This is a genomic window from Ruegeria sp. YTSA226 (assembly GCF_059609905.1).
Map to the genome: position 1 here is coordinate 1 of NZ_JBXWMQ010000008.1, position 53,657 is coordinate 53,657.

Consider the following 53,657-nt stretch of genomic DNA (forward strand, 5'->3'; position numbering starts at 1 on the left):
AAACTCAAACAGAAACCGAACCAGAGCCTCTGTTACGAAAACGCTTCACCTCTCCGAATATCTCTGACGACGGACAGTAGCTTATAGCTATGAGACATCAGAGACGCTATCGCGATTTCTGTGGGATGAAGACAATATATGCTCAAGTGTATTGCCTACTTCCGGTTCAGTCGGCAACGGAAACTTGGATTCTGCCTACAGTCCAACACATTTGAATCAGATAGCGGCACGCGATATGTGACTTCACGAAACGAAAGGTAACTAGCCTTGGACGCACCTATCATCCAACTCGTAGTTTTGTTCGTCCTAGGCGTCTTTGTTACCTGGCTTTACATCCTGCCGATCACAATGGCAGGACGTCGCAACCGATCCGGTTTGATCGGGTTTTTGATTGGTTTGGTTGGATCGCCACTGCTTGCAATTCTGTTGCTGCTGGCTTTGGGTGACGCACCAGAACAACCGACGAGTTAGCGTCATTAAACCACTCAAATAGTTGACATTAATCCGCCCTGGATGTTGCTTTTTGTCCGCACCATGGCCGTTGGATGGTGCTGTTATCGCTTTAGTAACGACGATAGCGCTGCTTTTCGAGAAAGCGTTTGCGGCTTTCAATCAATTCGATTTCTTCCTCTGTCCATTCGGGAAGGTGTGGGGAAATGTCTCTGCGATTGAGCATGCCGTTCAATTCCTCAAGACTGGCTACGGTACCCAACTTTGCCGCCAGATCGTTGCCGCTAGGAAGCGCCTTTCGATCAGTCGTATTCGATCTGGGATGGGGTGTAGGCAACTCACGACTTGCCGAAGTCGATGATGAACGAGGGGTGATCGCTGGAGACGCTCGATTCTGCCTTGGTGGGTTGAAGGAGCGTTTCGATACTTCGGTTGGTTTTTTTATTCCAGCCAGATAGGCATCAATTGCTGCCTGCGTTCTAGCCTGTTGGTTCTCGACCGTAGCTTTTCTTCGACTGATCCGCTTCCGTACTTTGTCTGGGTTTGCAGCTTTCGATGCATCCAGCCGCTGACGACGCCTCTCGCGGTTTACAGCGGGTGTAACAATCTCAAGATTTTCCGCTCGATTATCGCTGGGGTCATGGTTGATATGATCGACTTCGGCTCTTCGATCCACCCAGTGACCCAACGCGCTGGCCGCAATAATCCGGTGCAATCCCGTAATTGTCTCACCATACGGCCCCCTAAGCTGGACTATCCTATACCGTTTGCCATCGCGGTTCTCCGGACCAAGGAAGTATTCTAGTTGACCGTCCTCAAGTTGTTCCAGCACTTCCTCAAGCGGCGGCAGAGGCAGTTCATGCTCATATCTTTCAATGTAATCACTCTCGTTCACTGTCAAACCATCCCAGACTTCGGACCGCCATTTGAGGCCACTCCACGAATGGTCTCACCACTCACCTAGGCACTCTCGGCGACTTTCCAAATAGCATACCCAAAACGCCCATGGACATTGATTAGGTTTGTGACCTTGCGAGTGCTGCGTTTTCCCTATCAAAACAAGCCCGTATTGAGGGGCTAGTGTTCCTTCGCGGTTTAATTGCTACGTCTCTATTTCTTTCGCAAAGACCGCTGTTGCCGTGTTTAACAGTTTGGAAAACTGTTCATAGTCATCGTCGCCAAGATGACGAAATGCCCACCAAGCGTCGTAAGTTTGTTCGATGATTTTCAGACAGTTGAGCATTATTGAAGGCATGCCACTAACTTCGATACTCCAACCTTTCGGTTCGAAATGTGAGAAATCATTGCGAATTTCGAACAGCCTTTTGAACGCGCGTTTCTGTTCCGCACTAAATTCCAAAACGCACCCAGCACGCTCAAAACGCTTGTCCTCTCGTCTTGCACGTTTCAATAGTTCATGTGGGTTTGCCAACTTTGGCTTTTTGGGCAATTCATCGTGGCTGCCGTTTTGCAAGGCACCCATGGTTGCTATTGCATCGTCTTCTGTAAGCGCTCCGACCTGCATCGTACCTGACAAATGACAAGTCAATGCGCCGTTAACAGCGCTAGCCATGGCGATAGTAGCCCATTTCCAACAGTGTATTTTGCCCGACACCACCCGTTCCATCTGATGCAATACTTCGCTCAGCGAAATCAAAACGTCATGCGCCTCATCTGTGGAAAGGTAATTCTCGTTGTCGGTCATCGCTTTGTTGCTCCCAAATCCTGTCATGCCAAGCGACCTAAGTGCTAATTGACCGCACCGCCATTGTTATCAGCAGGAAGATAAAAAGAACCAAGAAACCGACGGCACCCATCGACCCCATCGGTTTCTTTTCTATCGGGAAGGTGACGCGGAACACGCCGTACAGGTTGAGAAGCAAAAGTCATGGCCTGGTCTGCGCAGCGTTCAAGCGGATGCCTTGGAACACAGGGCAGACGTTTGCGCCGCCGCTGGGCTGAAACTGGCCAAGCGAATCTTACGGGATGAATTGAAGCGCCGCGACTGACACCAGACTGACACGAGCCGAACACGTGCGACCGCGTGTCACTGTATATACAATTTTTTGCAGCATTATCAGGAAGTTATGGTGCCCCCACACGGACTCGAACCGCGGACCTACTGATTACAAATCAGTTGCTCTACCAGCTGAGCTATAGGGGCACTTGGTGTCGATTAATGCCTCTTGTTACGGACTTCAAGACAGAATTTTGCCGCCGCTTAACGATTTTCTGTATTCATGGCACTGGGTCTGGCCCAGAGAATTTACTCCGCCTGGTTTGACTGTGCGGAGTACAGCCTGTAACCCAACAGATAATGTGCACGAACGCGAGGGTAAAAACCGAATATGCAGGTTGCAATCCACGCAGGTGCTGCGTTCACCGATGAAGGTCTCGTATTGCGGTCCCTTCAACGCAACACCGGCGCGTTGCATCAAAATGGTGCATCCGTATTTGGCCCGCGCCGTTATCGGCAAATTTTCGAACCCGCCTTTGCTGCCATTGAAAACCAGGATGAAATCGGTGCCGCAAAGGAAATGCTTCGGGCTGGGTTGCGATCGGCTCCGAAGGTCGATCGTTTGATTTACTCATGCGCCAGCTTTGCAGGCGATGTTGGAAATGCACTGGACGACGGGCAGCTATACCCAAATGCGGGACGCCGAATGGAGTTGCTTGAAAAGTCCTTTCCTGACCACGAAATTGAGCTTTGTATGGGTTTTTTAAGCCCTGGCAGATTTATTCCCAAAGCTTTGATGTCGCTACCTGAACAGAGTCGCCTCGACAAAATGCGAAGTACCGATATCAGCTGCCTCAGCTGGATCAGCATGGTCGAGGACATCAGAGATCTTGCGCCCAATGTCAAAATCACACTCTGGAGCAATGAGGACGCACCTCTGATCTGGGGAGATATAATCCGTGCAATCGCGGCCCTCCCCCCGGACAACACGCTGGTTGACGAGTTTGATTTACTGCTGTCACTTCTAGACGATTCAGGCAAATCCAAAGGTCTGGCATTGATTGATCAAAGCCTGGAACAGGACGAACATTTGCGTGACGACCTTGCCACGGTTTTGGAGGAACACGCCAAAACCGAGCTCACAACAGAAGAGCTTGATCTGCCAGATTGGAGCATGGAAATCGTCGACGCGTTTGCAGAATTATATGCGCAGGACATGGACCGACTTGAGTCCATGCCCGGAGTGCAGGTTCTAAGACCTTGAGTCTATAGCGGGAAAGCAGCCGTTACATTCCCAGCGCTTCTTTGTACATTTCCAACACCGCCTCTTCCTCGGCAATGTCGTCTTTGTCACGTTTGCGCAATGCGATCACTTTCCGCATGACCTTGGTGTCGTAGCCCCGCGCTTTTGCCTCGGCCATCACTTCTTTTTGTTGCTCCGCCAAATCTTTCTTTTCCGCATCCAGACGCTCGATCCGTTCGATGAACTGGCGCAGCTCACCCGCGGTTACACGGTAATTCGCGGCGGCCTGATCTTCGGTATTCTCTTCCATCTAAGTCTCTCCCAGAGGCTGGTTTGTCATGCTGAAAAGGTGGGCAACAAGCGGGATACATCGGTGCGAGCCAAGCCGCAAGCATGCAAAAAACCAGTCTCGCTTGTGCGGGCCAGCGCGATCAGTTAAGCGCTCAGGTCAGACGTTGAAAGATGGAAAACGATGTTCGAATTCATCACCTGGGGCGGTGCCGCCCTGTCACTTATCGGCCTGGCTGGGCTGGTTTGGTGCATTCTGCATGTCATGAAAGCCCGCAAATCCGGCCTGTCTGACGATGAATTGCGCGCCGTTGTTCAACGGGTGCTGCCCTGGAACATGGGCGCGCTCTTTTTGTCGGTGATAGGTCTGATGCTGGTTATACTAGGAATCTCGTTCGGTTGACTGCGGCCATCAAACCGGCAGATTGTCGAAACGCGCTTCCATAACGTCCTCGCACAGGGCCGCATCCAGGCGACGCAGGCGCGCAGGAACCTCAACACCCTGCAGACGCATCTTCTCGATGACCTTTGTGACACTGGGCTGAAGGGCAAGGCGGGTATCAACACTGGCGCCCTTCAGTTTTTTCTCAAGTTGTTCGGCTTCGGAATACAAATCTATTCTCGGCATATCCATCCTCCCAAATGTCATCAGTTACCTATAGTTTAGTAACGGTTTTAAGACTTACATCACTCAGTTATTCTATCGCGCGAAAATTCGCCCGACCGCCCCCTAACATCGGCGCGCTTTCGCAGGATGCCAGAATTTTAGCCCAACTTTGCCGCTTCTGCCTTGACCGGCATCAAATCACCAAATGTTGATTGCTTCACATTCCGTTATTAATATATGACTAAGACCTAACCGGCGGAGGAAACCATGACGCCCAAAGTGAAAGCATTTTTTGACGCCGAGACATTCACGGTGTCTTATCTGGTTCAGGATCCTGAAGGCGATGCCTGCGCGATCATAGATAGTGTTCTGGATTTCGATCACGCATCCGGCCGGACCAATACGCGATCTGCGGATGAGATCATCGGATATGTCCAATCCAATTCGTTGCGAACCGAATGGATTCTGGAAAGCCATGTCCATGCCGACCACCTTTCAGCAGCCCCCTATTTGCAGCAGAAACTCGGAGGCAAGATTGGCATCGGTGATCAAATCGTCGCCATCCAGGAAACTTTCGGGAAAATTTTCAACGAGGGTACCGAGTTTCAGCGCGATGGTAGCCAGTTCGACGCCTTGTTCCGCGACGGCGACGGATTTCATGTCGGCCAAATGAGAGGGGACGTCTTGCACACCCCCGGGCATACGCCCGCCTGCATGACCTATGTCATCGGCGACGCGGCATTTGTCGGAGATACGCTGTTCATGCCGGATTTTGGCACAGCGCGATGCGACTTTCCCGGCGGATCGTCCGGAGATTTGTACAACTCGATCCAAAGGATCCTTTCACTGCCGGATGCGACACGCATCTTTGTCGGGCATGACTACAAAGCTCCTGGGCGGGATGAGTTTGCGTGGGAAACAACTGTTGAAGAGCAAAAAGCCTTGAACGTGCATATCGGGCAAGGTCGATCTATCGAGGAATTCGTTGAAATGCGCGACGCCCGCGATGCCACTTTGGCCATGCCGCGGCTGATCCTGCCCTCTTTACAAGTCAATATGCGGGCGGGTCAGATGCCGCCTGAGGATGAGAATGGCGACGTGTTCCTGAAGCTACCAGTGAACAAACTTTAGACGGCTAGAGCCGAACTTCTTGGGGGAACAAATCAGTGTATTCAGAATGGATATGGGGACTGGTAGGCGGCCTGTTGATTGGTCTTGGCGCAGCAGTTTACCTGCTTGGAAACGGTCGTGTAATGGGGGCGAGTGGTATCCTGGGAGGGCTTGTCGATCGCTCTGACCGCTCGGCAGAGCGGCTGTATTTCCTCGCTGGGATGATTGGGACGCCGTTGATGCTAAGCCTGTTTTTGTCGCCGGGGCCGCAGACAAACCTGACCTCGAATTTGACGGTTGTGATCGGGGCTGGGCTGCTTGTCGGTATCGGGACACGAATTGCCAACGGGTGCACCTCTGGACATGGGGTGTGCGGCATTTCCCGGTTTTCTGTGCGCGGGATCGTGGCAACGATCCTTTACATTGCGGCCGGGGCAGTGACGCTGGCCTTGTTTCGCCATGTCTGGGGGTTGATCTGATGCGCAATCTGATATCGCTTCTTTCGGGCTCTTTGTTCGGAGCAGGCCTGTTGATTTCCGGCATGACTGACACAACCAAGGTGCAGGGGTGGCTGGATATTTTCGGCAGCTGGGATCCGACACTCGCATTTGTGATGGGGGGCGCCATTGTGCCCATGATGATCGCATGGAGACTGGTTCCAGATCGCAAACCGCTGTCGGGTGGGAAATTCCCGACGATGGTTCAGCATGAACTGGATCGCCGCCTTATCATCGGATCGGTCATGTTTGGCATGGGATGGGGATTAGCGGGACTGTGTCCCGGTCCAGCCATCGCGTCTCTTACGTATGGCGGAACCGGAGGCGTTGTGTTTCTGGTTTCCATGCTCGCAGGGATGTATGCCGCTCCTGCCGTAGGTGCAAAACTGGACAGAACCGTAAACGCGACCTAAGCAGTAGCCATGGAGATTCGACCGATAACCCCCCGCTATGCCGTCTCGCCGCAAATTTCGGTCGAGGATGTTCCCACTATTGTCGAAGCAGGCTTTGTCAAAGTGATCTGCAACCGGCCGAACAGCGAAGTTCCCAAGGATCTCCAGTCAGATGCTATCGGACAGGCCGTGCGTGCTGCCGGGTTGGAATACGAAGTGCTAGAGCTGACGCATCAGACCATGACGCCCGAAAACGTCTCCTTGCAACGTGACCTGGCAGAATCTTGTGCCGGTCCGGTTCTCGCATATTGTGCATCGGGCACGCGTTGTTCTGTGATCTGGGCATTGGGGCAGTGCGAAAGCATGAGCACCGAAGACATCCTTCAGGCGACGACCAAGGCAGGCTATGCGTTGGACAACCTGCGTCCAACCTTGGAAGAAATACGCAGATCAGTGACTTGAGCGTCTGCTAACTGCCTTTCAGCGCGCTTTCATCCCCAGATAAACCAGCCAGTTGAGATATCTCGGCAACCATGCGTTCCGAATTCTCGAGGTTCAATTCTGTCCCCTCTAGGCCCAGCGCGCCGCGGGAAAATGGCATTGTTTCCTGCCCGTGTTCGGTTGGCCCCTTTTCGTGTATACTGGCTGAACTCGCCTCAAGGAACTCATTTGCTTCGGGCTGGGAAAATGTCTGAGTTTGGTAGGTTTCGTTCAGGCGCACCGCACGCAGTCCTCCGCATTGGCCGAGCCGTCCGATCGCGGCCCGGCTGCGGTCGATCGCCACAATCTCGGTACGATCCAGCCGCGCCCCGATCAATGGCAACACATCCCCCACCGCCAGTTCTGTCAGCGTCGCCAGGGACAAGGGCATCCGGCAGACCACCGTATTCAAATCTGCTCTCAACACGCCCGATGCCTGATCAAGCCTGCCCTCTGGCTCATCATGAATCACCTCCGTCTCGGCCGTTTCAGCCGGTCGGATAGGCAACAGTACTGAAAGCTGACCTTGTCTCAGCCCACCGCCAAGTTCGACTGTCAGTTCAAAAACTCGGTATTCCTCTTCCACCATCGCCAGGGTCAAAGTTCGCAGATCCGCAAGGCGCGAAGCATATTCAAAACCGATCAGGCACATGCGGTCACTCGCCGTTTCGACAAGTGATGCCGCGCGGGACAGCCCCTCTTCGATCCAAGGGAACACCATGGCCGCGTCCGTATCGGTGAACCCCCGCGCAGAAGGCGCTTCGGGCATCACCTCGCCTATTGTCTGAGCCTGCACGACAGCCGACACTAACCCTATATCCATGCAGATCGCAGCCAAGCTGCTGTCTGAGCCTGAAAAGAGCAGCAATATCCAATCCTCATCCAAAGACTGTGTCAGCCCACCTGGTGGCCGACAGGATTGTTTGGCGCCAATAACCGACAACGGCATCTGCAAACGATCTTCTGCCGCGCGAGCAAAAGCCAGACGCAGCGCACGTAGGATCGAGCGAGGCTTGTCACCCTTTTCCTCCTGACTGATCGAAAGCTTGCGCGCCAGAGCCGCGCTGACAGATTGCGTCATGCCTAAAACCGCTGATTGTTCCTGCATTCTCTTTCAGGTCTAACCCGGCGATAGTTACCAACCTGTTTATACAGCCGTCACTGCGCAGCCTGTCGGTAGGCCTGTGGCAGCCTGACCCGGAACGCAGCCCCACCATGGCCGGGCAAGTAGCTGATATCGCCCCCCAGTCTTTGCATAATCTCACGGCAGATCGCTAATCCCAGCCCCGCACCACCTGCCTTGTCGCCTCCGACGCGGGCAAATTTCTCAAAAACCATCTGCCGGGCATCCGGGGGAATGCCGGTGCCGTTATCAGCAAAATCAATGACGACCTGTCCGCCGACATCATGCGCGGAAATCGTCAGAACCGGTTCTTTGGCATCACAATATTTCTGAGCGTTCGAAATCAGGTTGATAAACACCTGCCCCAGACGGTCCAAATCCGTATGCAGGAGAACGCGTTCGGAGGTTTTAGACCGCCGAACGGTCAGTCTTTGGCTGTTTCCAGCCAAGGCGCTGGACACGGCACGGTCCAAGACCGACCGCAGGGTGTCACCGCTCTTGTTCAAATTGACTCGTCCACTTTCCAGAACGCTCAGGTCCAGCAAGTCATCCAGCAGCCGTGTCAACCGAAGCGCCTCGTCATGGATGATGGCAGCGTAACGCGTTCTCTCTTCGCTGGTCAGACCTTCGGTATCCCGCATGATCTCGGAAAATGCCCGGATCGAGGTCATGGGGGTTCGCAATTCGTGGCTGACCTGGCTAAGGAACCCGTCCTTTTGTTCGGAAATCTGGGTCAGTTTGGTGTTTGCTTCACGTAGCTGACGCGCCGTACGGCTGAGTTCAGCGGATTTCGCTTCCAGTTGGCTGGAGTATTCCAACATCTGCGCGGATTCGTCGGCCACAGCGAGCAAATCCTCGACCGAAACGGAGGAACCACCAACAATCTGCCCGATCATCGCATGCGCTGTCGCCGCCCCGACCGAGCCGCTGAGTTCACGTTCCAACCGCTCCAAAAACCCAGGCGTAGGTTCGGGCAGGCTGGAACGCCCACCCTGCTGTTCCGCCTGCGCCTGAAAGAACTCTTGCGCCGGACCTGCGCCCAAAATGCGCTGGGTCATGATCATCAGGTCTTCGCTTTGCGCTACCGATCCGGTCCAACCGCGCAGCGCAACCGAATGGTCGAATACGTTGACGAATTGCGCCCCCTGCAAACGTTCGAGCGGGCTTGGAAAACTCAGCAAAGAGGCCGCGCAAAATGCCAGCGTGTTCAGCGACAGCGACCACAACACAGCGTGCACCATCGGGTCCATTCCGTCGATCCCGAACAAGGCCTGCGGGCGCAACCAGCCCCATCCGAACGGTCCGTTCTGCAGGACACTATCCGACATAATCGCGCTGCCCATGCCGGGCAACAACAGCGTGTAGATCCACAACAAGAACCCGACCGTCAGTCCTATCAGAGCCCCTGTTCGCGTCGCCCCGCGCCAGAACAGCCCGCCAACCAGAGAAGGCAAAATCTGGGAAATCCCGGCAAAGGCCACCAGACCAATCGAGGCCAGCGCGGCCCCGCCGCCGGAAATGCGGTAATACGAGAACCCAAGCAACATGATCACGGCGATTGAAATCCGCCGGGACAGCAAAACCACATTGCGGACATCACCGGATACGGCGCCAGCGCCCTCCTGCCGGCTAAACCAGATCGGCATCACGACGTGATTTGACACCATGGTCGATAGGGCCATTGCCGTGACAATCACCATCGATGTGGCGGATGAAAAGCCGCCAATAAAGGACAGCATCGCCAGCCATTCATTGCCCTGCGACAGGGGCACCGTCAGCACGAACAGATCCGGATTCGATCCTTCGGGCAAAAGGTCCAATCCTACGACCGCGATTGGCACGACAAAGAGACTCATCAACAGCAGATACAGGGGGAAGGCCCATGCGGCTGTCCTCAGATGCCCTTCATCGGCGTTCTCCACCACCATCACCTGAAACATCCTCGGCAGACACACAAAGGCCGCAGCCGATAGAAATATAAACGTGGTCCAGCGTCCGGCATTCACATTCCACTGCCCGATCTCAGAGGCATCGATGCGGTCCATCATCGGACCGACTCCTCCGGCTATACCCCAGACAACGAAAATGCCCACGGCCAGCAGCGCAAAAAGTTTAACGACAGATTCCAATGCGATGGCCGTGACAACGCCATGATGGCGTTCGTTGGCATCCAGATTGCGGGTACCGAACAGAATGGCGAACACCGCCAGCCCCGCCGCAACCCAGAACACACTGGACCCTTCGCGGTAAAGACCGCTTGGGTCGGCCTCGGCAAAGATTGAGAATGACAGCGTAATGGATTGAAGTTGCAGCGCAATATAGGGCGTTCCGCCCAACACGGCCAGAATTGTGACGCAAATCGCCAGAGTGTTCGACTTGCCATAGCGAGACGAAATCAGGTCAGCGATTGAGGTCACCCTCTGGCTGCGGCCAACTCGAACCAGCTTGCGCAATCCCCACCACCAACAGATCATGACCAACGTGGGTCCCAGATAGATCGTTACGAACTCCAGCCCCGACCGGGCGGCGTTCCCTACCGCGCCATAAAAGGTCCAGGCGGTACAATAGATCGACAGCGACAGCGTGTAGATCAACGGAGATCGCAGCCACGCCCCCCTGCCCGCCGCGGCCATTCTGTCGGCGGCAAATGCGACGCTGAACAACAGCACCACATAGCCTAAACAAACCAGGATCAGCATGTTCAGCGTTGCCATCAGTCTTGGCCTGGCTCGGAATCATCGCCGGTTGATATGCGTCTTGCGGCGAACCCAAAGAGAACGCTGACAACGATCAAAACCGCCCAGCATGTGAAGATATAGAGAATCGCAGAAGACAGCGGCACTCCGTCCGCTGCATCGCCCCCACGCGGCCACAGCAACGGAATCGCAATCAGCGCGCCCCCCAATATGGGCAATAAACGGGCGGCGTCGGTTAGCCTGCGTCGGCGGTAACTTTGGCGCTCAAGAAACAGCGACGGCCGCGCACCAGATGGTTGGCGGTCGTCCTGCATGCTCATGACCGCGAGGCCTGCGCGTGCAAATCGCGGACGGCGGTCAGAACTTCTGCATTGGAAAACGGCTTTGTCATGAACCGGCTGACCCCTGCATTCTCGGCCATCTCACGATCTTTCGATTGGCCACGAGCCGTTAGCATCAGAACCGGAAGATTTCGCAGTTCTTCGAGTTCGCGCAAGTCGCGCAAAATCTCCATCCCGCTTTTGCCCGGCAGCATCACATCCAGAATCACAAGATCGGGCTTCGCGCCCTGAATCACCAGCAGCGCATCCGTCCCTTCAGCATGCGTTTCAACCTGCCATCCCTCGCGGGTCAGCAAAAACCGAATGGCTTCAGCAATGTTCGGCTCATCCTCGATCAACAGAACCTTTCGGCTCATATATTTCATTCCTCCCCGAGACGGGCTGCACCACTGTCAACCTGTCCGAAACAGCTTATGCGCAGTGTCACGAAACTGTCAAAAACCTTCGCTCAGAATCGAGGGCTCTCGGCGCGATTCACAGTCCTTATTGGGGCAGACCCGGCAACTTGGGCCAACATGGGCAACCGCCTGACTGCCCTGAGGGCTTTCTTCGACGGATCGAACCAGCATGACAGAACGATAAACCGGCGCATCATCATAGCCGGAAATGGATTGCGGCCAGGCATAGGCATAACAATCGAATTCCGCGGCCGTTCGCCCCAACTGAACGATCCGTTTTCGGATCGGAACCAGCGGCCGGTTCAGCGCCTGAAACAGCGGCCACAGAGGACACGCCTCGCCGAACCTGGGCATGGCAAAACCGGGCACCGATTTGCTGAACAAAATGCTGCCTGAGGCATCGCATATCACCAGCCCGGTCGGGCGCGACAAATACCCTTTGGGCAAGGCGGCCAGCCGCCTCAGCACGGTGGCGATGTCGACTGAATACTCTGTTGCCAAAAGCAAAGGATCTGTAACTCCCCGATCCAAAGCCCCTTTGAGCGCATCCAGAGGCAAAAGCCGAGCGTCGGATTCGTAAACGTCCAGAATATCCCGCGCCACTTTTCGCGCAGCAGAGGAATCAATCTCATTCAGATTAACATCTGCGCTTCCGCCTCCGGATTCGATTTCCGGGAAATGGTGATCATGCCTGTCAAAAAATGCTTCTACATCTTCCAGAGGGACCCCGCGACGATCCTCGGCCCCCTCGGAATCATCCAGATAGGCCACAAGCGATTTCGAGCTATCGGCCAGGCGTTCGGCATCCTGGTGCAGGTTCCGGTGGAACCGGTCTTGCCACTCGGGTTCAATCTCTTTCGTTTCTGCAAGAATGGCAGCGGTGGAACGAATCGCGGCGGCTGTCGAAAGGACCTCGTGCATGGATGCTGCCAGATGCGGATCGTGGGTCAAACGATCCGACAGGGTTTCAATCGTTCGCTCTAACGACACCACTCGGCTGTGCATTTGCGCCAAAACGCCCGCCCACCCTGGAAACCTACTTGCGAATTCCTCAAGCCCGTCCACTTCGGCTTTCTGACCAACAGCATCTGCCGCAGCCTCGCGCAGCGCAGAAATCAGCGTCGCCTCGATCCCCTGGGTTAGCACCGAAGGCTCAACGGTCAGGGCCGCAGCGATATCCACCAGCAGCTTTCCTCCGATCCTGCGGCGGTTATGCTCGATCAGGTTCAGATAGGATGCCGAGATTCCAACCTGCCGTGCAAGCTGGGCCTGACGCAATCCTGCGATCTGCCGCCTTTCGCGAATACGGCTGCCTGTTAACGTGTCCCGCAAAATTTCCTCTTTTTCCGCTGGCTCCTTTGGTCAACCTCAGAAGCATTTTCAAAACTATTATTTAAATATAAGTCTTTAGCAATAAATTTTCTTGGACAATTTACTTTCTTCACAAACGCATCCCGCAATTCCAAACGCCCGGTCCACGGTGTAACCCATTTGCATATTTCGAAAATCACAGGCCTTCCCCTTCTATTTTCGGAAAAACACCTGCACCATGGACATATGAGCGACCCAGCCTTTGAATATGCGCCGATCGGATTGGTCGAGTTGGAGAACCGCGTGATCCGCCGGTGCAATCTGCAGTTCGCACGCACTTTCGGCGGTGAAGAGGCCGATTACCGCAACATGCCCCTGCTACACCTCTACCCTTCTGTCGCAGATTGGGAACGTATCGGCGCACGGAGCCTGCAAATCATGCGCGACACCGGATATTACACGGATGAGAGGGTCATGCGTCGCCGCGATAGCGACTTATTCTGGTGCCGCGCGCGCGGACGTTCGCTAACGCCTGAAGATCCATTCCGCCATGGCATCTGGAGTTTTTCGGATATTTCAGAGGAACGCCCTCTGGTCGAGCTAACCAGCCGTGAGCGCGAGGTTGCCATTCTGTCCTGCAAGGGCTTGTCGGCCAAGGAAATCGGTGCGGAACTGAACCTGAGCTATCGTACAATCGAAGCCTACCGTGCGCGGCTGCTTGAAAAATTCGGGGCACGTAAACTGCCTGAACTGGTTGCGAAACTCTCCGGAATGCCGCTGTAACGCTGTTTACCACTGGTAATCTTCAGCAAAACCCCCATCTGACAGGCCGAGACTGTGCTTTTCATGGCCGTACGCTTAGCTTATAACGCTGCGTAATCAGACCAAAGCCCGCGCGAAACAGACGGGCCAAAGGGGAACCGTCGAGGACACTCATGACAGATACCAAACACGAAGCGGATGTGGCGTTTATCAAGGCACTGGCCGAACTGCTGCGGGAAAACGACCTGACCGAGTTGCAGGTAAAGCGTGATTATGGCGAAGATGACAGCTTGAACGTACGCGTTAGCCGCATGTCACCCGTCGCCGCTCCGGTCCAGGTTGCGGTCCCGGCGGCCGCGCCAGCCGCAGCCCCGGCAGCCGCACCTGCAGCAGCTGAAGCACCCACAGCAAGTGACGATCCAGCCAGCCATCCGGGCGCTGTGACTTCGCCCATGGTCGGCACCGTGTACATGCAGCCCGAGCCGGGTGCGCCGTCCTTCATCTCCGTCGGTGCCAGTGTTTCCGAAGGCGACACGCTGCTGATCGTCGAAGCGATGAAAACCATGAACCACATCCACGCGCCTAAATCCGGCACTATCAAGCGTATTTTGGTGGGTGATGGCGATGCTGTGGAATTCGGCACTCCTCTGGTCATTGTTGAGTAAGGCGGCCCCATGTTCGACAAGATCCTGATTGCCAACCGAGGCGAGATCGCCCTGCGCGTCATCCGCGCCGCACGCGAGATGGGGATTAAGACAGTCGCCGTCCATTCAACCGCAGACAGTGACGCGATGCATGTACGCATGGCGGACGAATCGGTCTGTATCGGCCCCCCGCCCAGCCCTCAAAGCTATCTGTCGGTGCCTGCGATCATCTCAGCCTGCGAGATCACTGGCGCTCAGGCGATCCACCCGGGCTACGGCTTTTTGTCTGAAAATGCCGAGTTTGTGCAGATCGTCGAAGATCACGACATCACCTTCATTGGCCCCACCGCTGAGCATATCCGCGTGATGGGGGACAAGATCACCGCCAAGGACACGATGAAGGCCTTGGGCGTTCCCTGTGTGCCTGGTTCAGATGGTGGCGTGCCGGATCTGGCCGCAGCCAAGCGGATCGGTGAAGAATTCGGCTATCCTGTAATCATCAAGGCCACCGCCGGTGGCGGCGGACGCGGCATGAAAGTCGCGATGAGTGCGGATGAGATGGAAAGCGCCTTTATGACCGCGCGCGCCGAAGGCAAAGCCGCCTTTGGAAATGACGAGGTATATATTGAGAAATACCTGACCACGCCGCGCCACATCGAGATTCAGGTCTTTGGCGATGGCAAGGGCCAAGCGGTTCATCTGGGCGAGCGCGACTGTTCCCTGCAGCGCCGCCACCAAAAGGTATTCGAAGAGGCACCCGGCCCCTGCATCACCCCCGAAGAACGCGCAAGGATCGGTAAGGTCTGTGCCGATGCGGTTGCCAAGATCAACTATATCGGTGCAGGTACGATCGAATTTCTGTACGAAAATGGCGACTTCTATTTCATCGAGATGAACACCCGCCTACAGGTCGAACACCCGGTCACTGAGGGCATCTTTGGCGTAGATCTGGTGCGCGAACAAATCCGCGTTGCCGCTGGTCAGCCAATGTCATTCGGTCAGGATGATCTGAAAATCAATGGTCACGCCATCGAGGTTCGGATCAACGCCGAGAAATTGCCAAACTTCTCGCCCTGCCCCGGAAAAATCTCGGCCTACCATGCGCCGGGCGGTCTGGGTGTGCGGATGGATTCAGCGTTGTATGACGGGTACACGATCCCGCCCTACTACGACTCACTGATCGCCAAACTGATCGTGCAGGGCCGCGACCGACCCGAAGCACTGGCCCGTCTGGAACGCGCATTGGGAGAGTTGATCGTGGACGGAATCGACACGACGGTTCCCTTGTTCCACGCACTTCTGCAAGAAAGTGACGTCCAAAGCGGTGATTATAACATCCACTGGCTGGAGCACTGGCTTGCGGAGAATATGGCCGACTAACTCTGCTGGGTCGGAAGGTTACCGCTTTCCGACCCTGAGGCGCCTGGCATGAGCCTTTCCCCGGAATTACTGCTCCATGGATATTCCATCGGTATCTTCCCGATGGCTGAACATCGCGATGATCCGGACCTGTTCTGGGTTGATCCTAAGTTTCGCGGCATCTTCCCTCTGGATGGTTTCCACATCTCACGCAGCTTGGCCCGCAGGATTCGGAACTGTGGGTACACGGTGTCAATCAACAGAGATTTTGCCGGCGTTGTTGATGGCTGCGCTGATCGCACGGATACCTGGATCAATCAGGAACTTCGCACCCTTTACCAAAAGCTGAACCAATCCGGTCACGCCCATTCACTGGAAATCTGGGACGCCCCGAATTTGGTTGGGGGCGTTTATGGCGTTACTCTTGGCGCTGCCTTCTTTGGCGAAAGCATGTTTTCCCGACGCAAGGATGCCTCAAAAATTGCACTGGCTTATCTGGTCGACCGGTTGCGGTCCTGCGGGTTCAAACTGTTCGATACACAGTTTTTAACCGCGCATCTCGCCTCGCTCGGCGCGATCGAGGTGCCACGGGTACAGTATCGGAACGCGCTGGAAGAGGCAGTGACTATTGCAGCAGATTTCTCTGCTGATCTCGATCAATCGCCGGATGGCGTGATACAGCGGATCACCCAGACGTCATAGCGCGAATGATCAAGCGCATTCAGGGCTGGCGAGGTGGCAATCATCCACCCGTCAAACAGCTGATCCGTTCCGCCTTGTTCCCAAATGGTCAGGTAGGCAAACGCGTCCCCTGTTGGGTTATCTGAAGGATAGCGGCAATCACCCAGCGCGACATCCAGCCCAAAGACTGTCTTGGATTGGCCGTTTTGCAGTTCGACATCAACGGTCTGGCCATTGACCTTATCCAGCCCTCTGAGCATTGCACCCGGTCCGGATTGAACCTTTTGCTGTGCCGCTACCCCAGAGGCTGCCAGTATTGCCGCGATCAGAGCATATCGCTTCATTCGCCGCCATCTCCGGCGACGAACTTAACCAAAAGCGAAATCAGGCTGACTGCGCCCTGTGTATCCTCGACCTGGTCGCCCGGCTCAAAGTTAAAGAGCGATCCGCCTGGCATGACTTCTACAAAGTTACCACCCAGCAACCCTTCGGATGAGATCACGATAGCACTGTCATCGGGGACCAGAATTCCATCAGAAATCGCAAAAGTCGTGTCCGCCCGGTAGGTTTCCGGGTTCAGGGTCACCCCTGTCACGGTGCCGATTTTGACCCCGGCAAGCCGCACGTCCGTTCCGACGCCGACGCCTTCGAGCGAGCGGAAAGAGGCGTTAAGCTCATAACCAGAACCGCCCTGGGACAGGCCTGTCGACTGGCTCGCATAGACGCCAAACGCTATTGCCCCGGCCAGGACGGCGCCTCCGACCAAAACTTCTGAAACTTTGTAAGATGACATTGCTCGCCTCGTCTTATTCCGGGTTCCAGGCCTCATAATCCGAACGCTCGACCGGATCCGGGCGGCGCAAAGACCCCGCCGGTGCATAAGCAAGCGCGGTTCCTGTCAGGTTTTCCTGATGCGGTTTTTCCCAGGATTTATGTGCCAGAGGTTTGTCGGTTGGAGGTTCGTCCCAGGTGCGGTGCAACCAACCGTGCCAATCGGGATCAACCCTGCTGGCCTCGGCCTCGCCGTTGAAGATCACCCAACGCCTGCTGTCATCCGCGGTACGATAAAATATATTACCTTCATTATCTTCACCGACTTTCACGCCTTTGCGCGCGGTGTAAATCTGGGTGTTCAGGGTGGCCCCGTTCCACCAGGTCACGGCGCGCAAAAGACTGTTCAGGATTCCCATCGGCTGCCTCCGGCATTTTTGTCTCTGCAGATATGGACCAAAGGTCCGCCAAGGTCCAGTGCTAGGGTAACGTTGCGCATCAATCCGGCAAAACTGCGGTCACTTCAATCTCGATGCGGTCCTCTGGCGTGATCAGGTTGCATTCGGTCACTGTCGCCGCCGGCGGGTTTTCACCAAATGCCTCAACCAGCAAGGGCCAGCACAGTTCAAATTCTGACATGTCCGGAAGGTAGTAGTTTACCCGAACCACATGCGCCAAATTTGATCCAGCCTCATCCAAGGCCTTTTCAATCGCCTGCAGCGCGGATTTGCACTGTCCGACGATATCTTTGGGAATGATTTCGCCTTGTGCGCAGGTCCCGGCAACAAAGACAAAACCGTTTGCAACCACTGCCCGGCAATAGCCGACTTTGGCCTCATATTGGCCGCCCGAGGAAATTCGCCTTATCGTCATCCTGCCCTCCCAAACACAAAATGGCGCGGGATCACCGCGCCATCTGTTGCAATTCAAATTCTGTGATTACCCGGCCGAAGCCGATTCCGCCGCATCCGCATAGATGATCAGCGGCTGTTTGTCTGAAGATACAGCCTCTTCGTTAACGACAACCTCGGTCACGTTCTTCATGCCAGGCAATTCGAACATCGTGTCCAGAAGGATATCTTCAAGGATCGAGCGCAGCCCGCGTGCACCGGTCTTCCGTTCAATGGCGCGTTTGGCGATAGCCTTGAGCGCATCGTCGGTAAAGCCCAGCTCGGCATCTTCCAGTTCGAACAGACGCTGATACTGTTTGACCAGCGCGTTCTTGGGTTTGGTCAGAATGGTGACCAGCGCATCCTCGTCGAGATCTTCAAGCGTGGCCAGAACTGGCAGACGTCCGACAAATTCCGGGATCAGACCGAATTTCAGCAGGTCTTCAGGCTCCAGCTCTTTGAAAATCTCACCCACGCCGCGGTCATCATTGTCCCGCACATCGGCACCAAAGCCCATGGCCGAGCCTTTGCCGCGCTGTGCGATAATTCTATCCAGACCCGCAAAGGCACCACCGCAGATGAACAGGATATTCGTCGTGTCCACTTGCAGGAATTCCTGCTGCGGATGCTTGCGTCCACCTTGCGGCGGAACACTGGCGACGGTGCCTTCCATCAGCTTCAGCAGCGCCTGCTGCACGCCCTCGCCCGACACGTCGCGCGTAATCGAGGGATTCTCGGATTTGCGCGTGATCTTGTCGACCTCATCGATGTAAACGATGCCGCGCTGCGCGCGTTCGACATTGTATTCGCTGGCCTGTAACAACTTGAGGATGATATTTTCGACATCCTCGCCCACATAACCGGCTTCGGTCAGCGTGGTCGCATCGGCCATGGTAAAGGGCACATCTAGAATGCGCGCCAGAGTTTGCGCCAACAACGTCTTGCCGCAGCCTGTCGGGCCGATCAACAGGATGTTGGATTTGGCCAGCTCGATATCGCTGCCGGCCTTCTGAGCGTGATTCAATCGTTTATAGTGGTTGTGAACCGCCACTGACAGAACCCGCTTGGCCGTAGCCTGACCGATCACATAATCGTCCAGAACTCCGCAGATGTCTTTCGGCGTCGGCACTCCGTCAGAAGATTTCAGCCCGTTGGCTTTCGTCTCTTCGCGGATGATGTCCATACACAGCTCGACGCATTCATCACAGATGAACACGGTCGGACCTGCAATCAGCTTACGCACCTCATGCTGGCTTTTGCCACAGAAGCTGCAGTAGAGCGTGTTTTTGCCGTCACCGCCTGAATTCGTCGCCATGATCTACCTTTCGGGCTCCATCCTATGCCCCTTGCGGGGCCGCGCTTGCGCCTGTTCGTGCAGCTTAGGCCAGCACTGTGGCGGCTACAATCTCAAAATACCCCCCGTATCGGCGACACGAGGGGTCTGGGCTTAGCCCTCTTCGCCGCTCATCTTGGCGCGGTTTTCAACGATCTCGTCGATGTGACCCCATTCCTTAGCCTCTTCCGGGCTCATGAAGTTGTCACGGTCCAGCGCCTTTTCAACAGCCTTTTTGGTCTGTCCAGTATGGCGTACATAGATATCATACAGGCGATCCTTCAGCTTTTGCGTCTCAGCTGCGTGGATCATGATATCGCTTGCCTGCCCCTGATATCCGCCACTGGGCTGGTGCACCATGATGCGGCTGTTCGGCAGGGAAAAGCGCATGCCCTTCTCACCACCGGCCAGCAGAACCGACCCCATCGAGGCCGCTTGACCGATCACCAATGTGGAACATTTCGGTTTGATATACTGCATTGTGTCGTAAATCGACAAACCGCTGGTGACCACGCCACCCGGCGAGTTGATGTAGATCGAGATTTCCTTGTTCGGGTTCTCCGCCTCAAGGTGCAGCAGCTGAGCAACCACAAGATGGCTCATCCCGTCGTGGATCGGGCCGTTGATAAAGATGATCCGCTCTTTCAGAAGGCGCGAGAAGATATCATATGCGCGCTCACCCCTGCTGGTCTGCTCAACGACCATTGGGACAAGCGTGTTCATGTATGTGTCAACGGGATCGAACATAAGAAACCTGCCTGCTTTGCTATGGATCGGGACACTACCCGAAAATCTGTTACCTGAGTCTTAGTATCGCCACAGTGGGGCTGCAAGGGGTGCAGGAAACTTCATGCCCTGCAAATGCAAATAGATATTCAGCGGTGACTAAAGCGATACGCTCTTCAAAGTCGAAATCTGCGTCGAACTCTCACAAGTTCCCCTTTTCCCCTCACCTCATTTTGATTCATGCATATAAGAGTAAATGTTCATAACTAGCTGACTTGCGACCTTCTCCAGGCAGCAACACAAACAGGCGCCCAAAGTGTGGGCTGGTAAGGAAACAGAGGATGGCCCTTCCACAACTTTCACAGGAAACATCTCCGGAAAATTTCGACAAAATGGTTGAGAACGCAACGCATGCTGCAAATTTTCTCAAGGCCATCAGCCACGAAGGGCGTCTCATGATCCTGTGCCACCTAGTATCGGGAGAAAAGTCAGTAACAGAACTGGAAGAGCTGCTTTCGGCGCGGCAAGCCGCTGTTTCGCAACAACTGTCGCGGTTGCGACTTGAAGGGTTGGTGACGCCTCGCCGCGAAGGCAAGGCGATCTTTTATAGACTTGCCGATGAACGGCCACGCCGGATGTTAGAGGTAGTCTACGAACTCTTTTGCAACGAAGAATAAGAGCAATCCGCTGTCCCGGCTACTTACGACTTACTTTTGGAACAGTCTTGATAGCCGGCGGACATGGCCATTAGCAAACTATCATAGTGCGAAATTCCCGTGTCAAAACTCACGCCTACGGGATCCAATTCAAAGATCGTGGCCCCGGTTCCTTCGATCGCTGTCCGCACCAGCCTTGTGTCAAATTGCGGCTCGGAAAAGGCACAAACAATTCCTTCATGCTCAACCTTTTCACGCAAAGCCGCCAATCGCGCCGGCCCGGGAGAGGACGTATCGCCAAGACTGACTGCGCCGGATGACTCCAGCCCAAATCGCTTTTCGAAATACTGATAGGCATCATGAAACGTTATGAATGACTGCGTCTGCATATCTGTCAGATCTGTCATAATTTTTTCTTTCAGTTCAACCAGCTCCCGATCTGCGGTTGCAGCGTTCTGCTGATAAACATCGGCGTTTTCAGGGTCCGCCTCTGAGAGCGTTGCGGCAATTACCTGAACCCAGATACGTGCATTTTCGGGATCCAGCCAGGCGTGGGGGTCAACCCCTTCGTGATCATGGCCATGGTCGTCTGCATGGCCCGCATGGTCGTCGTGATCGTCATTACCCGCATGATCGTCGTAATCCGCGTGATCGTCGTGGCCATCATGATCCGCACGGTCATCATGGTCATCATGATCGGTCGCATCCCGGAATTCATAGAGAATTGTTCCATCGGCATCCAACAAAGAGACATGCAGTGCATCCGGCGACAGCGCACCCAAGGGTTTAGCCAGCCAAGGGGTCAGCTCTTCTCCAGTCCAGAATACGATCTCGGCGGACTGTAAAGACCGCGCCTCAGAAGGCCGCATAGCGTGATCATGAGGTGACGCCCCGGGCGGAATGATCAGACTGGGCTCACCCACGCCATCCATCACACGGGCGACCAGCGAATGAACAGGCGCAATATCGACGGCCACGCTTGGCGCTTCAGCAATAGCTTGGCCTGCAAACGCGATTGAGAACAAATACAGTGTGGGTCGGAACATATTCCCTCCGAAATGATATGTTATTACATTCGTTGTACGCTTGTTAATCCGGACGTTATTACATATCAAGTTGAAAATCATTGGAGTCCCGCCATGAGCACTGTTGGATTCAGACAACACGATCACGCCCACTGCGTTCACACTGCGCTGTCTCAGGCCGAAAACAAGTGCAGAACAAAGCGCCTGCAATTCACCACTGTCCGACGCCGTGTTCTTGAGATCCTGTTGGAAAAGCACCGGGCAATGGGCGCATATGACATTCTGGCTGTGCTAGCTGCAGAAGGGCTCGGGTCGCAACCTCCGGTCGCGTATCGTGCACTGGATTTCCTTGTGCAAAACGGGTTCGTGCATCGTATCGAGCAACTGAATGCCTATACAGCCTGCGCCCACCCGACCCATGACCATGTCCCCGCGTTTCTGATCTGCAGGTCCTGCAAAGCGGTGGCTGAAACGGAAACCGAGCTGACACAGGGCCGATTGGGCGCTGCGGCGAACACCTCGGGGTTTCAAATCGAACGAGTAGTGGTCGAGGCCGAGGGCCTATGTCCCGAATGTGTAGGGTCGGCGGCATGAATACCCCCGTTATTTCATTGAAAAACATGTCCATTCGGATCGACGGCCGCACGATCCTTGAACATGTGAATGCGGCAGTTTCCGAAGCAGAGATCGTGACCATTGTGGGGCCCAACGGATCTGGTAAGTCGACTCTTTTACGGGCGATCATTGGGGCCATTACCCCATCAGAAGGCCAGGTAAGCCGCGCACCCGGCCTGCGCATCGGTTATGTCCCGCAAAAACTGGCTTTGGACGCCGCTTTACCGATGACCGTGCAACGTTTCCTGGGCTTACCCAAACGGATCTCGGCCCGCAAAGCGCTGGATGCACTAGAACGAGCGGGCGTCCCGGATCTGCGCAACCGGCAAATGACCCAGCTTTCGGGCGGTCAATTTCAACGAGTTCTGCTGGCGCGCGCACTCCTTGATGATCCTCAGGTCTTGCTTTTGGATGAAGCGACGCAAGGCCTGGACCAACCGGGTGCAGCTGCCTTCTATCAACGCATTGAGCAGGTCAGACGCGACCTTGGTTGCGCGATCGTGATGGTCAGTCACGATCTGCACGTTGTCATGGCGGCCTCAGACCGTGTGCTATGTCTGAACGGACATATATGCTGCGAGGGGTCGCCTCATACCGTCGCGGACGCACCTGAATACCGGGCCTTATTTGGCAGCGGAACCAAGGGCATGATGGCCCTTTACCAACATCAACACAGCCATTCGCACGACCATGACCACCACCACGACCAGGAAACAACCAACTGATGTTAGACGATTTTATGGTCCGCGCCGCGCTGGCTGGTATCGGCGTTGCACTCGCGGCGGCCCCTTTGGGGTGCTTTGTGGTATGGCGCAGGATGGCCTATCTGGGCGAGGCCACAGCGCACGCGGCTGTTCTGGGTGTGGCACTGTCTCTGGCATTTTCGCTTCCGATGCTGCCGTCGATTGTGGCGTCAGCGCTTGCCATGGGGCTTACCGTCACGCTTTTGCGTGGCAAGGGGTTGGCGATGGATACATTACTAGGCGTAATAGCGCATACAGCCCTGGCCGCAGGGCTAGTCACCGTCGCCTTGCTGTCCGACGTCCGGCTGGATTTAAATGCCTTTCTGTTTGGTGATATCCTGGCTGTCACCAAAGGCGATTTGGCAACCATTTGGGGTGGCGGCGCGTTGATCCTGGCAGTCATGATCTGGCGCTGGTCAGCCCTACTTGTCGCCACGCTGAACCCAGACATGGCCTATGCATCCGGCATTGACCCAAAGCGCGAGGAGGTGTGGTTGACGCTGACCATGGCGCTGGCCGTTGCCGTGGCAATCAAAGTGGTAGGGGTTCTGTTGATTGCCGCCCTGCTCGTCATCCCGGCAGCCGGCGCGCGGTCTTTGGTGAAAACACCTGAAAATATGGCGTTCGGGGCCGCAATCATCGGATCAGCTGCCGCCCTTGTCGGGCTGTGCGGTGCGTATCTTGCCGACACTCCGGCCGGGCCCAGCATCGTCTGCGCCGCAGCTGTGATCTTCCTGGTGACAGCAGCCATCGGGCCACTTTTTCGTAAAGAATAGAATGCCGGTTCAAAACTCTGGTTCACCATTAGCAAAACTGCTACGAAAATCGGGACTTATACAAAAGGAGAGACCTATGATCCGAGCCGCACTTATTGGACTGGCCCTTTGCACACTCGCCGCATGTGAAACCGCTAAAGGCGCCGGTAAAGATATTGAAAAAGCAGGTGACGCAATTCAGGGCGCAGCCACCGAGGTTCAGGAAAACATCTGATTCCTTTCGGAATGTAGCGATCAAGATCGGGCGACATACAAGATATAGTTGCTCTCTGCACCCGGACCCGCTATCCTTGCGGACACAGGTGCATAGACGCGGCATTGCATTTCTGACACGATCACGGGGTTCTTGCTTAAACGCAAGAACCCCGTTCCCGTTTTAGGGGGAATTAAATCGCTGCCTGTATGAATCCGGGGCCCGGAAAAAGGAAAAGGCGTCAGGTGCGCAGACGCGGTCTTTGCATGTGCCCATAGGGCACCCCTGACGCCTTACCGGTTCGACACGCCCGAGGGACGCCCCGATCCAGTTGCTTTGTCCCCCTAAGGGGCCACAGCCGCTGAACAGAGCCCGAGGGCCCCGCACAGCACGCATTAACCTTCTGAGAGCTTGATCACCTGTTTCAAACTTGACGCCCAAATCAGCGGATCACGCACCGGTAAGTCTTTGCAGTAGAACAAAATCCTAAGATTTCCCTTCACCGCAGCGACCCCCTTGGCCTTTGCGTCCCACCCAGGATCCTAAGAACCTCTGCGGTAACCTGACTGTTACATCGCGGTCATAAACGGGCAAGAAAATAGCACTGCAGCATAAAAAATAGTCGGGGATAAACTGTTGATATCTCGCTGGAGAGTAATGTGGATAACTCTAGATTTTACGTTCCTGCGCAGAGTTGCGATTGGACAAGTGAAATTGCGTGCTTGGCCCGGGATTTTGGACTCTTTCTGCAGGCGCAAACGGGCTGCACGACCCTTCTGGGGGTTTTGGTGAGCGATTGCGCCGATCCGATCCCTGATATTTCGAATCAAACCCGCCGTGAACGGGTCGCTCTTTGGCCACGGCCTCCGAGGACCGAGGCATTTTCTGACCAATCAGGGCCACCTGCCCGCATTTTGCGCTGAAAGCCTGTTCTGAATTTGAGAAGCGCTCCGACCCGGTTGGGTTACCTACTAAGCGCTGCGGCAATTCGCAGCCAGTACCCCCTAAATTCCAACCGGACCAGAGACGCTTCAGTTCACCTGGAGACCAGAGACGAGCCCGGAACTCGTTCGATCGCGCAGGCTACGCAAATTCAAAATTACATACAGCCCAAGGATCTTGCGCCAGCCCACGCAGCCAACCTAAATGAAGGGGCATTTACCGCTTCGATAGTTGAATTTGCTGTCACTGGCTCACCTCCTGTGCTGGGCCTTTCGCTGGCCTTTTACACAGATTGGGTGGCTGAGGGCCGGTTGCAACTTACCTGAAGGAAGCTTCATGAAGGCTTTAAAAAAGCCTAACCAGTTTGTCTCGCTTAGGCCCAGGCCAGCGCGGTGCCGATCACGACCAGGGAAATGCCAAACACTTCGCGATGCGAGAAGTTTTCACCAAACAGAAAGAATGAGGCGATGGCGATCAGAACGACCTCGGCCCCCAGAATGCCAGTATAGATTATGCCCAACCGTTCGTCGCGCAGCGCGGCGAGTTCGAGCGTCGCCCCGGCCAGCAGGGTCGCGACGATCAGCAGGCCAAGCCCCAGGCCGGGGATTTTCCACCAGAACTTCATCGCGACCATGGCAACGGAATAGAGACCCGCTGACCCTAGGGCAATGAAGGGGATCATGGATGTGGACATCTGCGCCTCCTGCTAGGGTTCCGCAACGTAAACTCTAGCAGGCCAGCCGGGATGCGGCTGTGAGGTTGGTCACAATGGGCCGAACAGGCCTTATCCCGCGATCTTTCGGGTCACCAGATACGAAACCGGAAACGCCGCAATAAAGCCAGCTCCGGCAGCGATCAGGATAGGGTATAGCGTCGTATACCCCATCGACAGAACCGCAATCACAGCGGACCCGGCAAAGGTGGAGCCAAGGAAGATATGTACGATCAGCATCAGGGGAAGCATGGGGGCCTCATATCAGGGATTCAACTTCCGCGGATCCTAGGATTGAGAGCGCATGCGGTCTTTGATCTGGGTCAGAGTGAGAGGAGCATGGTATCAGCACAGATAGTACCTCAAAACGAATACTCGCAGGATATGATCTGGTAACAATTCTGTAGAGCAGGTCAAAAGAATAGTTGCCATTTTCCTGATTGGCACAGTCTTTAACTGTCTAATACAATTTTTTCAAGACATCATCCAAACACTGCTTTGGTTGAAACAAAAAAACCTTTTCGCGACTTTTATCTCGTGCGGCGCAACCAAAATCGCGTGTCCCTATGCGGGGCTGGTGCACTTAGCGCCAGTCTACTATGCTGCGGGTCGTAAGTGTTTGTGAGTTTGAGTTTATTACATGACCAGAATGGCTGATCAGGACAAAATAGGGTACGTTAACGGGTTACGCGGCATTGCTATTCTGATGGTCCTGTATCACCATCTCATTCAGCCTCATTATACACCAATACCCTTAGAAAAAACTTCGTCGTTTTACTTTTTCGCGATCCAACCATTTCAGTTTTCCGGCTGGTTGGGTGTAAACATATTCTTCGTGCTGTCCGGGTTCGTTCTGTTCCTTCCGTTCGCGCGATCCGCCAATCTACAAATCGACAGCGTGAGATTTCTAAAAAAGCGGGCCGTGCGCCTGCTCCCACTCTACTACCTGAACGTTCTTGTGTGTCTTGTCGCATTTGTCGGCGAACCAATCGCAAGGTTCTTGATCCATTCAATCGCCTATGTACTTGTCCTCTTTCCCAGTCCAGAATTATTTTTCCCGCCAATGAACCCTCCATTGTGGTCTTTGGGTATCGAGATTTGGTTTTCCATCTTATTTCCAGCGATCCTGATACTAATGCGTTACTTGGGTATTGCCAATGCGTCCGCTCTTTTGATCATTCTTTCGCTTGCGGTAAACGTCTATGGATCGGTGGAATTTCAGGTTAACGGGAAATACTTAAACAGTGTTTCCGACACATTGCCTGGGAGGCTTTCAGACTTTTGTATTGGTATGCTCGCAGCACATTTTTGGATACACGTTACCGATGACAATCATGCACTCGCCTTGAAAAGACGCATCTTACTACCAAGTGGAGTGTTAATGATATATCTATCCTTTGTACTTTCCGTCGGACGCGTCACAGGTGATTTTCCAGCCATTTCCCAGACATTCGCAAATCTATTTCTCTCTCTGGGTATCGCGCTGCTGATTTTAGCCCTTCGCGCCCAAAAAACCAACTCAACTCTGCGGAGTTTCTTAGAGATCCGAGGACTTCAGGTTTTGGGCATGATGTGCTTTAGCGTGTATATCTGGCACTGGCAGATCATTCATGTGTTCAATCACATCTGGGGAAGCCAGAACTGGATATTCACGCCAATACTGATGCTTTATTTTTTGGCATTGCTTCTCGTTTCCGGAATAACATATCGTTTCGTTGAATTTCGGCGAAAGGGCGTCAGAGACATATTCCTCTTGCAGCCCAAGCAATTCCAAAAGAGGTAGGCAGGCCTCAACTATCCATCTTCAACGCTGAGATAAACGCCTCCTGCGGAATATCGACCTTCCCGAACTGACGCATCTTCTTCTTACCCGCCTTCTGCTTGTCCAGCAGTTTGCGTTTCCGCGTGGCGTCGCCTCCGTAACACTTGGCAGTAACGTCCTTACGCAGGGCCGAGAGGGTCTCGCGCGCGATGACCTTGCCGCCGATGGCGGCCTGGATCGGGATTTTGAACATGTGGCGCGGGATCAGGTCTTTGAGCTTCTCGCACATCGCCCGGCCCCGCATCTCGGCCCGGTCGCGGTGAACCATGGTCGATAGCGCATCGACCGGTTCATCATTCACCAGCACCGACATCTTGACCAGCGCGTCCTCGGTATAGCCGGTCATCTGATAATCAAACGAGGCATAGCCCTTGGTCACCGATTTCAGGCGGTCGTAGAAGTCAAAGACGACCTCATTCAGCGGCAGGTCATAGACGACCATCGCGCGCGAGCCCGCATAGGTCAGGTCCATCTGGATGCCGCGGCGGTCCTGGCACAGTTTCAGTACGTCGCCCAGGAATTCATCCGGCACAAGGATGGTCGCCTTGATGCGTGGTTCCTCGATATGGTCGACCTTTGAGGGGTCGGGCATGTCGGCGGGGTTGTGCAGCTCGATCATCTCGCCGTCTTTCATGAAGACGTGATAGATCACCGAGGGCGCGGTGGTGATCAGCTCGATATCATATTCGCGCTCAATCCGGTCGCGAATGACCTCAAGGTGCAGCAGGCCCAGGAAGCCGCAGCGGAAGCCAAAGCCAAGTGCTGCCGAGGTTTCCATTTCAAAGCTGAAGCTGGCGTCATTCAGCGCCAGCTTGTCGATCGCGTCGCGCAGGTCTTCGAATTCGGAACTGTCGACGGGGAAGAGGCCACAGAACACCACCGGTTGCGCGGGTTTAAAGCCGTCCAGCGCGATTTCTGCGCCATTGCGGTCATTGGTGATCGTGTCGCCAACGCGCGTGTCGCGGACCTGTTTGATCGAGGCCGTGAGAAAGCCGATCTCACCGGGGCCGAGGCTGTCCACCATCTCCATCTCGGGGCGGAAAACGCCGACGCGGTCGACATGGTGCAGGGTGTTGTTCGACATGAACTTGACGCGCATGCCCTTTTTCAGGGTGCCGTCCATGATGCGGACCAGAACGATGACGCCGAGATAGGCGTCGTACCAGCTATCGACCAGCATCGCCTTGAGCGGTGCATCCAGATTACCCTTGGGGGCCGGCAGATGGGTGACAATGGCCTCCAACGTCTCATGGATGCCCTGCCCGGTCTTGGCGCTGACCTGAATCGCCTCAGACGCGTCGATGCCGATCACATCCTCGATCTGTTCGGCCACGCGGTCACAATCGGACGCAGGCAGGTCGATCTTGTTCAGCACCGGCACGATGTCATGATCGGCGTCGATGGCTTGATACACATTGGCCAGCGTCTGCGCCTCGACCCCTTGGGTCGAGTCCACAACCAGCAGAGAGCCTTCGACCGCACGCATCGACCGCGAGACCTCATAGGCAAAGTCCACGTGGCCGGGGGTGTCGATCAGGTTCAGCACGTATTTCTCGCCATTGTCGGCGGTATAGTCGATGCGGACCGTGTTGGCCTTGATGGTGATGCCGCGCTCGCGCTCGATATCCATGCTGTCGAGCAGCTGTTCCTTCATGTCACGATCCTTGACTGTCCCGGTCTCTTGGATGAGCCGGTCAGCAAGGGTGGATTTGCCATGGTCGATATGCGCGACGATGGAGAAATTGCGGATGTGAGCGAGGTCTGTCATGGGTTGGGGATATGCGTCGGAAATGGGCTGCGGTCAAGGTAGGACGCGACCCGACGAAACCCTTTAGTTGCTAGGCTTCAATCCGATCAGACCAGCCCATTTCTAACCAGTTCAGCATTCATCCAATGCGTCTCACTTTGCACATGACCTTCACGTACGTACTTCGCGAGATGAGTGGGCATGTTTTCTTCCTCGAATGCTGCTGTTGTGCGAACGACAAACCCCTCTTGTGTGTCTAGATCTAGGGCTGCAATTACATCAGCGACGACCTGAGCTGAGAGCCGTCCCCGATACAGTTCGGAAACAGGGCTGATTCCAAGTTTTGTAAAGCGTGACAGCGTCGCATCCCATGGCTGAACGACGCCAGCTTTGATCCACGCGAATCCCAAAAAATAAGTCGGCAATTCCAAATACGCGATGGAATGACGTGCGAATAGATATTCGCCAACAATGCGCTCATCCTAAGTAAGTTGCGGTGCGATACCAGCTGCGAAAGCCTTCACCCAGTCTCGCGACGGGTGATATCTTGCGTCGATGCTGCGAGGGTGGCAGCCTTGGCTGTGAATTGTCGTATTCTCGCCGTCCATCTTTTCGGTAAAGACGACTTCGTCTGCTGATGCCAACTCATCAACACTCGACATGATCTTGTCATCGCTTGTAGCACCGGGAGATTGCGGCAAGTGGAATGTACGCCTGTATTTCTTTAGCATTTTGGTCTCACGATATAGTTCTAAGCGAAGTCAGGCCAGAAAACGCGACATCAATTATGTGCGCAATCACTTTTTCGCAGCACATGATTGATCCGAAATCCACTTTGATTCATACTCCGCCACAGACCAAGAGGGGCATCAGACCCGTCCGGGCAGGCAAAAACGAGGCAAGAGCATGAAACAGTTCCTCCTAATCGCATTTTGTGCGGCATCGCTGACGGCGATGGCTCCGGCACCCAGCGAGGCTGCGCAGATCAAACGGGCGTGTCTGGCGTCTGATCGGTCGGCGGCGACGCGGGCGCGGTGCAGCTGCATTCAGCGCGTCGCGGATCAGGCGTTGACGCGTGGTGATCAGAAGACCGTCGCCAAGTGGTTCACCGACCCCCATCAGGCGCAGGAGTTGAAGATGTCGCAGACTTCGCGCGATGATGCGCTGTGGGATCGGTATAAGAACTTTGGCCAGATGGCGCAGGCAATCTGCAACTAAGCTGGTCACGCTGCTTGACCTGATGCGCACTGCACCTCAGATATGGCGCAGCGAAAGGTGTATCAGATGGTAATGAAAGGGCTGACCCTGCGGGGCCTTGAGGTGTTCGAGGCTTTGGCGCGGACAGGATCGGTGGCACAGGCCGCCGAGATCACGGGGCTCAGCCAGCCGTCGGTTTCTCAGCAGTTGCGCAATCTGGAAAAGGCATTGGGCACTGATCTGGTCGATCACGGGCGACGACCAATGCGTTTAACACAAGCCGGCCGCAGCTTTCTGGCGCGGGCCGAGGTCGTGCTGGCCGAACTGCAAATGGCCCAAAGCGAACTGACCGTGATGGATCTGGGGCATCTGACCACCCTCTCCATCGGTTTGATAGACGATTTCGACAACGATCTGACCCCGCGGCTGGCGACTTTGCTGGCCGACAGCCTGACCCGGTCGAAATTCAAACTGATCACGTTGCCCAGCCTAAACCTGTTCGCCGAGCTAGAGGCGCAGAGGCTGCATATGGCTGTATCCGCGCATTCCGGAGAGGTCCTGAAGGGTGTGATTGAATACCCTCTGGTTCAGGACCCTTTCATTCTGGTGACCCCAAAGGGTGTGGGGAATTCAATACAGGACCTGCCCTTTCTGCGATACGCCCGAGATCAGCTGATCAGCCGCCAGATCGAGGCGCATTTGGCGCGCCAGCAAATGGAATTCGAGGAACGGTTTGAAATCGGCTCGCACCAGGCGCTGATGGCAATGGTCGCACAGGGGCTTGGCTGGACGATCACAACACCACTGGGATATATGCGTGCGACCCGGTTTCATGACGGGATGGAGGCGCATCCGGTCCCGTTCGGTGACTTCGCCCGCACAATTTCGCTGTTCACCCGCTCTGACTGGTCGGACCAAGTACCCAAAGAGGTTGCAGACATGATCCGACGGCTGATGCGGAGCCAGATTGTTGATCCGGCAGTCGCGCAGGTGCCGTGGCTGGGCGGGCAGTTGAAGGTGATGAGTTAGTGTAGGGTACCGCAGATATTGGAAGCATATTTACCAACGCGCCGTGTGTTTCTGCCACCATCTTCATACAGAACTGAACTAGGGTTAGCTTTGCGAACCGAAGCAACCGCTCGACGAATCTCTGCTACAGCAGTCGCAAACCTGTGATAGCAAATTGGAATGGCAACGATATCAACACAGACCAGACCAACTATTCCCTATCCGATTGCGGTTGCCGGCGTTCTTTTCGCCTCAATTTGTTTCGGGCTGGTTCCTTATTTTAGCCGAGGGCTGACCGAGCAAGGCGTCGCGCCTTATGCCGTCGCGTTCTATCGCTACATCGTTACGGCAATTCTGCTGCTGCCTGTTCTTATAATACACCGAAACGCTTGGCGCGAGATTGCTTGGGGGCTTTCGGCAGGCGCGGTAATGGGCCTTGGATGGATTGGATATGTGACGGCGCTGGAGACATTACCCGCATCGACTGTGGGCGTTCTCTATATGACCTATCCGGTTTTCACGCTGATCATTGCCTGGGCTTTGTTCGCCGATACTCCCACAAGGCGCGCATTGTTCGCCTCGGGCCTCATTACGTTGGCGGCACTCATTGCAGGATCGCCCGCATCCGTTCCTATACAGCACATACCAACGCTTCTGATGTCGCTAGCAGCCCCAATCGGGTTCGGCTTCGGAATATGTGTCTTGGTTCACAGGTTGTCCCGCATCGCACCGCTTGCGCGCATTGCTTCGGTTTCCTTGGGATCGGTTCTCGGGCTGTTGCCGCTGATGTTGAACGCCGATGTTGCCAAGTTGCTCCCGCAGGGGCAATCCGACTGGATTTTGATCGTCGGAATTGGCCTGGTCACAGCGCTTGTGCCACAGCTCATTTATACGATCTGCTCGCCGTTGATCGGCGCTTCTCAAACTGCGGTCGTCGGCAGCATTGAATTGCCGACAATGTTTGCTGTGGGCTTTCTTGCCTTTGGCGAAGCAATCACAACACCACAGGCCGTAGCCTGCGCTTTGGTTTTGGGTGCGATTGCGATCACCAGAAGCCGGACGACACGCACGTTATCCACTGTGATTGCGAAAGAACCAAACAGGTGAGCTTGGCCCCGATGCAGGCGTCGATTGATTTTACACCTGAATGTAGAAGACATCAGAGCATCTACAACTAAGCCCTCAGATGTGCGTCAAGACCTGCGACGGCCTTTTCGATCAAATCCAGCGCGCCCTCGAAATCACGGGTGTAATACGGATCGGGCACATGATCCGCGCCTGTCTCAGTAGCGAAATCAGTCAGCAAGCGAACCGGAGTTTTGTTGCCACGGGGACGCAAGTTTTCGATATTGGTAAGGTTCTCTGCATCCATTCCGATGATCAGGTCAAAGCGGTCAAAATCTTCGGCCACGAATTTGCGCGCGCGCAGATCGCTGATGTCGATACTACGGGCATGAGCAGCCTGCTGCATTGGGCCATAAGGCGGGTCTCCGATGTGCCAGCCAGAGGTTCCGGCGCTGTCGGTGGCATGATGCGGCGCACGGGCGCGAAAGGCACCTTCGGCGGCCGGAGACCGGCAGATATTGCCCAAACAGACGAAAAGGATACGGTGTGTCATACAACCGGGTGTAACGCGTGAGGCGGAAATGGAAAAGATCGTCATTCTGACCGGTGCCGGGATTTCCGCCGAAAGCGGGCTGGGCACATTCCGCGACGAAGGAGGTCTGTGGGCGCAGCACAGGATCGAGGATGTCGCCACGCCCGAAGGCTTTGCCCGCAATCCGGCGGTGGTGCACAAGTTCTACAACGCGCGCCGTGTGCAGGCTGCACAGGCGCAACCCAATCCGGCCCATATCGCGCTGACCCATCTGCAACGCAACTGGCCCGGCGAGGTTATCATCGTGACCCAGAATGTCGACGGCCTCCACGAAGCCGCAGGATCCGAGAATGTGATCCATATGCACGGCACCCTCGCTGGGGCCTTATGCACCACCTGCGATCACCGCTGGGTCGCCCCGCCCGAGATGTCGGTGGGTGAACCCTGCCCCGCCTGCGGTGGCCCAACCGCCCGACCCGATGTTGTATGGTTCGGTGAGATGCCCTATTTTATGGACCTGATCTACGATCACCTGGCCAATGCTGCAATCTTCACTTCAATCGGCACCTCGGGTCAGGTCTACCCCGCCGCAGCATTTGTGCACGAGGCGACAATGTCAGGCGCACGAACCGTCGAGTTGAACCTAGATCCGTCATCCGGCGCCTCGAGTTTCGATCAGGTGATACTTGGCCCTGCATCCGAAACCGTGCCACGCTGGGTTCAAAAGCTGCTGCGCGAATCTTAGCCCGCCAGACCGGCACCAAAATTATTGATACGACAATCGAAATAAGAGGCTCCCATGACCGACCCCCACCACACGCGCGAAGAAATCCTGGACGATTCCAGTATGGAGGGCCGCGATACATTTGGCGACCAACTGGCAAATCTGTGGTGGACCTTCCTGTTGCGCGGATGTCTGGCCGGAGCATTGGGGATCGCCGCGCTGTTTTGGCCAACGGGCAGTATCTCTTTGCTGTTGCGACTGGTCGGCCTGCTTTTGGTTCTAGATGGCGGCCTGACCCTACTGGGCTTTGGACGGCGCGGATTGATCGGCGGCGTCGGCATCGGGGCTCTATTGATTGGGCTTGTCCTGTTGATCTGGCCCGAGGGTGTTGCGCGGCTGACGTTTTTCCTGCTGGGTGCTTGGGCGCTGATCGTCGGCATCGGTTCGTTGCTGGCATGGCGGCAGATACCCAGCAACAACCCGGATGCCGTGATGGTGCGAAACTCGGGGATCATTGCGCTGATCATTGGGTTGGTGCTGTTGTTCTGGCCCGGCAGTGGCATGGTCGCACTGGGGTGGGCCATTGCCTTTTCCGCTCTGGCTTTCGCCGCCGTGATGTTCTTTCTGGCAGTGCGCTTCAAACGGGCGCATGACCGCGTTTCGATGCGGGTTGTTAACCGTTGAAGCGATAGGCAAACAGGCCGGGCAAAGCCCGGCCTGACGCGTGGATGACGGCCGCATAGCGGCTTGACGGTTGACGTGACCTTAGTTCGTGTGGGCGCCCATGTCTTTTCGTTCCAGATCAACCGGCACGTCGATCTCAACCTCACCGGCTTTTTCAAAAACCAGTGTCACAGGCACAGTTGCACCATGTTCAAACGGAGCAACCAATCCCATGAACATCACGTGATCGCCCCCGCGCTTGAGCGCATGCGCACCACCGGCAGGGATGACGAACCCCTCTTCGACATGGGTCATCTGCGCCACGCCATTGGCATCGATCAGATGCGTGTGCAGCTCAACCCGTGCAGCCGCCTCCGATTCCGCACGAACAAGACGGTCATCCGCCTCGCCCGTGTTCTGAATCACCATAAAGGCCGCGCCCGCTTTTGCCGTTTTGCCAGCGGAGCGCGCATAGGCATCTTCTAGTGTGATGGTTTCCTGCGCCATAGCAGTGGTGGCAAATGCGGCCGCAGCCAGGGTTGCCAAAAGTTTGGAAGTGAGGGACATTGCGCCTCTCCTATGTCAAGTGTCTGAAAAAGTTAAATTTAATCAGTCTCTTGCAGGTGGCGCGCGGGCGGGCTGAAACGGAACGGGCGCTGCTATTAGGCTCCTGTCGCCGCGCTCTAAAAATGGCCCGGCATAACTTGGTGCATCGGGCAGAACATGTGAAACGACGGCAATAGCACCCAGTAACGTCAGCGCATATTCGGGGCAGAAATGCGGGGGCTTAGCCGGTTGCCCCTCCGCATCCATATAGATCACAACAGGACCAACACCAGTACACAGCACCATCTGCCCGACTGCGGTATCAACGCCACGCGAAGCAGCCACCCCCTGACCAGTCAGAATGACCAGCAGCGACAGGGCAAATGATAGAAATCTGTTCCGAAAGTGTTTCATCCTGCCTTCGGTATATGCCCGAGACAAAAAGGGCTTCAAGCACAATCGAATGCGCCAGAAGCCCTCGGGTCATTTTTGGTCAGTACGAGGTCAGTTGTCCAATCCGGGACGTTTGACAGACCCTTTTGTCAGGCTGGTATGCAACCTGTTCACCTGACGCTGCATCCGCACACATGTCCCAAATGTCTTGCCAAAAAAGGCCGCCAACAGGGAGAGGGAATCAAAGGATTTGAAAGACATGAGATCGAACTCCGCCAATAGAATATGAACAAACATATTCAAACATCAGAACACTGTATGTGAACAAGATCACGCTCTGACGGCGAAATCGTCTAAACTCAATCAGGCAAAAGAAAAGACCCTGCACCGTTCGGGTACAGGGTCGAAATCTTTGGTGAAAAAGAACGCTTAGACCGCAGCTTGAGCCTTGGCGATTTCTTTTTTCACTTTCAGTGCGTTGGTGGACAGCTCGTCATCCTTGGCTTTGGCCAGGAACGCATCCAGACCACCACGGTGGTCAACTGAACGCAGGGCAGCGGCCGAGATACGCAGCTTGACGCCACGACCCAGGGTTTCCGACTGCAGGGTTACGTCGTTCAGGTTGGGCAGAAAACGACGACGAGTTCTGTTTTTGGCGTGGCTGACATTGTTGCCAGTCATCGGGCCTTTTCCGGTCAGTTCGCAACGGCGCGACATGGTTTCTTCCTTTGTATCTGCGGGCTGGGTACAGGACCCGTGGCCAAATCACAAGGGGCGCAACCCGAAGTCGCGCCCGAAAACTGGTTGGATGCGTTTAGTGGGAATCACAGGAAGGGTCAAGACGGGCCGTGCGAAATCTTTGCACCCATCTTAAACTCTATAAGACCTAGGCGCCATTGCGTTGAAGCAAGGGTTTGTTGTTCTTCAAATGCCGCTGGATCAGGTGGGACTGTTGGCGTCCACATGGAATGAACCGGGCCGGGTTTTCACCATGATTTTCGATCAGTTCCGGAAAGATTTCGAAAATTTCTCGCCGCGCCTCCGATCCGAGGGATTTCAGGGCCTCGACTCCGGTGAACAGGCTTTCGGTTGGGGCATCTTCGGCAAAGATGACATGATGGCGATCAAATAGCAGGTGAAAATACTCAACCGATTGCACGGCCTCATCGATATAGATTCCCGGCAGTGCGGTCAGTTTGATCGCCGGACTCAGAACTTCGGTGGTGCCGAACATGCGTTCCGCGATTCTGGACTGCACCAGCATCCTGTGCTGGCGTGAGACCAGAAGATCGCGATGCGGCAAACCCTCGCCCAGCGCACCTGCAAGGATTCGTACCGGCAAGAGCCTGGGATTTACCAGCAAGGCGGCGCGGTCAAACTGTCGACGACCGATCCAGCGTATAGGCTGAGGGTCGCACCCCATGGTCGGGACCATGTCCCCGATCCGCAGCGCTTGGATTGCTTTCATGCCGTCCTGCGTCAGGATGTGCGTGTCACGGGTAAAACAAGGAACGCCACTTCCGTTCTCAAAGGCAGAATATGTGACCGTGATACCGGATGGTAGGGTGAATGTCCCGCTGGACAGGGTATAGCCTACGCCATCTACGACGTTAATGACGCCAAAATTGGTATCGGTGATGACGGTACCCACAGGCAAGTTCAACGTGTCGGTCCCGCCACCACCCCGCAAATCGCCACTAACGCTGGTGCTGGTGAAATTCAGGGTATCGTTGCCGCTCCCCAGCCGGATGTTTCCAACACTCGAGCCACTGATATCGACAGTGTCGTCATCCGACCCGCTGGCAATCCTACCACCAATGGTGCTGCTGGTGACGGTGATCGTGTCGGAGCCGGCATTGCCGATGACATTCCCGGTAATCGTGCTGTTATTGATGTCGACGTCGTCGTCGCCACCCAGGCCGCGGATATTATCAATCGGAGTTCCAGCCGGTGAACCGTTCAGGGTCCCCGTGTCATTGTTAACGTCGATATCGTCGTTGCCGTTGGTCCCAGTAATATCGGGCATAGCTGACGGTTCCCGCATATCCGGCCTGGCGACAGATGCGCGGCCTTAACCTGAGTTTGCATCAAGTTTGGGTCAACTTGCAACCTATGGGCGATAACCCACCGATCCGAAATCAGAAAGAGAATGAGATCAAAGGCTTGAATAAGGACTTAGCCAGCGACTAAAGCAGACAACATATGTTCCGCCGCAACCGACGGACTGAGCTGACCAGTGCTGACCTGCGAGCCCAGACGCTCCATTTCCGAGCGCGCTTGTGGAGTCGCCAGACGCGCCAGAAGGGCAGACCGAACCTCTTGTTCGAACCAATATTGTGCTTGCGTGGCGCGGTTGACCTCCCAGTGGCCATTTTCACGGCGCCATTTGCTGAGGGACTGCATCTCCTCCCAGGCTTGAGCCAGCCCATGTTCCTCGACCGCTGAGACAGTCATCGCCTTGGGAAACCCTTCCGGGTCCTGGGGGCGTTTACGCAACAGACGCAGCGCCCCGGAATAGTCGGCGCAGGTGCGAGTGGCGGCAGATTTCAGGTCACCATCCGCCTTGTTGACCAAGATCATGTCGGCCATTTCCATGATACCGCGCTTGACGCCCTGCAGTTCGTCACCGCCCGCCGGGGCAAGCAACAGCATAAACAGATCCGACAACTCGGAGACAACCGTCTCCGATTGCCCGACACCAACCGTTTCGATCAAAACAACATCGAACCCAGCGGCCTCACATAAAGCGATGGCCTCACGTGTGCGGCGGGCAACACCGCCCAGGTGCGACTGGCTGGGTGATGGACGGATAAAGGCGTTTTTCTCGCGGCTCAGGCGTTCCATCCGGGTCTTGTCCCCCAGAATGGACCCGCCCGACCGAGTCGAACTGGGATCAACTGCAAGAACCGCAACGCGCAGCCCCTGCCCTGTCAGCATCATGCCAAAGCTCTCGATGAACGTGGACTTGCCGACGCCGGGCGTTCCTGACAATCCGATCCGCAGGGCCTGGCGGCCTTCTTTGGTCAATCTGGTCAGCAGTTCCGTCGCCTGCGCACGATGATCGGCGCGACCGCTTTCCACCAGCGTGATGCCACGGGCCAGCGCGCGCCGGTCTCCGTTCAAAATCCTGTCACTCAGGCTGTCCAGTTCCATTTCGCCCCCAATCAGTTGCGGCAGTTCTAGTTGCCGTCCCAATGAGGGGTTTGTCCAGACCAGAGCGCACAAGAATTTACCTCTGGGATATACGCTTTCCGGGCATAAGAGACGGAACTGGACCTTGTCGTACCGTTGGCGGATAAAGCCCGCATGATACGCCTGCCCATCGACGACGCCATTCCTGACCTTCTTGCCGCCCTAAAGGCTTCGGGCCGCGCAGTGCTGCAGGCACCTCCGGGCGCGGGGAAAACAACACGAGTGCCGCTGGCGATACTCGAGGCGGGGCTATGCGATGGCAAGATCGTGATGCTGGAACCCCGCCGCTTGGCGGCCCGGGCTGCTGCTGAGCGCATGGCCGATACGCTGGGACAGCGCGTGGGCGACACAGTTGGTTATCGCGTGCGGGGCGAGGCGAAGGTATCGAAATCGACCCGGATCGAGGTCGTCACCGAAGGTATCCTGACCCGGATGCTGCAAGTCAAACCCGATCTGCCCGGCATTAGTGCGGTGATTTTCGATGAATTCCATGAACGGTCCCTGAACGCGGATCTCGGCCTGGCCTTGTGCCTTGAGGTCGCCGGGGCATTGCGGGACGATCTGATCCTGCTGGCAATGTCGGCAACGCTGGACGCTGAACCCGTGGGGCGGTTGATGGAGGCCCCCGTTGTGACGTCCCAAGGGCGCAGCTACCCGGTCGAAACACGTTGGCTGGACCGACCGCTAGGACAACGGGCGCGAAAGCTGGACGCATTGGTCGATCTTGTGGTTCAGGCCGAGCGCGAAACAGAAGGTGGGATGTTGGTGTTCCTGCCCGGAGAAGGCGAAATCCGCCGGGCAGAGGCCGCCTTGGCTGGCCGGCTATCCAGCAAAGCTACGGTGCGACCACTATTCGGCGCGATGCCTTTCGCTGCCCAGCGCCAAGCGATTGCACCGGTCGAAACCGGTCGCAAAGTGGTTTTGGCTACGTCCATTGCCGAAACCTCGTTGACCATTCCAGACATTCGCGTGGTCTTGGACATGGGACAGGCTCGGCGGGCGCGTTTCGATCCGGGTTCGGGTATGTCCAGACTAGTAACCGAGCGGGTGACGCGCGCCGAGGCAACGCAGCGCGCTGGCCGCGCTGGTCGTGTCGCCGAAGGCAAGTGCTATCGCTTATGGTCGAAGGGCGAAGAAGGCGCGCTGGCCGCCTATCCCCCGGCCGAGATCGAGGCAACCGACCTGACCGGGCTGGCGCTGGAACTGGCACTTTGGGGGGCGGACCCCGAAGAACTGTCTTTCCTGACCCCTCCACCCGAGGGCACGATGACAGAGGCACGCACGTTGCTGATGATGCTGGGCGCGCTGGATGGGAAGGGGCGGATCACCGATCACGGGCGGTCACTAGCGGCGCTACCTCTACACCCGCGATTGGGACATATGCTGGAACAGGTCGGCCCCGCCGCCGCACCTTTGGCCGCTCTCATCGCCGAGCGCGATCCCTTGCGGGGTGCTCCGGTGGATATGTTGCTTAGGCTCGAAGCCATGCGAGATATGCGCGCCTTTCAACGCAACCGTGTCTGGCAGGTCAACATTGGTGCGTTAGAACGGATAAAAACCGAGACCAAGCGGCTGCAAACCAAAGGCAACCTGTCCGACTTCAGCCCAGCGGCAACAGCCGCACTCGCCTATCCCGATCGCATCGGACAACGGCGCAAAGGGGATGAGCCGCGCTATGTTTTGTCAGGCGGGAAAGGCGTTGTGCTGGACGGCGGCGACACGCTGGCCGCGGCGCCTTATCTGGTTGTGACCGATACCGATGGCAACCCCCGCGAAGCAAAGGTGCGCATGGCCGCACAGATCTCGGAAAAGGAAATTCGTGACCTGTTCGAGGATCAGATCACCTGGATCGAGGTCTGCGACTGGTCAAAACGTGACCGCCGTGTCGTTGCGCGCAAACAAGAACGGCTCGGCGCAATCACGTTGAGTGATAGTGTTTGGAAAGAGGTTCCGGACGAAGCAGTTGCATTGGCGATGCTGGATGGCGTCCGTGATCTTGGCCTGCGACTGAACGGGGCCGCTGCGCGATTGGCGGCACGGGTGGAACTGGTCCGGACCGAAGGCGCAGAGCTGCCTGATTTCTCGATCGAGGGGTTGACCGACACGCTGCAAGACTGGCTGTTGCCGATGCTTTCCGGCGTCCGCAATGCTGAAGACTGGAAACGTTTCGACCTTTTGCCAGCGTTGCGCGCCCGACTGGACTGGGCCCAGACGCAGGAACTGGACCGGCGCGCTCCAGGGTCGTTTGAAACTCCTCTCGGGCGAAAGGTGCCGATAGATTATGGCGGTGCAGTACCGGAAATCTCGGTGCGGCTGCAGGAACTGTTTGGCGTCACGCGCCATCCGGTCATTGGCGGTGAGGCCCTCAAGATCACGCTTCTTTCACCGGCCCAACGACCCATCCAGATCACGCGCGACTTGCCCGGTTTCTGGGCTGGGTCATACGCGGATGTGCGCAAAGATATGCGCGCGCAATATCCCAGACACCCTTGGCCCGAAGATCCGACCAAGGCCGACCCCACCTTGCGCGCAAAACGTCGTAATTAGGCGGCCGTCGGGAATTTTCGTCGAGAATTCTTGGCATGAAGATGCGGAAAGCATGGTGATTCCGGGCGTTCATTGAAGATTATCTGTTTCATTGCTATGTGGGCTGCTCAGGTAAAACCCGGGTTCGAGAACGACAAACATGACAAAATGGCTGCGAAATATTTGGGAAGAGGTCGCCCGGCCTCTGTTCCTGCGCCCCCATCGGGTGCAGTTTGGCGCCTTGTGCACCCGCGAAACACAGGACGGGCTGCAGGTTCTTTTGATCACCAGCCGGGACACCGGACGCTGGATCATCCCCAAAGGTTGGCCGATTGATGGCCTGGATGGCGCCGAGGCTGCCCGGCAAGAGGCCTGGGAAGAAGCCGGCGTGCGCGCCCAATCCCTATCCAAAGACCCTGTTGGGCAATATACTTATGACAAGATCCTGAAAGACGGGGCCAGCCAGACTGTGGTGACCAATGTCTATCGGATCGAAGTGCAGGAACTGGCCAATATCTACCCCGAGGCCGAGGAAAGGACCCGCGAGTGGGTTTCGCCCGTGATAGCGGCCGAACGTGTTCAGGAACCCGAACTGCGGGCTTTGCTGCTGCAGCTGTGACTCCTCCACAAAAAGTGATGACGCCACGGTTGCTCGTCTGAGCGAAACCGTATAGCCGCGGGTGTTCTTTTGGAAACCGCCCGCAATAGCCTGATGTCGAACCCAAGCTCCAAACTCCGTTGGCAATCGCTGGACAGCGATCTGGCGCGCATCTCGCGCGTTGAGTATGCCAATGCCCATGTGGCACGCCCCATGCTGGCGCCGGGTATCGCCTTCGCCTTTATTGCGCTGGCCGGGCTGACGGCCGCAGTGGTTTTTGGGCGGGCTGATGGCGGGTTGATCGTTGTCGCGGCAGCGGGTTTTGGGGCCTATATGGCCATCAATATCGGCGCAAATGACGTTGCCAATAACATGGGCCCCGCTGTCGGGGCCAACGCGCTGACCATGACCGGCGCAATCGTCATCGCCGCCATCGCAGAAAGCGCGGGGGCCTTGCTGGCAGGTGGGGATGTCGTGTCGACGATTTCGAAAGGGATTATAGACCCGGCATCGGTTCACGACAGCACCGTCTTTATCTGGGCGATGATGGCGGCCCTGATTTCTTCGGCCATGTGGGTCAACTTGGCCACCTGGGTCGGCGCGCCGGTGTCGACCACACACTCTGTCGTGGGGGGCGTCATGGGTGCGGGCGTCGCAGCAGCTGGCCTAAGCGCGGTCAGTTGGACCACGATGAGCGCCATTGCCGCCAGTTGGATCATCTCTCCTGTGTTAGGTGGAACTATTGCCGCTGGCTTTCTGGCTTTGATCAATGCCAAAATTCAGTATCAGGACGACAAGATCGCCGCTGCCCGCCGTTGGGTGCCGATACTCGTTGCTGTCATGGCTGGTGCCTTTACCACCTATTTGGCCGTCAAAGGCCTGAACAAGCTGATCAAAGTTGAGCTTGAAGTCGCTTTTCTGTTCGGTCTGGCCACCGGATTTCTGACATGGCTGGTGACAGTCCCTTGGGTGCATCGCAGATCAGAAGGACTAGAAAACAGAACGAAGTCTCTGAAAACGCTGTTTGGGCTACCACTTATTATTTCAGCAACATTTCTTAGCTTTGCCCACGGCGCCAATGACGTGGCAAATGCGGTTGGTCCGTTGGCGGCAATCGTGCATACGGCGCAGTTCGGGGATTTCGCTGCACAAGTCGCAATTCCAACCTGGGTGATGGTGATCGGAGCGCTGGGAATTTCCTTTGGGCTGTTCCTGTTTGGCCCAAAATTGATCAGGATGGTCGGCAGTCAGATCACCAAGCTCAACCCAATGCGCGCATTCTGTGTCGCCCTTTCTGCGGCGATCACTGTGATCCTGGCCAGTTGGCTGGGCCTGCCCGTCAGTTCCACCCATATCGCAGTGGGAGCGGTCTTCGGAGTGGGCTTCTATCGCGAATGGCATGCCGAGCGGCGCAGAAAGAACGCGAACCACCAACGCCTGCCCGAACGGCGCCAGGCACAGGAAGAGAAAAAACGCCGGAAACTCGTCCGTCGCTCGCATTTCATGACGATCGTGGCTGCCTGGATCATAACGGTCCCCGCTACCGCAGTGTTATCAGCCGCTATCTTCTGGACACTGACGGCTTTTCTCTAACCCATCAGCTTCGGATTTGCTCGGGAGTAAGCGGGGATTTTGGGTTCTGTGCAATCTTTTCGCGAACCTGCGCGCAGATTGGGGTCGCAATGCCTTGCTGCTCGCCCAAACGGATGATCTCGCCTTGCAGACTGTCGATTTCCGTTGGGCGCCCTGCCATCAGGTCATAGGCCATAGAGGTGCGCGCCGAAGGGTCAATGATCAGCATCCGGGATGCGATCCGCGAAAACAAAGGCGTAGGCAGACGCAGGATATACGGTGTCATCCATGCGGGCAGCGGCGTCATTGACACAATCGGTTGACCGGCGGAGTGTAGCACGGTCAGAGCCTCGGACATCTGATCCGCCATCAGTTGGCGCCAGTTGCGGTCCAGCAACTGCTGTTTCAACGTCAACCCGGACAACGCATTCAGCGCGTTATTGAGATTGATCACCAGCTTGCCCCATTGGACGGCTTCGATCTGGTCACTCTCTGACACCGGTAGGTCGGGGCCAGTCAGCTTTGCGCCCAAATCGCCGAGGCCGGATTGGATAACGATTTCACCTGAAGTCGCGCGATGAAATCCGCCAGTATCTGTTGGTACGACGTTGAACGGCACCATACCGGCGCGGACATCGTGGTGCGGAAGCATCGTATGTAAGGTGCCTGCATTTTCCAACCCGTTCTGCCAGGAAAGGATCACAGCCATTGGTGCATATTTTCCGATTTGCTTCGCCATCTCTTCCGTCGCGCCGGTCTTTACCGTGACAATGACTATTTCAGCATCACTCAGTTCCGCCGGATCTTCGGTCAGGGACAGGTTGGTCACATGACACCGCAGGCCTGAAAAATCTGTGACCATCAGCCCCTTATCCCGGATCGGGTCGAGAATTCGTGCCCGCCCCAACAGGGTGACATCGTGACCGGATCGGGCCAGCAAAGCCCCGCAGTAACATCCAATGCTGCCCGCCCCCGCGATTGCGATCCTCATGACGCCCCTCCCCTTCGGTCAAAGATTGCCGCGATCCGCCTGTCAGACAAGGCCAACTGACGCCAGGTCAGCGCGCGCGCCTCGGACGGGTGCGTTCAAGGTCTTCTGAAATCGGGATGAAGTCTTGATCGTCCCCCGGAGGCAGTTGAAAAGCCCCTTTGGCCCAGTCCGCCGTTTTCCATTCGCGGGTGGCTGCTTCTATCTTTTCCTTTGAGGACGACACGAAGTTCCACCAGATATAACGATCCTCATTCAACGTCGCACCTCCAAGCAACATTAGCCGCGCACCCTGCGGCCCTGCCTGAACGGAAAGGCGATCCCTTGGCCGAAACACCATCATACGACCTTGGGTGAACTGATCGCCGGCGATCTCAACCGTTCCTTCCGTCACATAAACACCGCGGTCTTCTTGATCATCAGGCAAAGGAAAAGAGGCCCCGGGGGCAAGCTGCACGTCCAGATAGAAGGTTTCAGACAGTGTCGTGACCGGGCTGCTTTCACCATAAGCCGAGCCAAGGATGAGACGAGCGCTGACCCCAGCATCCTGAATATGGGGCAGCGCAGATTGTTTATGATGTTCGAAATCCGGTGCAATATCTTCCTGTTCCTCTGGCAGCGCGATCCAGGTCTGAATGCCAAAAAGACTGTGTCTTTTGCTGCGCGTTTCCTTGCTGGTGCGTTCAGAATGGGTTACGCCACGTCCTGCAATCATCCAGTTGACCTCACCGGGATAGATCATCTGATGGGTGCCCAAGCTATCACGATGCTCAAATTCCCCTTTATACAGGTAGGTGACCGTGCCCAACCCGATATGAGGGTGTGGCCGAACGTCTATACCGCCTTCTGTGATGAATTCTGCAGGGCCGACCTGGTCAAAGAAAATGAACGGGCCAACAAGCTGTCGTTTGACCGAGGGTAGCGCGCGGCGCACCTCGAACCCACCCAGATCACGTGCACGAGGAATGATCAGTGCCTCTAAAAACGGGTTCTCAGTCAAACGATCGGGGTTGTGAGACGGGTTCCAGCTCATTCCAGTTTCTCCCTTTTTCGGCAGGCAACGGTTCGCCCCTGCAAGATGCAGGCCGCTGCACCTGAAAGAAACCTCAATAATTGCACAACTCCGGTGGATTTTTGTCCGTTATGACATATCATTAATGTTATTACATAACAATTCTAACAGAAGTTCCACCTGAGAAAAGAACCATCCAAACAGCTCGCTATCCGATCACCTGTTTGACGGGGAATGCAGGGCATTTTTGCTGCCCTGCAAAGGAATGTTGCTTGCGGCCAAAGAAGGTGTCAGTCGCCGTGCTTCAGATAGACAAATTGCCAAACACAATCACGCCAGGCGTTTGGCATAAGACGCACGGTTCAGTTCGACCTCTTGCACCGTGATGCTGCCAACCTCGGGCATGGCAACAGTCAGAACATCCAAAACGGTAGCGTTCAGTTCAGCTCGCGTGGCCTCATCCCGGCCCTGCATCAATAAAAGCGTCGCATGGACAAAGGTCTGCGGTTCGGTCCCGATCCGAAAATAGGTGACCGGATTGGCACGGATCTTAAGGGCCGGTGCATCAAACTCAGCATGTTCAGAAAGCACCGCAAACAACTTCTCGCAGACCGCATGGAAATCATGTTTCTCTTCAAGGCCCTGAGAGAATTCGAGGACTAAATGGGGCATTGTGCACTCCGGAAATCATGAGAGAGCACGCGGCTCTCTCTTGCCATTTTCATGTGTTCAGACACCCAGACACCAACGCATAACGGCCTTCTGGGCGTGCAGTCGGTTTTCGGCCTCGTCAAAAATGACCGAGTTCGGCCCATCCATGACATCGGATGTCGCTTCTTCTTCGCGGTGCGCAGGAAGGCAATGCATGAACAGCGCATCGGGTTTGGCATGGGCCATCAATTCGGCGTTTACCTGATAAGGACGCAGCAGGTTATGGCGCCGTTCTTTCGCGGATTGAGAGTCGTGCATCGAAACCCAGGTATCGGCGACAACTAGATCGGCCCCATCTACAGCCTTGTAGGGGTCCCGTTCCACAACAATCTTGGACCCTTTTTGACGGGCAAAACCCATGAAATCCTCTTCGGGGTCGAATTGCGCCGGGCCCGTAAAAGTCAGATCAAACCCGAACTGGCCCGCCGCGTGAAGGAACGAGGCACACACATTGTTACCATCGCCAGTCCAAACGACTTTCTTCCCAGCGATCGGGCCTCGGTGCTCTTCGAACGTCAGAACATCGGCCATGATTTGGCAAGGATGGGTGCGATCGGTCAGGCCGTTGATCACCGGCACGTCCGAGTATTCCGCCATTTCGGTTAGGATGGTTTCGTCAAATGTCCGGATCATGATCATATCGACATAGCGCGACAGCACGCGGGCGGTGTCAGCGATGGTTTCGCCGTGGCCCAACTGCATGTCCTTGCCCGAAAGGACCATCGTCTGACCACCCATCTGGCGCACGCCCACATCAAAGGACACGCGCGTCCGGGTTGACGGTTTTTCAAAGATCAGGGCGACCATGCGGTCTTTGAGTGCCAATTCGTCATCCGGTGCCGCCTTTGGCTGCCCCAGACGCGCCTGCTTCATGGCAGCAGCCTGGTCGATCATGCCCCGCAAAGCGGCGGCATTGGTTTTGTGAATGTCGAGGAAGTGCTTCATGTCGTTTCGCTTTTCTAATCGGGTGGGCTCAGGCAGACGCCAGATTGCTATCGACCTGCGCGGCCGTTTTCTCCAGACGAATAACCGCCTGTGCAATGTCGTCCTCTGTCAGGGTCAAAGGCGGCAATAGGCGGATCACATTGTCAGCGGCGGGAACGGTGATGAGGCCGTTATCATATCCCGCATTCACCACGTCCAAGTTGGTCGCCTTGCATTTCAGACCCAGCATGAGCCCTGCGCCGCGCACCTCTTCGAACACGTCCGGATGATTTGCAATCAATCCTTCGAGCTTCTGGCGCAACATGCCCGCCTTGCGATTGACCCCGTCCAGAAAGGCGGGGGTTGCAACCTGGTCGATCACCGCGCAGCCCACCGCGCAACCGAGAGGGTTTCCGCCATAGGTCGACCCGTGCGTACCTGCCGTCATGCCGCTGGCCGCGTCTTCGGTGGCCAGCACCGCACCCAGAGGGAACCCTCCACCGATGCCCTTGGCGACCATCATGATGTCAGGCGTGATGCCCGCCCATTCATGGGCAAAAAGTTTACCGGTACGCCCAACGCCGCATTGGACCTCGTCGAGGATCAGCAACAGGCCATTGTCGTTGCAGATCTGACGCAGCGCTTTGAGCTCGGCATCAGGGACGGGGCGAATACCGCCCTCGCCCTGAATGGGTTCGATCAAGATCGCCGCGGTCTTGTCCGAGATCGCATTGGTGACGCCGTCAAGATCACCAAATGTCAGGTGTACAAAGCCGGGCAGCAGCGGGCCAAAGCCTTTGGTCATTTTCTCGGACCCCGCAGCGGCGATACCTGCCGAAGACCGACCGTGAAACGAACCGTCAAAGGTGATGATGTCGACCCGTTCGGGCTGATCTTTATCGTAGAAATATTTGCGTGCCATTTTCACAGCCAGCTCGCAGGCTTCCGTGCCTGAATTGGTAAAGAACACCGTGTCGGCAAAGGTATGTTCAACCAGCTTATCAGCCAGCGCCTGCTGCTGAGGGATGTTATAAAGGTTCGACACATGCCACAGCGCGTGGGCCTGTTCCGTCAGCGCGTTCACCAGCGCCGGATGCGCATGGCCCAGTGCATTCACAGCAATCCCCGCGCCCATATCCAGAAAACGTCGGCCATCCGCCTCGGTCAGCCAAGCGCCTTCGCCCTTCACAAAGGTCAGGGGCGCACGATTATAGGTCGGCAGAACGGACGGGATCATCGGATCATCCTTTTCGATATGTTGAGCCCCGTGAGTGATACACGAGGGCCATGTTCGTCAACTGATTTGGTGGGAGATGCGCCGATTTGGGCAGCGCAAAAGGATCAAACGGGCCGGTTACGCGGCAAAGCGTCGGCGTCGAAGTCGCAGGATATCAGCGTGTTTGATCATGGATGCCGTATAGCGCCGAAGATTTGCGATGAAAAGGGCTTTGTTGCTGCAACGCTGCAACCCCCGTATCAGCCTTCGCTCCAGCGGTCTAATCGACCCATACCGCGCGTAAAAGCCCAGGCCAGAATGCGGGGCATGCCCTTGTTCACCAGCGCATCCAGACAATGGGACTGAAATTCCTCGAACGAGGCATCGGGATGTCGAAACGCACCGTCAGCGTAACAGAGTGAACAATACCGTGTGCTGCGGGTTCCGTCCGCTTCGCTGCCTCCCCCTTCGGTATCCTTGCTAAGAGGCATGCCGCAGCTTTGACATTTGGATCCCATCATCTTTCCCCTTGCAGGCTTTGACCACGGGCCATAAGATCAAAACCATAGAGTATAGTCAATGGTTTTACAGATGCGTATCGGAGAACTGTCCCGCCGAAGCGGGCTGCCCCGCGACACATTGCGGTTTTACGAACGGCACGGATTGATTGCCTCGCGCCCCGGGCCAGAAGCGACAAACAGCTATCGCGACTACCCGGATGACACGCTGATCACGCTGGAACAGATCGGCGATGCACAGGCGGCGGGGATCAGTATCGCCCAACTTGCAACTCTGCTGGGGCAACTTGGTGCGGCTGATCCCGAAACCTTTGACGGCGTAGCATTTCTTCAGGAACGGATCGAAGAGGTTGAGGCGCGGATCGGGCGCGCAAATCGTTTTCTGGACAGCTTGCGACAGGCCAAACAGGCTCTTGCAACACCGTCGGGACAGCCCTGACCGTTTTACCTCTTGCCTTTCGTCCACCCGTACATCACCGCTTACGCATGTTCGTTCCCAAAGCGCATAACCCGCCCCTTGCGGCACTGTTGATTTTTGTCGCCAGTGCATTCCTTGCGGCAACCACCCTGCTGGCCAAAGCTTTGGGGACAGATACGCTAGGTGCTCCTTTGCATCCAATGCAGATCAGCCACGGGCGGTTTCTATTCGCCTTCCTCGTCATCGTTTCGGCAGTGGGCATCATGCGCCCTACCCTGCGGCGGCCCCATTGGGGACTGCATATCGGTAGGACAAGCTTTGGCTGGCTGGGAATCACGCTGATGTTTGCATCGGTCGCATTCATACCGATGGCGGATGCGACGGCGATTTCGTTCTTGAACCCGGTCTTTGCGATGGTTCTTGCCATTCCCTTGCTGAAAGAAGGCGTCGGCCCCTGGCGCTGGCTGGCGGCGGCGGTGGCCCTGATCGGGGCAATGGTTCTGCTGCGCCCGACACCTGCGAGCTTCCAACCTGCGGCGTTACTGGCGCTGGCGGCGGCTGTCGTCATCGGGATGGAGCTGATCTTTATCAAAAAGCTGTCAGGGCGAGAGAGCCCGATCCAAATTCTATTGGTGAACAACGCGATGGGCCTGACCATCGCATCGGTCGCGGTGAGTTTCGTGTTTCAGATGCCCAACCCGGCGCAATGGGCCGCCCTTGCGGGGATCGGCGCATTGATGGCTTGCGCACAGGCCTGTTTCGTTAACGGCATGGCGCGGGCAGATGCGTCTTTCGTAGCGCCGATAAGCTATGCGACACTGCTGTTCGCTGCGCTATATGATTTTGCGATATTCGATGTGGTGCCCGACGCGGTCAGCTTGATTGGATCTGCCATCATCTTGGCCGGAGGGCTGATTCTTGTGTGGCGCGAGGCGCGGCACCGTCAGGCCTTGAGCCGATAGCCCGTTCGCAGCATCTGCCAGGTCAGTGCACCGACCACCAGTGTTGCAGCCGTGCAGATCAACATCCCAAGGTAGGGCGAGCTGTCCGAAACCCCAATCATACCATAGCGCAGCCCGTCGATCAGATAGAAAACCGGGTTGGCGTGGCTTAGCCGGTACAAAACCGGCGGCAATGCCTCGACCGAGTAAAAGGTTCCAGAAAGAAACGCCAAAGGCGTGACGATGAAGTTGGTAATCGCAGCCATCTGGTCGAACTTATTGGCGAATATCCCGGCAAAAAGGCCCAGCGCGCCCATAAAGGCCCCTCCCAGCACTACAAAGATCATGGCGATCAGTGGGTTCTGCGGGACAATACCCAGCACCAGCGCCAGCGCGTTTGCAACGACAACAGCGATCAGAAAGCCACGGGCAATGCCGCCCGCAAGGTATCCCAGCAGAATCTCTAACGGCGAAAGCGGCGGCATAAGGGTATCGACGATGTTGCCCTGTACTTTCGAGATCACCATCGAGGACGAAGTATTGGCAAACGCATTCTGGATCACCGTCATCATCATGATGCCCGGCGCCAGAAAGGTCAAAAATGGCACGCCCATCACATCAGACCGGCTGGGCCCGATAGCGATGTTGAAGATCAGCAGAAACAGCCCCGCAGTCACCAGCGGTGCCAAAAGTGTCTGCGTCCACACCGCCATAAACCGCAAAGTTTCCCGCCGGGCCAGCGTATAGAGACCCATCCAGTTCACCGCACCAAAGCGGCGCGCCTCATGATCCATGAGATTCTGCATGATCTGCCCTCTACCTGATTCGAAGACCGCTTGTAACTCGGACCGCAGTGTTTAAAATAGGGGGCTGAGACGAATTCCCAAGGCGGCCCGAATCCGGGGCCGCTTTCCGCTTTTGAAAGGCAAATGATGTCCTGGACTGACGAGCGTGTAGAGCTGCTTAAAAAGATGTGGGGCGAGGGCCAGTCGGCCAGCCAGATCGCCAAGGAACTGGGCGGTGTGACCCGCAATGCGGTTATCGGCAAAGTCCACCGGCTGGGCCTGTCGAATCGCGCAACCGGCGCGACCCCCGCCAAGGCTGAGCCAAAGGAAAAACCAGCGCCCGCGCCCAAGGCCGAGGCCAAGCCCAAACCCACGCCCAAGACGGAACCGGCACGTCCAGCCGCAGCGCCGGCAGCCGAGGCCAAGCCCGCTGTTCCGGCCCGCCGTCAGATCATCCCGGCCGGTCAACCGCTGCCGCCGCAACCTTCAGCGAACGAGATCAGCCCCGAGGCGCTGGCCAAGGTCAACGAGGTTGAGAAGAAAGCCAAAAAGCTGACGCTGATGGAACTGACCGAGAAGACCTGCAAATGGCCCGTCGGCGACCCCGCGACCGAGGATTTCTGGTTTTGCGGTCTGCCCGTTGAGGCAGGCAAACCTTATTGCGAAGCGCATGTGGGTGTGGCGTTCCAGCCTATGAGCTCACGTCGCGACCGGCGGCGGTAAGGCTTTGACGACGGCAGGCACCTAGCAACAGAACGCGGTGCCCGCAGCAGGCCGGAATGTAGGCAATACACCTGTTTTGGCTCTGCGTCATCTAAGAGCGATCACACTGGAATCGAAGAAGAGTCGTAATCTGCCAAAAGCGGCCGCCGGTTCCGTGCATGCCGGGCGATCAATCGCTTTTGCCGCCCCCCCTCTGGGATTTTGTAGTTGGTCTTTTGCATCGGGGTTTCGACAAGATCGGGGAACAGCGTAAAAAGCTCTTCCATGGCTGCTGCCGGTAGAGATTTCAGTGCTTCATCGCCAAGCAAAAGGCTCTCGGTCGGGGCGCCATCTGCATAAATTACCTCATGTTCAGAAAACACCAGGTGGAAATAAGTAACTTCTGTAATTCTGTCGTCGACGTATATCCCCGGAAGCTCGACCAACTTTATAGCTGAGACCAGAACCTCGGGGCGCTCAAACATGCGCTTAACGATCGCCGAGGATATCAGCATCCGGTGCTGACGGGACACGAGCAGGTCGCGTCTGGGCAGGCCCTGCCCTAGCGCGCCAGCGCAAATGCGTACTGGGTAAAGCTTGGGATTGCGGCGCAAATCCCGCGCGCTGACATGTCGCCGAATGAATTGTGACAAAGGCTGCGTGCAACCATGATCCGTCAAGACACGATCACCTTGCTTCAAACTCTCGATCAGGACAGGGCCCTGATCGGTCGCAATCAACGTTCCTGCCGTAAGGCACGGTATGGTGCCCGGTGTCGGAGTGGTGTTCACCGTATAGGTTCCACCATTGTCGGTGGAAATAAGTGAATCTCCCGCCCCGGCCTCGCCGATAACCGTCGAGCTCATCCCATTGGCGGGGCCAGCTGTCGCCGTTATCGGGCCGGGGCTGGGGGGATCGCTGAAAGAGCTGAACTGATAAACCGTTGACCCGTCGGATAAAGAGATACCATTGGTTTTACCGAGCCCGGTAAAGGTGGCGGAACTGGCTGAGTCAATTACATAGACGTCCCGGCCTGCGACTGTCGTCGGGGTGATCCCATCAAGCGTGTTAGTGCTGCGGATAGATCCGTCAGAGTTGTAGATCGTAACAACAAGCCCAGAAACATCCGCACCCGCGTCAACAGCGACCTCGATAAAGTCCTGTGGTGGACCTCCTAGGTACTTGAGTTCGGAAAAATATGGGTCTGCCATATGTCAATTCGCCTTTGTGTTCGGCGTGAGTATGATGATCCGATACTTGTTTCAATATATGAGTATTAGGGTCTCACTAACCAGTAAATGTTCCCAGTGATTTTTGTTCGCAGCTGGAACCGAATTACTGCGCTGGATGCGATGGCAAATCCAGCATCGGCACCCAACCGGGCAGTTCGTTTGGCGAAACCGAGACATGCAGCCGCTCGGATCGGTCGCGGCCTACTTTGCGGTGCTTGCGCAGTAGGAAAATCTTACCCCAACCGCGCCATGTGCCGACCGAACGCGCATGAGGGTCGATCACAAAGCGGTCTCTCCATCCCTCCGGCAATGGCAGGCCGTGCAGCTCTGCCTTGTCCAGCATCCAAACCAGCGAGATGTTGCTAAGAGGACGGGCTTCTTCAAACCCGTTCAACTGGCCACCCACATCGCCATGGGTGCCTCGGAACCAGACTTGCTCGATATGGCCTTTAAAATCGGGGGTACATTTCCACAGGACCGGCTCGAATACCTCGCGCGTTTCATCCAGCGCCATCGCGTGGTAGCCGTGGCGCGTAGCGGGACCAAGCTGATGGTTGTGGAAGGCGTGGCGATCCTCGGCCCAACGCCAAAGCAGCGGTAGACGCAAGCCCAGCGCTTTTACTGTATCCCACACGCCGATCATTTCGATTGCAACATCTTCATGGCAGAACTGCCGGCGAAACGCAGCAGCAGCGCTACCATTGGCATTGCATTCATAGTGGCGGTAGGCCTGTTTGATATTCCTTACGGTCGCATGCTCGGCCTTGAGCAGGCCAATCATATCGATCACACCCGCAAGGCTGCGCACACCGTAGGCCCCACGTGAGTAGCCGATGAAATAGATACGGTCGCCGGGCTTATACCGCGAGGCCAGATAGCCATAGGCCCGGCGTATCTGGCGATT

General features: G+C 56.1%; 62 protein-coding genes, 1 tRNA gene and 1 pseudogene (1 of these 64 running past the window's edge). 28 read left to right on the plus strand and 36 right to left on the minus strand.

Annotation, left to right across the window (positions count from 1 at the left end):
- Positions 1-267: 267 nt before the first annotated feature.
- Positions 268-471, plus strand: coding sequence for a hypothetical protein (locus AC2FFF_RS12060; protein ID WP_496882952.1), 204 nt, complete (start codon positions 268-270; stop codon positions 469-471).
- 91 nt (positions 472-562) lie between these two features.
- Here AC2FFF_RS12060 and AC2FFF_RS12065 read toward each other — a convergent pair whose 3' ends face one another.
- The 3 genes from AC2FFF_RS12065 to AC2FFF_RS12075 all read right to left on the minus strand — a co-directional run bounded on the left by AC2FFF_RS12065 (position 563) and on the right by AC2FFF_RS12075 (position 2,614).
- Positions 563-1,345, minus strand: a complete 783-nt coding sequence (locus AC2FFF_RS12065) for an HNH endonuclease (RefSeq protein WP_496882953.1) — start codon at positions 1,343-1,345, stop codon at positions 563-565.
- A gap of 207 nt (positions 1,346-1,552) precedes the next feature.
- Positions 1,553-2,182: a hypothetical protein gene (locus AC2FFF_RS12070; RefSeq protein WP_496882954.1), complete on the minus strand. Its 630-nt coding sequence runs from the start codon at positions 2,180-2,182 to the stop codon at positions 1,553-1,555.
- A gap of 356 nt (positions 2,183-2,538) precedes the next feature.
- A tRNA-Thr gene (locus AC2FFF_RS12075) sits at positions 2,539-2,614 on the minus strand.
- A 499-nt stretch (positions 2,615-3,113) separates the two neighbouring features.
- Here AC2FFF_RS12075 and AC2FFF_RS12080 point away from each other — a divergent pair.
- Positions 3,114-3,671: a hypothetical protein gene (locus tag AC2FFF_RS12080; RefSeq protein WP_281973223.1), complete on the plus strand. Its 558-nt coding sequence runs from the start codon at positions 3,114-3,116 to the stop codon at positions 3,669-3,671.
- Positions 3,672-3,693: 22 nt separating this feature from the next.
- Here AC2FFF_RS12080 and AC2FFF_RS12085 read toward each other — a convergent pair whose 3' ends face one another.
- On the minus strand, positions 3,694-3,960 hold the full coding sequence (locus tag AC2FFF_RS12085; protein WP_142638157.1) for a DUF2312 domain-containing protein: 267 nt from the start codon (positions 3,958-3,960) through the stop codon (positions 3,694-3,696).
- Between the two features lie 162 nt (positions 3,961-4,122).
- On the opposite strand from AC2FFF_RS12085, the gene AC2FFF_RS12090 reads away from it, so the two are divergent.
- Positions 4,123-4,341: a carboxymuconolactone decarboxylase family protein gene (locus tag AC2FFF_RS12090; protein WP_142638212.1), complete on the plus strand. Its 219-nt coding sequence runs from the start codon at positions 4,123-4,125 to the stop codon at positions 4,339-4,341.
- 9 nt (positions 4,342-4,350) lie between these two features.
- Here the strand turns inward: AC2FFF_RS12090 and AC2FFF_RS12095 are convergent, their stop codons facing one another.
- Positions 4,351-4,566: a hypothetical protein gene (locus AC2FFF_RS12095; protein ID WP_142638155.1), complete on the minus strand. Its 216-nt coding sequence runs from the start codon at positions 4,564-4,566 to the stop codon at positions 4,351-4,353.
- Between the two features lie 246 nt (positions 4,567-4,812).
- On the opposite strand from AC2FFF_RS12095, the gene AC2FFF_RS12100 reads away from it, so the two are divergent.
- The 4 genes from AC2FFF_RS12100 to AC2FFF_RS12115 are packed head-to-tail and all read left to right on the plus strand — an operon-like array spanning position 4,813 to position 7,006.
- On the plus strand, positions 4,813-5,676 hold the full coding sequence (locus AC2FFF_RS12100) for an MBL fold metallo-hydrolase (protein ID WP_281973224.1): 864 nt from the start codon (positions 4,813-4,815) through the stop codon (positions 5,674-5,676).
- Between the two features lie 35 nt (positions 5,677-5,711).
- Positions 5,712-6,134: a YeeE/YedE family protein gene (locus AC2FFF_RS12105; RefSeq protein ID WP_142638151.1), complete on the plus strand. Its 423-nt coding sequence runs from the start codon at positions 5,712-5,714 to the stop codon at positions 6,132-6,134.
- Positions 6,134-6,565, plus strand: coding sequence for a DUF6691 family protein (locus tag AC2FFF_RS12110; RefSeq protein ID WP_281973225.1), 432 nt, complete (start codon positions 6,134-6,136; stop codon positions 6,563-6,565). The genes AC2FFF_RS12105 and AC2FFF_RS12110 overlap by 1 nt, the downstream gene beginning before the upstream one ends.
- Positions 6,566-6,574: 9 nt before the next feature.
- Positions 6,575-7,006 (plus strand): protein tyrosine phosphatase family protein, encoded by a 432-nt coding sequence (locus AC2FFF_RS12115; RefSeq protein WP_281973226.1) that lies wholly within the window; start codon positions 6,575-6,577, stop codon positions 7,004-7,006.
- Between the two features lie 7 nt (positions 7,007-7,013).
- Here the strand turns inward: AC2FFF_RS12115 and AC2FFF_RS12120 are convergent, their stop codons facing one another.
- From AC2FFF_RS12120 to AC2FFF_RS12140, 5 genes are all read right to left on the minus strand, one after another.
- A complete protein-coding gene (locus tag AC2FFF_RS12120) occupies positions 7,014-8,132 on the minus strand; it encodes a FliM/FliN family flagellar motor C-terminal domain-containing protein (protein ID WP_496882955.1) in 1,119 nt (372 codons plus the stop codon).
- Positions 8,133-8,182: 50 nt separating this feature from the next.
- A complete protein-coding gene (locus tag AC2FFF_RS12125) occupies positions 8,183-10,861 on the minus strand; it encodes an ATP-binding protein (RefSeq protein ID WP_496882956.1) in 2,679 nt (892 codons plus the stop codon).
- The gene (locus tag AC2FFF_RS12130) at positions 10,861-11,163 is read right to left on the minus strand and encodes a hypothetical protein (protein ID WP_282027767.1); all 303 of its coding nucleotides are present in this window, start codon (positions 11,161-11,163) and stop codon (positions 10,861-10,863) included. Before AC2FFF_RS12130 ends, AC2FFF_RS12125 begins: the two co-directional genes overlap by 1 nt.
- Positions 11,160-11,540 carry a response regulator transcription factor gene (locus AC2FFF_RS12135; RefSeq protein WP_142638139.1) on the minus strand — a complete coding sequence of 127 codons (381 nt, stop codon included), beginning with the start codon at positions 11,538-11,540 and terminating at the stop codon, positions 11,160-11,162. Before AC2FFF_RS12135 ends, AC2FFF_RS12130 begins: the two co-directional genes overlap by 4 nt.
- Positions 11,541-11,618: 78 nt before the next feature.
- Positions 11,619-12,917, minus strand: coding sequence for a helix-turn-helix domain-containing protein (locus tag AC2FFF_RS12140; RefSeq protein ID WP_496750916.1), 1,299 nt, complete (start codon positions 12,915-12,917; stop codon positions 11,619-11,621).
- A 222-nt stretch (positions 12,918-13,139) separates the two neighbouring features.
- Here AC2FFF_RS12140 and AC2FFF_RS12145 point away from each other — a divergent pair, with 222 nt between their 5' ends.
- The 4 genes from AC2FFF_RS12145 (at position 13,140) to aat (ending at position 16,360) form a co-directional block, all read left to right on the plus strand.
- Positions 13,140-13,676, plus strand: a complete 537-nt coding sequence (locus AC2FFF_RS12145; RefSeq protein WP_142638135.1) for a helix-turn-helix domain-containing protein — start codon at positions 13,140-13,142, stop codon at positions 13,674-13,676.
- Between the two features lie 152 nt (positions 13,677-13,828).
- Positions 13,829-14,320: an acetyl-CoA carboxylase biotin carboxyl carrier protein gene (gene accB / locus AC2FFF_RS12150; RefSeq protein ID WP_142638133.1), complete on the plus strand. Its 492-nt coding sequence runs from the start codon at positions 13,829-13,831 to the stop codon at positions 14,318-14,320.
- A gap of 9 nt (positions 14,321-14,329) precedes the next feature.
- Positions 14,330-15,679 (plus strand): acetyl-CoA carboxylase biotin carboxylase subunit, encoded by a 1,350-nt coding sequence (gene accC, locus AC2FFF_RS12155; protein WP_271950374.1) that lies wholly within the window; start codon positions 14,330-14,332, stop codon positions 15,677-15,679.
- Positions 15,680-15,727: 48 nt separating this feature from the next.
- Entirely contained in the window at positions 15,728-16,360 is a 633-nt protein-coding gene (aat, locus tag AC2FFF_RS12160; RefSeq protein ID WP_281973230.1) for a leucyl/phenylalanyl-tRNA--protein transferase, read from the plus strand.
- Here aat and AC2FFF_RS12165 read toward each other — a convergent pair.
- The 6 genes from AC2FFF_RS12165 to AC2FFF_RS12190 form a co-directional block, all read right to left on the minus strand.
- Positions 16,315-16,683 (minus strand): DUF2155 domain-containing protein, encoded by a 369-nt coding sequence (locus AC2FFF_RS12165; protein ID WP_281973231.1) that lies wholly within the window; start codon positions 16,681-16,683, stop codon positions 16,315-16,317. The genes aat and AC2FFF_RS12165 overlap by 46 nt on opposite strands.
- On the minus strand, positions 16,680-17,132 hold the full coding sequence (mlaD, locus tag AC2FFF_RS12170) for an outer membrane lipid asymmetry maintenance protein MlaD (protein ID WP_142638125.1): 453 nt from the start codon (positions 17,130-17,132) through the stop codon (positions 16,680-16,682). The genes AC2FFF_RS12165 and mlaD overlap by 4 nt, the downstream gene beginning before the upstream one ends.
- A 13-nt stretch (positions 17,133-17,145) precedes the next feature.
- Positions 17,146-17,529, minus strand: coding sequence for an NADH:ubiquinone oxidoreductase subunit NDUFA12 (locus tag AC2FFF_RS12175; protein WP_142638122.1), 384 nt, complete (start codon positions 17,527-17,529; stop codon positions 17,146-17,148).
- 79 nt (positions 17,530-17,608) lie between these two features.
- Positions 17,609-17,983, minus strand: a complete 375-nt coding sequence (locus tag AC2FFF_RS12180) for a Rid family hydrolase (protein ID WP_142638120.1) — start codon at positions 17,981-17,983, stop codon at positions 17,609-17,611.
- A 66-nt stretch (positions 17,984-18,049) separates the two neighbouring features.
- The gene (gene clpX, locus AC2FFF_RS12185; RefSeq protein ID WP_281973232.1) at positions 18,050-19,315 is read right to left on the minus strand and encodes an ATP-dependent Clp protease ATP-binding subunit ClpX; all 1,266 of its coding nucleotides are present in this window, start codon (positions 19,313-19,315) and stop codon (positions 18,050-18,052) included.
- A 132-nt stretch (positions 19,316-19,447) separates the two neighbouring features.
- Positions 19,448-20,080: an ATP-dependent Clp protease proteolytic subunit gene (locus tag AC2FFF_RS12190; RefSeq protein WP_142638117.1), complete on the minus strand. Its 633-nt coding sequence runs from the start codon at positions 20,078-20,080 to the stop codon at positions 19,448-19,450.
- A 320-nt stretch (positions 20,081-20,400) separates the two neighbouring features.
- Here AC2FFF_RS12190 and AC2FFF_RS12195 point away from each other — a divergent pair, with 320 nt between their 5' ends.
- Entirely contained in the window at positions 20,401-20,736 is a 336-nt protein-coding gene (locus AC2FFF_RS12195) for an ArsR/SmtB family transcription factor (protein ID WP_142638116.1), read from the plus strand.
- A gap of 23 nt (positions 20,737-20,759) precedes the next feature.
- Here the strand turns inward: AC2FFF_RS12195 and AC2FFF_RS12200 are convergent, their stop codons facing one another.
- Positions 20,760-21,761, minus strand: a complete 1,002-nt coding sequence (locus tag AC2FFF_RS12200) for a zinc ABC transporter substrate-binding protein (protein ID WP_281973233.1) — start codon at positions 21,759-21,761, stop codon at positions 20,760-20,762.
- A gap of 93 nt (positions 21,762-21,854) precedes the next feature.
- On the opposite strand from AC2FFF_RS12200, the gene AC2FFF_RS12205 reads away from it, so the two are divergent.
- From AC2FFF_RS12205 to AC2FFF_RS12220, 4 genes are all read left to right on the plus strand, one after another.
- Positions 21,855-22,334 carry a Fur family transcriptional regulator gene (locus tag AC2FFF_RS12205; RefSeq protein ID WP_142638114.1) on the plus strand — a complete coding sequence of 160 codons (480 nt, stop codon included), beginning with the start codon at positions 21,855-21,857 and terminating at the stop codon, positions 22,332-22,334.
- Positions 22,331-23,080, plus strand: a complete 750-nt coding sequence (locus AC2FFF_RS12210) for a metal ABC transporter ATP-binding protein (protein WP_281973234.1) — start codon at positions 22,331-22,333, stop codon at positions 23,078-23,080. Before AC2FFF_RS12205 ends, AC2FFF_RS12210 begins: the two co-directional genes overlap by 4 nt.
- On the plus strand, positions 23,080-23,874 hold the full coding sequence (locus AC2FFF_RS12215) for a metal ABC transporter permease (RefSeq protein ID WP_142638112.1): 795 nt from the start codon (positions 23,080-23,082) through the stop codon (positions 23,872-23,874). Before AC2FFF_RS12210 ends, AC2FFF_RS12215 begins: the two co-directional genes overlap by 1 nt.
- A gap of 76 nt (positions 23,875-23,950) precedes the next feature.
- Complete coding sequence (locus AC2FFF_RS12220; RefSeq protein ID WP_142638111.1) at positions 23,951-24,088, plus strand: entericidin A/B family lipoprotein; 138 nt, start codon at positions 23,951-23,953, stop codon at positions 24,086-24,088.
- Positions 24,089-25,382: 1,294 nt separating this feature from the next.
- On the opposite strand, the gene AC2FFF_RS12225 is transcribed toward AC2FFF_RS12220, so the two are convergent.
- Complete coding sequence (locus AC2FFF_RS12225; RefSeq protein ID WP_142638110.1) at positions 25,383-25,703, minus strand: hypothetical protein; 321 nt, start codon at positions 25,701-25,703, stop codon at positions 25,383-25,385.
- Between the two features lie 90 nt (positions 25,704-25,793).
- Positions 25,794-25,973: a CTP synthetase gene (locus tag AC2FFF_RS12230; protein WP_142638109.1), complete on the minus strand. Its 180-nt coding sequence runs from the start codon at positions 25,971-25,973 to the stop codon at positions 25,794-25,796.
- Positions 25,974-26,370: 397 nt separating this feature from the next.
- Between AC2FFF_RS12230 and AC2FFF_RS12235 the strand changes: the two genes are divergently transcribed.
- Positions 26,371-27,504: an acyltransferase family protein gene (locus tag AC2FFF_RS12235; protein WP_281973235.1), complete on the plus strand. Its 1,134-nt coding sequence runs from the start codon at positions 26,371-26,373 to the stop codon at positions 27,502-27,504.
- A gap of 7 nt (positions 27,505-27,511) precedes the next feature.
- On the opposite strand, the gene lepA is transcribed toward AC2FFF_RS12235, so the two are convergent.
- Positions 27,512-29,311 carry a translation elongation factor 4 gene (lepA, locus tag AC2FFF_RS12240; RefSeq protein ID WP_281973236.1) on the minus strand — a complete coding sequence of 600 codons (1,800 nt, stop codon included), beginning with the start codon at positions 29,309-29,311 and terminating at the stop codon, positions 27,512-27,514.
- A gap of 86 nt (positions 29,312-29,397) precedes the next feature.
- Positions 29,398-30,021, minus strand: a pseudogene (locus AC2FFF_RS12245) (RNA ligase family protein).
- Between the two features lie 175 nt (positions 30,022-30,196).
- Here AC2FFF_RS12245 and AC2FFF_RS12250 point away from each other — a divergent pair.
- From AC2FFF_RS12250 to AC2FFF_RS12260, 3 genes are all read left to right on the plus strand, one after another.
- Entirely contained in the window at positions 30,197-30,508 is a 312-nt protein-coding gene (locus AC2FFF_RS12250) for a hypothetical protein (protein WP_142638101.1), read from the plus strand.
- Between the two features lie 66 nt (positions 30,509-30,574).
- The gene (locus AC2FFF_RS12255) at positions 30,575-31,516 is read left to right on the plus strand and encodes a LysR family transcriptional regulator (protein ID WP_281973237.1); all 942 of its coding nucleotides are present in this window, start codon (positions 30,575-30,577) and stop codon (positions 31,514-31,516) included.
- 159 nt (positions 31,517-31,675) lie between these two features.
- Positions 31,676-32,602: a DMT family transporter gene (locus tag AC2FFF_RS12260; RefSeq protein WP_281973238.1), complete on the plus strand. Its 927-nt coding sequence runs from the start codon at positions 31,676-31,678 to the stop codon at positions 32,600-32,602.
- 67 nt (positions 32,603-32,669) lie between these two features.
- Here the strand turns inward: AC2FFF_RS12260 and AC2FFF_RS12265 are convergent, their stop codons facing one another.
- Positions 32,670-33,113, minus strand: a complete 444-nt coding sequence (locus AC2FFF_RS12265; RefSeq protein WP_281973239.1) for a low molecular weight protein-tyrosine-phosphatase — start codon at positions 33,111-33,113, stop codon at positions 32,670-32,672.
- 28 nt (positions 33,114-33,141) lie between these two features.
- Here AC2FFF_RS12265 and AC2FFF_RS12270 point away from each other — a divergent pair, with 28 nt between their 5' ends.
- Both AC2FFF_RS12270 and AC2FFF_RS12275 read left to right on the plus strand, forming a co-directional pair.
- The gene (locus tag AC2FFF_RS12270) at positions 33,142-33,837 is read left to right on the plus strand and encodes an NAD-dependent deacylase (protein WP_142638094.1); all 696 of its coding nucleotides are present in this window, start codon (positions 33,142-33,144) and stop codon (positions 33,835-33,837) included.
- 54 nt (positions 33,838-33,891) lie between these two features.
- Positions 33,892-34,500, plus strand: coding sequence for an HdeD family acid-resistance protein (locus AC2FFF_RS12275; RefSeq protein WP_281973240.1), 609 nt, complete (start codon positions 33,892-33,894; stop codon positions 34,498-34,500).
- 81 nt (positions 34,501-34,581) lie between these two features.
- Here AC2FFF_RS12275 and AC2FFF_RS12280 read toward each other — a convergent pair whose 3' ends face one another.
- The 5 genes from AC2FFF_RS12280 to meaB all read right to left on the minus strand — a co-directional run bounded on the left by AC2FFF_RS12280 (position 34,582) and on the right by meaB (position 38,571).
- Complete coding sequence (locus tag AC2FFF_RS12280) at positions 34,582-35,046, minus strand: copper chaperone PCu(A)C (RefSeq protein WP_281973241.1); 465 nt, start codon at positions 35,044-35,046, stop codon at positions 34,582-34,584.
- A gap of 42 nt (positions 35,047-35,088) precedes the next feature.
- Positions 35,089-35,439 carry a hypothetical protein gene (locus AC2FFF_RS12285; protein WP_281973242.1) on the minus strand — a complete coding sequence of 117 codons (351 nt, stop codon included), beginning with the start codon at positions 35,437-35,439 and terminating at the stop codon, positions 35,089-35,091.
- Positions 35,440-35,847: 408 nt separating this feature from the next.
- On the minus strand, positions 35,848-36,135 hold the full coding sequence (rpmB, locus tag AC2FFF_RS12290; RefSeq protein WP_142638086.1) for a 50S ribosomal protein L28: 288 nt from the start codon (positions 36,133-36,135) through the stop codon (positions 35,848-35,850).
- Positions 36,136-36,304: 169 nt separating this feature from the next.
- On the minus strand, positions 36,305-37,444 hold the full coding sequence (locus AC2FFF_RS12295; RefSeq protein WP_496882957.1) for a Hint domain-containing protein: 1,140 nt from the start codon (positions 37,442-37,444) through the stop codon (positions 36,305-36,307).
- 149 nt (positions 37,445-37,593) lie between these two features.
- Positions 37,594-38,571 (minus strand): methylmalonyl Co-A mutase-associated GTPase MeaB, encoded by a 978-nt coding sequence (meaB, locus tag AC2FFF_RS12300; RefSeq protein WP_142638208.1) that lies wholly within the window; start codon positions 38,569-38,571, stop codon positions 37,594-37,596.
- 153 nt (positions 38,572-38,724) lie between these two features.
- Between meaB and hrpB the strand changes: the two genes are divergently transcribed.
- The 3 genes from hrpB (at position 38,725) to AC2FFF_RS12315 (ending at position 43,327) form a co-directional block, all read left to right on the plus strand.
- Positions 38,725-41,157, plus strand: a complete 2,433-nt coding sequence (hrpB, locus tag AC2FFF_RS12305; protein WP_281973244.1) for an ATP-dependent helicase HrpB — start codon at positions 38,725-38,727, stop codon at positions 41,155-41,157.
- A gap of 139 nt (positions 41,158-41,296) precedes the next feature.
- Entirely contained in the window at positions 41,297-41,755 is a 459-nt protein-coding gene (locus AC2FFF_RS12310; protein ID WP_271950409.1) for an NUDIX hydrolase, read from the plus strand.
- Between the two features lie 93 nt (positions 41,756-41,848).
- Positions 41,849-43,327, plus strand: coding sequence for an inorganic phosphate transporter (locus tag AC2FFF_RS12315; RefSeq protein WP_281973245.1), 1,479 nt, complete (start codon positions 41,849-41,851; stop codon positions 43,325-43,327).
- A 4-nt stretch (positions 43,328-43,331) separates the two neighbouring features.
- On the opposite strand, the gene AC2FFF_RS12320 is transcribed toward AC2FFF_RS12315, so the two are convergent.
- From AC2FFF_RS12320 to AC2FFF_RS12345, 6 genes are all read right to left on the minus strand, one after another.
- Positions 43,332-44,297, minus strand: a complete 966-nt coding sequence (locus AC2FFF_RS12320; RefSeq protein ID WP_281973246.1) for a 2-dehydropantoate 2-reductase — start codon at positions 44,295-44,297, stop codon at positions 43,332-43,334.
- A gap of 67 nt (positions 44,298-44,364) precedes the next feature.
- On the minus strand, positions 44,365-45,327 hold the full coding sequence (locus AC2FFF_RS12325) for a pirin family protein (protein ID WP_282022118.1): 963 nt from the start codon (positions 45,325-45,327) through the stop codon (positions 44,365-44,367).
- A gap of 309 nt (positions 45,328-45,636) precedes the next feature.
- On the minus strand, positions 45,637-45,978 hold the full coding sequence (locus tag AC2FFF_RS12330) for a 5-carboxymethyl-2-hydroxymuconate Delta-isomerase (protein ID WP_142638071.1): 342 nt from the start codon (positions 45,976-45,978) through the stop codon (positions 45,637-45,639).
- A gap of 57 nt (positions 45,979-46,035) precedes the next feature.
- Positions 46,036-46,962 (minus strand): ornithine carbamoyltransferase, encoded by a 927-nt coding sequence (gene argF / locus AC2FFF_RS12335; RefSeq protein ID WP_271950442.1) that lies wholly within the window; start codon positions 46,960-46,962, stop codon positions 46,036-46,038.
- A 28-nt stretch (positions 46,963-46,990) separates the two neighbouring features.
- A complete protein-coding gene (locus tag AC2FFF_RS12340) occupies positions 46,991-48,178 on the minus strand; it encodes an aspartate aminotransferase family protein (protein WP_142638068.1) in 1,188 nt (395 codons plus the stop codon).
- Between the two features lie 239 nt (positions 48,179-48,417).
- Positions 48,418-48,678 carry a zinc ribbon domain-containing protein gene (locus AC2FFF_RS12345; RefSeq protein ID WP_345741813.1) on the minus strand — a complete coding sequence of 87 codons (261 nt, stop codon included), beginning with the start codon at positions 48,676-48,678 and terminating at the stop codon, positions 48,418-48,420.
- Positions 48,679-48,736: 58 nt separating this feature from the next.
- Between AC2FFF_RS12345 and AC2FFF_RS12350 the strand changes: the two genes are divergently transcribed.
- Positions 48,737-49,114 (plus strand): MerR family transcriptional regulator, encoded by a 378-nt coding sequence (locus AC2FFF_RS12350; protein ID WP_246097248.1) that lies wholly within the window; start codon positions 48,737-48,739, stop codon positions 49,112-49,114.
- A gap of 47 nt (positions 49,115-49,161) precedes the next feature.
- Entirely contained in the window at positions 49,162-50,055 is an 894-nt protein-coding gene (locus AC2FFF_RS12355; protein WP_281973253.1) for a DMT family transporter, read from the plus strand.
- Here the strand turns inward: AC2FFF_RS12355 and AC2FFF_RS12360 are convergent.
- A complete protein-coding gene (locus AC2FFF_RS12360; RefSeq protein ID WP_281973254.1) occupies positions 50,037-50,840 on the minus strand; it encodes an ABC transporter permease in 804 nt (267 codons plus the stop codon). The genes AC2FFF_RS12355 and AC2FFF_RS12360 overlap by 19 nt on opposite strands.
- A 126-nt stretch (positions 50,841-50,966) precedes the next feature.
- Here AC2FFF_RS12360 and AC2FFF_RS12365 point away from each other — a divergent pair, with 126 nt between their 5' ends.
- Complete coding sequence (locus AC2FFF_RS12365; protein ID WP_142638060.1) at positions 50,967-51,542, plus strand: GcrA family cell cycle regulator; 576 nt, start codon at positions 50,967-50,969, stop codon at positions 51,540-51,542.
- A gap of 101 nt (positions 51,543-51,643) precedes the next feature.
- On the opposite strand, the gene AC2FFF_RS12370 is transcribed toward AC2FFF_RS12365, so the two are convergent.
- Positions 51,644-52,732, minus strand: a complete 1,089-nt coding sequence (locus tag AC2FFF_RS12370; protein WP_496750910.1) for a Hint domain-containing protein — start codon at positions 52,730-52,732, stop codon at positions 51,644-51,646.
- A 124-nt stretch (positions 52,733-52,856) separates the two neighbouring features.
- Positions 52,857-53,657: the 3' portion of a T6SS phospholipase effector Tle1-like catalytic domain-containing protein gene (locus AC2FFF_RS12375; RefSeq protein WP_142638056.1), read on the minus strand. Its footprint extends 276 nt past the window's final position; only the last 801 of its 1,077 coding nucleotides appear in the window; its start codon lies off the right edge, out of view; it ends in the stop codon at positions 52,857-52,859.

Bases quoted from the DNA above. Each gene is read 5' to 3' on its own strand.
- AC2FFF_RS12180 (WP_142638120.1), bottom strand. From the start codon at position 17,983: ATGACGATAAGGCGAATTTCCTCGGGCGGCCAATATGAGGCCAAAGTC.
- AC2FFF_RS12070 (WP_496882954.1), bottom strand. From the start codon at position 2,182: ATGACAGGATTTGGGAGCAACAAAGCGATGACCGACAACGAGAATTAC.
- AC2FFF_RS12130 (WP_282027767.1), bottom strand. From the start codon at position 11,163: ATGAGCATGCAGGACGACCGCCAACCATCTGGTGCGCGGCCGTCGCTG.
- AC2FFF_RS12120 (WP_496882955.1), bottom strand. From the start codon at position 8,132: ATGCAGGAACAATCAGCGGTTTTAGGCATGACGCAATCTGTCAGCGCG.
- AC2FFF_RS12275 (WP_281973240.1), top strand. From the start codon at position 33,892: ATGACCGACCCCCACCACACGCGCGAAGAAATCCTGGACGATTCCAGT.
- AC2FFF_RS12360 (WP_281973254.1), bottom strand. From the start codon at position 50,840: ATGCAGAATCTCATGGATCATGAGGCGCGCCGCTTTGGTGCGGTGAAC.
- AC2FFF_RS12085 (WP_142638157.1), bottom strand. From the start codon at position 3,960: ATGGAAGAGAATACCGAAGATCAGGCCGCCGCGAATTACCGTGTAACC.
- AC2FFF_RS12215 (WP_142638112.1), top strand. From the start codon at position 23,080: ATGTTAGACGATTTTATGGTCCGCGCCGCGCTGGCTGGTATCGGCGTT.
- AC2FFF_RS12205 (WP_142638114.1), top strand. From the start codon at position 21,855: ATGAGCACTGTTGGATTCAGACAACACGATCACGCCCACTGCGTTCAC.
- AC2FFF_RS12355 (WP_281973253.1), top strand. From the start codon at position 49,162: ATGTTCGTTCCCAAAGCGCATAACCCGCCCCTTGCGGCACTGTTGATT.
- AC2FFF_RS12175 (WP_142638122.1), bottom strand. From the start codon at position 17,529: ATGGGAATCCTGAACAGTCTTTTGCGCGCCGTGACCTGGTGGAACGGG.
- argF (WP_271950442.1), bottom strand. From the start codon at position 46,962: ATGAAGCACTTCCTCGACATTCACAAAACCAATGCCGCCGCTTTGCGG.
- AC2FFF_RS12125 (WP_496882956.1), bottom strand. From the start codon at position 10,861: ATGGCAACGCTGAACATGCTGATCCTGGTTTGTTTAGGCTATGTGGTG.
- AC2FFF_RS12190 (WP_142638117.1), bottom strand. From the start codon at position 20,080: ATGTTCGATCCCGTTGACACATACATGAACACGCTTGTCCCAATGGTC.
- meaB (WP_142638208.1), bottom strand. From the start codon at position 38,571: ATGGAACTGGACAGCCTGAGTGACAGGATTTTGAACGGAGACCGGCGC.
- AC2FFF_RS12095 (WP_142638155.1), bottom strand. From the start codon at position 4,566: ATGCCGAGAATAGATTTGTATTCCGAAGCCGAACAACTTGAGAAAAAA.
- AC2FFF_RS12165 (WP_281973231.1), bottom strand. From the start codon at position 16,683: ATGAAGCGATATGCTCTGATCGCGGCAATACTGGCAGCCTCTGGGGTA.
- AC2FFF_RS12080 (WP_281973223.1), top strand. From the start codon at position 3,114: ATGGAGTTGCTTGAAAAGTCCTTTCCTGACCACGAAATTGAGCTTTGT.
- AC2FFF_RS12145 (WP_142638135.1), top strand. From the start codon at position 13,140: ATGAGCGACCCAGCCTTTGAATATGCGCCGATCGGATTGGTCGAGTTG.
- AC2FFF_RS12255 (WP_281973237.1), top strand. From the start codon at position 30,575: ATGGTAATGAAAGGGCTGACCCTGCGGGGCCTTGAGGTGTTCGAGGCT.
- mlaD (WP_142638125.1), bottom strand. From the start codon at position 17,132: ATGTCATCTTACAAAGTTTCAGAAGTTTTGGTCGGAGGCGCCGTCCTG.
- AC2FFF_RS12100 (WP_281973224.1), top strand. From the start codon at position 4,813: ATGACGCCCAAAGTGAAAGCATTTTTTGACGCCGAGACATTCACGGTG.
- aat (WP_281973230.1), top strand. From the start codon at position 15,728: ATGAGCCTTTCCCCGGAATTACTGCTCCATGGATATTCCATCGGTATC.
- AC2FFF_RS12280 (WP_281973241.1), bottom strand. From the start codon at position 35,046: ATGTCCCTCACTTCCAAACTTTTGGCAACCCTGGCTGCGGCCGCATTT.
- accC (WP_271950374.1), top strand. From the start codon at position 14,330: ATGTTCGACAAGATCCTGATTGCCAACCGAGGCGAGATCGCCCTGCGC.
- AC2FFF_RS12265 (WP_281973239.1), bottom strand. From the start codon at position 33,113: ATGACACACCGTATCCTTTTCGTCTGTTTGGGCAATATCTGCCGGTCT.
- AC2FFF_RS12115 (WP_281973226.1), top strand. From the start codon at position 6,575: ATGGAGATTCGACCGATAACCCCCCGCTATGCCGTCTCGCCGCAAATT.
- AC2FFF_RS12295 (WP_496882957.1), bottom strand. From the start codon at position 37,444: ATGCCCGATATTACTGGGACCAACGGCAACGACGATATCGACGTTAAC.
- AC2FFF_RS12325 (WP_282022118.1), bottom strand. From the start codon at position 45,327: ATGAGCTGGAACCCGTCTCACAACCCCGATCGTTTGACTGAGAACCCG.
- AC2FFF_RS12270 (WP_142638094.1), top strand. From the start codon at position 33,142: ATGGAAAAGATCGTCATTCTGACCGGTGCCGGGATTTCCGCCGAAAGC.
- AC2FFF_RS12320 (WP_281973246.1), bottom strand. From the start codon at position 44,297: ATGAGGATCGCAATCGCGGGGGCGGGCAGCATTGGATGTTACTGCGGG.
- AC2FFF_RS12110 (WP_281973225.1), top strand. From the start codon at position 6,134: ATGCGCAATCTGATATCGCTTCTTTCGGGCTCTTTGTTCGGAGCAGGC.
- AC2FFF_RS12310 (WP_271950409.1), top strand. From the start codon at position 41,297: ATGACAAAATGGCTGCGAAATATTTGGGAAGAGGTCGCCCGGCCTCTG.
- AC2FFF_RS12225 (WP_142638110.1), bottom strand. From the start codon at position 25,703: ATGTCCACATCCATGATCCCCTTCATTGCCCTAGGGTCAGCGGGTCTC.
- lepA (WP_281973236.1), bottom strand. From the start codon at position 29,311: ATGACAGACCTCGCTCACATCCGCAATTTCTCCATCGTCGCGCATATC.
- AC2FFF_RS12195 (WP_142638116.1), top strand. From the start codon at position 20,401: ATGGCCCTTCCACAACTTTCACAGGAAACATCTCCGGAAAATTTCGAC.
- AC2FFF_RS12340 (WP_142638068.1), bottom strand. From the start codon at position 48,178: ATGATCCCGTCCGTTCTGCCGACCTATAATCGTGCGCCCCTGACCTTT.
- hrpB (WP_281973244.1), top strand. From the start codon at position 38,725: ATGATACGCCTGCCCATCGACGACGCCATTCCTGACCTTCTTGCCGCC.
- AC2FFF_RS12350 (WP_246097248.1), top strand. From the start codon at position 48,737: ATGGTTTTACAGATGCGTATCGGAGAACTGTCCCGCCGAAGCGGGCTG.
- AC2FFF_RS12090 (WP_142638212.1), top strand. From the start codon at position 4,123: ATGTTCGAATTCATCACCTGGGGCGGTGCCGCCCTGTCACTTATCGGC.
- AC2FFF_RS12365 (WP_142638060.1), top strand. From the start codon at position 50,967: ATGTCCTGGACTGACGAGCGTGTAGAGCTGCTTAAAAAGATGTGGGGC.
- AC2FFF_RS12235 (WP_281973235.1), top strand. From the start codon at position 26,371: ATGGCTGATCAGGACAAAATAGGGTACGTTAACGGGTTACGCGGCATT.
- AC2FFF_RS12260 (WP_281973238.1), top strand. From the start codon at position 31,676: ATGGCAACGATATCAACACAGACCAGACCAACTATTCCCTATCCGATT.
- AC2FFF_RS12230 (WP_142638109.1), bottom strand. From the start codon at position 25,973: ATGCTTCCCCTGATGCTGATCGTACATATCTTCCTTGGCTCCACCTTT.
- AC2FFF_RS12315 (WP_281973245.1), top strand. From the start codon at position 41,849: ATGTCGAACCCAAGCTCCAAACTCCGTTGGCAATCGCTGGACAGCGAT.
- AC2FFF_RS12370 (WP_496750910.1), bottom strand. From the start codon at position 52,732: ATGGCAGACCCATATTTTTCCGAACTCAAGTACCTAGGAGGTCCACCA.
- accB (WP_142638133.1), top strand. From the start codon at position 13,829: ATGACAGATACCAAACACGAAGCGGATGTGGCGTTTATCAAGGCACTG.
- AC2FFF_RS12345 (WP_345741813.1), bottom strand. From the start codon at position 48,678: ATGATGGGATCCAAATGTCAAAGCTGCGGCATGCCTCTTAGCAAGGAT.
- AC2FFF_RS12210 (WP_281973234.1), top strand. From the start codon at position 22,331: ATGAATACCCCCGTTATTTCATTGAAAAACATGTCCATTCGGATCGAC.
- AC2FFF_RS12220 (WP_142638111.1), top strand. From the start codon at position 23,951: ATGATCCGAGCCGCACTTATTGGACTGGCCCTTTGCACACTCGCCGCA.
- rpmB (WP_142638086.1), bottom strand. From the start codon at position 36,135: ATGTCGCGCCGTTGCGAACTGACCGGAAAAGGCCCGATGACTGGCAAC.
- AC2FFF_RS12135 (WP_142638139.1), bottom strand. From the start codon at position 11,540: ATGAGCCGAAAGGTTCTGTTGATCGAGGATGAGCCGAACATTGCTGAA.
- AC2FFF_RS12285 (WP_281973242.1), bottom strand. From the start codon at position 35,439: ATGAAACACTTTCGGAACAGATTTCTATCATTTGCCCTGTCGCTGCTG.
- AC2FFF_RS12330 (WP_142638071.1), bottom strand. From the start codon at position 45,978: ATGCCCCATTTAGTCCTCGAATTCTCTCAGGGCCTTGAAGAGAAACAT.
- clpX (WP_281973232.1), bottom strand. From the start codon at position 19,315: ATGGCGACGAATTCAGGCGGTGACGGCAAAAACACGCTCTACTGCAGC.
- AC2FFF_RS12200 (WP_281973233.1), bottom strand. From the start codon at position 21,761: ATGTTCCGACCCACACTGTATTTGTTCTCAATCGCGTTTGCAGGCCAA.
- AC2FFF_RS12250 (WP_142638101.1), top strand. From the start codon at position 30,197: ATGAAACAGTTCCTCCTAATCGCATTTTGTGCGGCATCGCTGACGGCG.